This is a genomic window from Bradyrhizobium sp. LMG 9283 (assembly GCF_045571415.1).
In the GTDB taxonomy this organism is placed as follows: Bacteria; Pseudomonadota; Alphaproteobacteria; order Rhizobiales; family Xanthobacteraceae; genus Bradyrhizobium.
This window is the reverse complement of record NZ_CP120691.1, coordinates 5,092,630-5,148,529: the sequence shown is the minus strand read 5'-3', so window position 1 is coordinate 5,148,529 and position 55,900 is coordinate 5,092,630. Positions and strand designations below refer to the sequence as shown.

55 protein-coding genes and 2 pseudogenes (2 of these 57 running past the window's edge) are annotated in these 55,900 nt (G+C 64.2%); 29 read left to right on the top strand and 28 right to left on the bottom strand.

The window, feature by feature from the left end:
* The 3 genes from P6U29_RS24415 to P6U29_RS24405 form a co-directional block, all read right to left on the bottom strand.
* Nucleotides 1-1,066: the 5' portion of an HlyD family type I secretion periplasmic adaptor subunit gene (locus P6U29_RS24415; protein ID WP_407112659.1), read on the bottom strand. It extends 254 nt beyond the left edge of the window; the window shows 1,066 of its 1,320 coding nt (coding positions 1-1,066); its start codon is at nt 1,064-1,066; its stop codon lies off the left edge, out of view.
* On the bottom strand, nt 1,063-2,805 hold the full coding sequence (locus tag P6U29_RS24410) for a type I secretion system permease/ATPase (protein ID WP_407112658.1): 1,743 nt from the start codon (nt 2,803-2,805) through the stop codon (nt 1,063-1,065). The genes P6U29_RS24415 and P6U29_RS24410 overlap by 4 nt, the downstream gene beginning before the upstream one ends.
* A 116-nt stretch (nt 2,806-2,921) precedes the next feature.
* Entirely contained in the window at nt 2,922-3,224 is a 303-nt protein-coding gene (locus P6U29_RS24405) for a hypothetical protein (RefSeq protein ID WP_407112657.1), read from the bottom strand.
* A 477-nt stretch (nt 3,225-3,701) separates the two neighbouring features.
* Between P6U29_RS24405 and P6U29_RS24400 the strand changes: the two genes are divergently transcribed.
* The 6 genes from P6U29_RS24400 to P6U29_RS24375 all read left to right on the top strand — a co-directional run bounded on the left by P6U29_RS24400 (nt 3,702) and on the right by P6U29_RS24375 (nt 10,384).
* Entirely contained in the window at nt 3,702-4,868 is a 1,167-nt protein-coding gene (locus P6U29_RS24400) for an IS110 family transposase (protein ID WP_407112656.1), read from the top strand.
* A gap of 618 nt (nt 4,869-5,486) precedes the next feature.
* A complete protein-coding gene (locus tag P6U29_RS24395) occupies nt 5,487-7,151 on the top strand; it encodes an acetolactate synthase large subunit (protein WP_407112655.1) in 1,665 nt (554 codons plus the stop codon).
* Nucleotides 7,152-7,398: 247 nt separating this feature from the next.
* On the top strand, nt 7,399-7,746 hold the full coding sequence (locus tag P6U29_RS24390; RefSeq protein WP_018646107.1) for a Lin0512 family protein: 348 nt from the start codon (nt 7,399-7,401) through the stop codon (nt 7,744-7,746).
* A 4-nt stretch (nt 7,747-7,750) separates the two neighbouring features.
* Nucleotides 7,751-8,443: a GNAT family N-acetyltransferase gene (locus P6U29_RS24385; RefSeq protein ID WP_407112654.1), complete on the top strand. Its 693-nt coding sequence runs from the start codon at nt 7,751-7,753 to the stop codon at nt 8,441-8,443.
* Between the two features lie 68 nt (nt 8,444-8,511).
* Nucleotides 8,512-9,696 carry a serine hydrolase domain-containing protein gene (locus tag P6U29_RS24380; RefSeq protein ID WP_407112653.1) on the top strand — a complete coding sequence of 395 codons (1,185 nt, stop codon included), beginning with the start codon at nt 8,512-8,514 and terminating at the stop codon, nt 9,694-9,696.
* 22 nt (nt 9,697-9,718) lie between these two features.
* Nucleotides 9,719-10,384, top strand: a complete 666-nt coding sequence (locus P6U29_RS24375) for a DUF429 domain-containing protein (RefSeq protein WP_407112652.1) — start codon at nt 9,719-9,721, stop codon at nt 10,382-10,384.
* A 6-nt stretch (nt 10,385-10,390) separates the two neighbouring features.
* Here P6U29_RS24375 and P6U29_RS24370 read toward each other — a convergent pair whose 3' ends face one another.
* Complete coding sequence (locus tag P6U29_RS24370) at nt 10,391-10,603, bottom strand: hypothetical protein (protein WP_407112651.1); 213 nt, start codon at nt 10,601-10,603, stop codon at nt 10,391-10,393.
* A 397-nt stretch (nt 10,604-11,000) separates the two neighbouring features.
* On the opposite strand from P6U29_RS24370, the pseudogene P6U29_RS24365 reads away from it, so the two are divergent.
* Nucleotides 11,001-11,705, top strand: a pseudogene (locus tag P6U29_RS24365) (glutathione S-transferase family protein).
* A gap of 2 nt (nt 11,706-11,707) precedes the next feature.
* Here the strand turns inward: P6U29_RS24365 and P6U29_RS24360 are convergent.
* The 3 genes and pseudogenes from P6U29_RS24360 to P6U29_RS24350 all read right to left on the bottom strand — a co-directional run bounded on the left by P6U29_RS24360 (nt 11,708) and on the right by P6U29_RS24350 (nt 13,834).
* Nucleotides 11,708-12,492, bottom strand: a pseudogene (locus P6U29_RS24360) (sulfite exporter TauE/SafE family protein).
* Nucleotides 12,493-12,495: 3 nt separating this feature from the next.
* The gene (locus P6U29_RS24355; RefSeq protein WP_407112650.1) at nt 12,496-13,128 is read right to left on the bottom strand and encodes a TetR/AcrR family transcriptional regulator; all 633 of its coding nucleotides are present in this window, start codon (nt 13,126-13,128) and stop codon (nt 12,496-12,498) included.
* 334 nt (nt 13,129-13,462) lie between these two features.
* A complete protein-coding gene (locus tag P6U29_RS24350) occupies nt 13,463-13,834 on the bottom strand; it encodes a tRNA-binding protein (RefSeq protein WP_407112649.1) in 372 nt (123 codons plus the stop codon).
* A gap of 104 nt (nt 13,835-13,938) precedes the next feature.
* On the opposite strand from P6U29_RS24350, the gene P6U29_RS24345 reads away from it, so the two are divergent.
* Complete coding sequence (locus P6U29_RS24345) at nt 13,939-14,298, top strand: ArsC family reductase (protein WP_407112648.1); 360 nt, start codon at nt 13,939-13,941, stop codon at nt 14,296-14,298.
* 104 nt (nt 14,299-14,402) lie between these two features.
* On the opposite strand, the gene P6U29_RS24340 is transcribed toward P6U29_RS24345, so the two are convergent.
* The gene (locus tag P6U29_RS24340; protein WP_407112647.1) at nt 14,403-15,083 is read right to left on the bottom strand and encodes a hypothetical protein; all 681 of its coding nucleotides are present in this window, start codon (nt 15,081-15,083) and stop codon (nt 14,403-14,405) included.
* A gap of 310 nt (nt 15,084-15,393) precedes the next feature.
* Here P6U29_RS24340 and P6U29_RS24335 point away from each other — a divergent pair, with 310 nt between their 5' ends.
* The 7 genes from P6U29_RS24335 to P6U29_RS24305 all read left to right on the top strand — a co-directional run bounded on the left by P6U29_RS24335 (nt 15,394) and on the right by P6U29_RS24305 (nt 22,012).
* On the top strand, nt 15,394-16,149 hold the full coding sequence (locus tag P6U29_RS24335; protein WP_407112646.1) for an ABC transporter ATP-binding protein: 756 nt from the start codon (nt 15,394-15,396) through the stop codon (nt 16,147-16,149).
* On the top strand, nt 16,142-16,888 hold the full coding sequence (locus P6U29_RS24330; RefSeq protein ID WP_407112645.1) for an ABC transporter ATP-binding protein: 747 nt from the start codon (nt 16,142-16,144) through the stop codon (nt 16,886-16,888). Before P6U29_RS24335 ends, P6U29_RS24330 begins: the two co-directional genes overlap by 8 nt.
* A gap of 92 nt (nt 16,889-16,980) precedes the next feature.
* Nucleotides 16,981-18,204: an ABC transporter substrate-binding protein gene (locus tag P6U29_RS24325; protein ID WP_407112644.1), complete on the top strand. Its 1,224-nt coding sequence runs from the start codon at nt 16,981-16,983 to the stop codon at nt 18,202-18,204.
* Between the two features lie 73 nt (nt 18,205-18,277).
* Nucleotides 18,278-19,141: a branched-chain amino acid ABC transporter permease gene (locus P6U29_RS24320; protein WP_028178028.1), complete on the top strand. Its 864-nt coding sequence runs from the start codon at nt 18,278-18,280 to the stop codon at nt 19,139-19,141.
* 1 nt (nt 19,142) lies between these two features.
* Nucleotides 19,143-20,111 carry a branched-chain amino acid ABC transporter permease gene (locus P6U29_RS24315; RefSeq protein WP_407112643.1) on the top strand — a complete coding sequence of 323 codons (969 nt, stop codon included), beginning with the start codon at nt 19,143-19,145 and terminating at the stop codon, nt 20,109-20,111.
* 155 nt (nt 20,112-20,266) lie between these two features.
* A complete protein-coding gene (locus P6U29_RS24310; protein ID WP_407112642.1) occupies nt 20,267-20,911 on the top strand; it encodes a DUF47 domain-containing protein in 645 nt (214 codons plus the stop codon).
* 96 nt (nt 20,912-21,007) lie between these two features.
* Nucleotides 21,008-22,012, top strand: a complete 1,005-nt coding sequence (locus P6U29_RS24305; protein WP_407112641.1) for an inorganic phosphate transporter — start codon at nt 21,008-21,010, stop codon at nt 22,010-22,012.
* On the opposite strand, the gene sugE is transcribed toward P6U29_RS24305, so the two are convergent.
* Nucleotides 22,005-22,319, bottom strand: a complete 315-nt coding sequence (gene sugE, locus P6U29_RS24300; RefSeq protein ID WP_407112640.1) for a quaternary ammonium compound efflux SMR transporter SugE — start codon at nt 22,317-22,319, stop codon at nt 22,005-22,007. The genes P6U29_RS24305 and sugE overlap by 8 nt on opposite strands.
* Nucleotides 22,320-22,493: 174 nt before the next feature.
* Here sugE and P6U29_RS24295 point away from each other — a divergent pair, with 174 nt between their 5' ends.
* The 8 genes from P6U29_RS24295 (at nt 22,494) to P6U29_RS24260 (ending at nt 31,409) form a co-directional block, all read left to right on the top strand.
* Complete coding sequence (locus tag P6U29_RS24295) at nt 22,494-24,116, top strand: peptide chain release factor 3 (protein ID WP_407112639.1); 1,623 nt, start codon at nt 22,494-22,496, stop codon at nt 24,114-24,116.
* Between the two features lie 310 nt (nt 24,117-24,426).
* The gene (locus tag P6U29_RS24290; protein WP_407112638.1) at nt 24,427-25,005 is read left to right on the top strand and encodes a hypothetical protein; all 579 of its coding nucleotides are present in this window, start codon (nt 24,427-24,429) and stop codon (nt 25,003-25,005) included.
* Nucleotides 25,006-25,074: 69 nt separating this feature from the next.
* On the top strand, nt 25,075-25,659 hold the full coding sequence (locus tag P6U29_RS24285) for an NnrU family protein (RefSeq protein ID WP_407112637.1): 585 nt from the start codon (nt 25,075-25,077) through the stop codon (nt 25,657-25,659).
* A gap of 68 nt (nt 25,660-25,727) precedes the next feature.
* Nucleotides 25,728-27,320, top strand: a complete 1,593-nt coding sequence (locus P6U29_RS24280; RefSeq protein WP_407112636.1) for a class I adenylate-forming enzyme family protein — start codon at nt 25,728-25,730, stop codon at nt 27,318-27,320.
* 168 nt (nt 27,321-27,488) lie between these two features.
* The gene (locus P6U29_RS24275) at nt 27,489-28,142 is read left to right on the top strand and encodes a tetratricopeptide repeat protein (protein WP_407112635.1); all 654 of its coding nucleotides are present in this window, start codon (nt 27,489-27,491) and stop codon (nt 28,140-28,142) included.
* A gap of 32 nt (nt 28,143-28,174) precedes the next feature.
* Nucleotides 28,175-28,723 (top strand): hypothetical protein, encoded by a 549-nt coding sequence (locus P6U29_RS24270; protein ID WP_407112634.1) that lies wholly within the window; start codon nt 28,175-28,177, stop codon nt 28,721-28,723.
* Nucleotides 28,724-28,773: 50 nt separating this feature from the next.
* Nucleotides 28,774-30,156 (top strand): ribosome biogenesis GTPase Der, encoded by a 1,383-nt coding sequence (der, locus tag P6U29_RS24265; protein WP_407112633.1) that lies wholly within the window; start codon nt 28,774-28,776, stop codon nt 30,154-30,156.
* The gene (locus tag P6U29_RS24260; protein WP_407112632.1) at nt 30,153-31,409 is read left to right on the top strand and encodes a TCR/Tet family MFS transporter; all 1,257 of its coding nucleotides are present in this window, start codon (nt 30,153-30,155) and stop codon (nt 31,407-31,409) included. The genes der and P6U29_RS24260 overlap by 4 nt, the downstream gene beginning before the upstream one ends.
* Before the next feature lie 212 nt (nt 31,410-31,621).
* Here P6U29_RS24260 and P6U29_RS24255 read toward each other — a convergent pair whose 3' ends face one another.
* The 6 genes from P6U29_RS24255 to radA form a co-directional block, all read right to left on the bottom strand.
* Nucleotides 31,622-32,848 carry an ABC transporter substrate-binding protein gene (locus P6U29_RS24255; protein ID WP_407112631.1) on the bottom strand — a complete coding sequence of 409 codons (1,227 nt, stop codon included), beginning with the start codon at nt 32,846-32,848 and terminating at the stop codon, nt 31,622-31,624.
* 167 nt (nt 32,849-33,015) lie between these two features.
* The gene (locus P6U29_RS24250; protein ID WP_407112630.1) at nt 33,016-34,164 is read right to left on the bottom strand and encodes a hypothetical protein; all 1,149 of its coding nucleotides are present in this window, start codon (nt 34,162-34,164) and stop codon (nt 33,016-33,018) included.
* Between the two features lie 81 nt (nt 34,165-34,245).
* Nucleotides 34,246-34,986: an SDR family NAD(P)-dependent oxidoreductase gene (locus tag P6U29_RS24245; RefSeq protein WP_407112629.1), complete on the bottom strand. Its 741-nt coding sequence runs from the start codon at nt 34,984-34,986 to the stop codon at nt 34,246-34,248.
* 172 nt (nt 34,987-35,158) lie between these two features.
* Complete coding sequence (purF, locus tag P6U29_RS24240) at nt 35,159-36,682, bottom strand: amidophosphoribosyltransferase (RefSeq protein WP_407112628.1); 1,524 nt, start codon at nt 36,680-36,682, stop codon at nt 35,159-35,161.
* Between the two features lie 26 nt (nt 36,683-36,708).
* Nucleotides 36,709-37,338: a CvpA family protein gene (locus tag P6U29_RS24235; protein WP_407112627.1), complete on the bottom strand. Its 630-nt coding sequence runs from the start codon at nt 37,336-37,338 to the stop codon at nt 36,709-36,711.
* A gap of 169 nt (nt 37,339-37,507) precedes the next feature.
* Nucleotides 37,508-38,953: a DNA repair protein RadA gene (gene radA, locus P6U29_RS24230; protein ID WP_407112626.1), complete on the bottom strand. Its 1,446-nt coding sequence runs from the start codon at nt 38,951-38,953 to the stop codon at nt 37,508-37,510.
* Nucleotides 38,954-39,146: 193 nt separating this feature from the next.
* Here radA and P6U29_RS24225 point away from each other — a divergent pair, with 193 nt between their 5' ends.
* Both P6U29_RS24225 and P6U29_RS24220 read left to right on the top strand, forming a co-directional pair.
* Complete coding sequence (locus P6U29_RS24225) at nt 39,147-40,295, top strand: ABC transporter substrate-binding protein (protein ID WP_407112625.1); 1,149 nt, start codon at nt 39,147-39,149, stop codon at nt 40,293-40,295.
* Nucleotides 40,295-42,364 (top strand): putative bifunctional diguanylate cyclase/phosphodiesterase, encoded by a 2,070-nt coding sequence (locus P6U29_RS24220; RefSeq protein WP_407112624.1) that lies wholly within the window; start codon nt 40,295-40,297, stop codon nt 42,362-42,364. The genes P6U29_RS24225 and P6U29_RS24220 overlap by 1 nt, the downstream gene beginning before the upstream one ends.
* Before the next feature lie 12 nt (nt 42,365-42,376).
* On the opposite strand, the gene P6U29_RS24215 is transcribed toward P6U29_RS24220, so the two are convergent.
* From P6U29_RS24215 to P6U29_RS24170, 10 genes are all read right to left on the bottom strand, one after another.
* Nucleotides 42,377-43,102, bottom strand: coding sequence for a sulfite exporter TauE/SafE family protein (locus P6U29_RS24215; RefSeq protein WP_407112623.1), 726 nt, complete (start codon nt 43,100-43,102; stop codon nt 42,377-42,379).
* Nucleotides 43,103-43,451: 349 nt separating this feature from the next.
* Nucleotides 43,452-43,898, bottom strand: coding sequence for a ribose 5-phosphate isomerase B (gene rpiB / locus P6U29_RS24210; protein ID WP_407112622.1), 447 nt, complete (start codon nt 43,896-43,898; stop codon nt 43,452-43,454).
* A gap of 66 nt (nt 43,899-43,964) precedes the next feature.
* Nucleotides 43,965-44,759: a transporter substrate-binding domain-containing protein gene (locus P6U29_RS24205; RefSeq protein ID WP_407112621.1), complete on the bottom strand. Its 795-nt coding sequence runs from the start codon at nt 44,757-44,759 to the stop codon at nt 43,965-43,967.
* A gap of 20 nt (nt 44,760-44,779) precedes the next feature.
* Nucleotides 44,780-45,538, bottom strand: a complete 759-nt coding sequence (locus tag P6U29_RS24200) for an amino acid ABC transporter ATP-binding protein (protein ID WP_407112620.1) — start codon at nt 45,536-45,538, stop codon at nt 44,780-44,782.
* A gap of 1 nt (nt 45,539) precedes the next feature.
* Entirely contained in the window at nt 45,540-46,208 is a 669-nt protein-coding gene (locus P6U29_RS24195) for an amino acid ABC transporter permease (protein WP_407112619.1), read from the bottom strand.
* A 7-nt stretch (nt 46,209-46,215) separates the two neighbouring features.
* On the bottom strand, nt 46,216-46,899 hold the full coding sequence (locus P6U29_RS24190; protein ID WP_407112618.1) for an amino acid ABC transporter permease: 684 nt from the start codon (nt 46,897-46,899) through the stop codon (nt 46,216-46,218).
* Nucleotides 46,900-46,909: 10 nt separating this feature from the next.
* A complete protein-coding gene (locus P6U29_RS24185) occupies nt 46,910-47,809 on the bottom strand; it encodes an NAD(P)-dependent oxidoreductase (protein WP_407112617.1) in 900 nt (299 codons plus the stop codon).
* Between the two features lie 52 nt (nt 47,810-47,861).
* A complete protein-coding gene (locus tag P6U29_RS24180; protein WP_407112616.1) occupies nt 47,862-48,602 on the bottom strand; it encodes a FadR/GntR family transcriptional regulator in 741 nt (246 codons plus the stop codon).
* 384 nt (nt 48,603-48,986) lie between these two features.
* Nucleotides 48,987-49,259 carry a hypothetical protein gene (locus P6U29_RS24175; RefSeq protein WP_407112615.1) on the bottom strand — a complete coding sequence of 91 codons (273 nt, stop codon included), beginning with the start codon at nt 49,257-49,259 and terminating at the stop codon, nt 48,987-48,989.
* A gap of 92 nt (nt 49,260-49,351) precedes the next feature.
* Nucleotides 49,352-49,573: a hypothetical protein gene (locus P6U29_RS24170; protein WP_407112614.1), complete on the bottom strand. Its 222-nt coding sequence runs from the start codon at nt 49,571-49,573 to the stop codon at nt 49,352-49,354.
* Between the two features lie 175 nt (nt 49,574-49,748).
* On the opposite strand from P6U29_RS24170, the gene P6U29_RS24165 reads away from it, so the two are divergent.
* Nucleotides 49,749-50,525: a potassium channel family protein gene (locus P6U29_RS24165; RefSeq protein WP_407119414.1), complete on the top strand. Its 777-nt coding sequence runs from the start codon at nt 49,749-49,751 to the stop codon at nt 50,523-50,525.
* A 236-nt stretch (nt 50,526-50,761) separates the two neighbouring features.
* Entirely contained in the window at nt 50,762-51,130 is a 369-nt protein-coding gene (locus tag P6U29_RS24160) for a GFA family protein (RefSeq protein ID WP_407112613.1), read from the top strand.
* Between the two features lie 3 nt (nt 51,131-51,133).
* Here the strand turns inward: P6U29_RS24160 and P6U29_RS24155 are convergent, their stop codons facing one another.
* The gene (locus P6U29_RS24155; RefSeq protein WP_407112612.1) at nt 51,134-51,904 is read right to left on the bottom strand and encodes an exodeoxyribonuclease III; all 771 of its coding nucleotides are present in this window, start codon (nt 51,902-51,904) and stop codon (nt 51,134-51,136) included.
* Between the two features lie 40 nt (nt 51,905-51,944).
* On the opposite strand from P6U29_RS24155, the gene P6U29_RS24150 reads away from it, so the two are divergent.
* Nucleotides 51,945-52,166, top strand: coding sequence for a cysteine rich repeat-containing protein (locus P6U29_RS24150; protein WP_407112611.1), 222 nt, complete (start codon nt 51,945-51,947; stop codon nt 52,164-52,166).
* 157 nt (nt 52,167-52,323) lie between these two features.
* Here P6U29_RS24150 and alr read toward each other — a convergent pair whose 3' ends face one another.
* Together alr and P6U29_RS24140 are read right to left on the bottom strand one after the other, a co-directional pair.
* Nucleotides 52,324-53,601 (bottom strand): alanine racemase, encoded by a 1,278-nt coding sequence (gene alr / locus P6U29_RS24145; protein WP_407119413.1) that lies wholly within the window; start codon nt 53,599-53,601, stop codon nt 52,324-52,326.
* A gap of 54 nt (nt 53,602-53,655) precedes the next feature.
* A complete protein-coding gene (locus tag P6U29_RS24140; RefSeq protein WP_407112610.1) occupies nt 53,656-55,161 on the bottom strand; it encodes a replicative DNA helicase in 1,506 nt (501 codons plus the stop codon).
* 556 nt (nt 55,162-55,717) lie between these two features.
* On the opposite strand from P6U29_RS24140, the gene P6U29_RS24135 reads away from it, so the two are divergent.
* Nucleotides 55,718-55,900 carry the 5' portion of a transcriptional regulator gene (locus tag P6U29_RS24135; RefSeq protein ID WP_407112609.1) on the top strand. It continues 24 nt past the right edge of the window, so only the first 183 of its 207 coding nucleotides appear in the window; its start codon is at nt 55,718-55,720; its stop codon lies off the right edge, out of view.

Genomic DNA, 55,900 nt, shown 5'->3' with positions numbered 1-55,900 from the left:
AGCTGACGCCGGTCAGCCGGATTTCGGCACGGCGACCGACGGCGACGTCGTTGATGTCGGATAGTTTCAATTGCGCGTCCACGATCAGTGGATTGTCCGACGGCACGATATCCATGAGCTTGGCGCCGGGCTGGATTACGCCACCTTCGGTGAAGACGTCGAGCCCGACCACTGAGCCGGTTGCGGGGGCGCGGATTTGCGTACGGGTGACGACGTCGGTCGCGGCGTCGATCTTCGGAGTGAGTTCGGCAAGCTTGTTCTCCGTCGAGCGGAGCTGGTCGGTGATCTCGCTCATCCTCGCGCGCTCGGCCCTGGCGATCTCGGCCTCGTTCTGCGCGATCTGCTGCTGCATTCCGGCGATGTTGGCCCGCTGCGCGCCGATGTCAGCTTGCAGCTTGGCGTCTTCCCGCTGCAGCGCCAGGATGCGCGTCTTCGGCGTATAACCCTGTTCGTACAGGCGCTGGGCGCCGTTCATCTCGTCGGAGAGCAGTTCACGTTGCTTCTCGGTGCCGGTGAGCTGGGCCTGCGTGCCGCCGATCTGCGCGTTCAGCTCGGCGATCTTGCGCCGGAGCACGGCGGTCTCCGCATCGAACTGGTGCTTTCGCGCGGCCATCATCGCAGTCTCATTCGCCATCGCCTGGCGCAACGCGGGCCTTGCGTCCTTCGGATCGACGCCGAAGTCCGGGGTGGCGAGACCATCGCGCTCGGCCATCAGCCGGGCCTGCGCCGCGCGCGAGGCATCGCGGTCAGCGACCAGCACGTCCAGCTTGGCGCGGGGATCGCTGTCGTCGAGCACGAGGAGCAGCTGTCCCTTCTCGACACGAGCGCCGTTGCGAACCAGAAGCTGGCGGATGACGCCGCCATAGGGGTGCTGCACGCTCTGACGCCGCCCCTCGACCTGGAGATTGCCGCTGGCGATCGCGGCGCCCGAGATCGGGGCGAGTGTTCCCCACAGCGTCATGGCCGCAGCAAACGCGCCGACCACGATCGCGCCGACCAGCGCCGGCCGGCCGGGCCGCGCGTAATAGGCGCGCTCGCGATCGGCGATATAGGTCGCTGTGCTCATGATGCGGCCGCCCTGGCGGCAGCCTGCTGTTGCAAGGCCTGATAGACCTCGGCGGGCGGGCCGAGCATGTCGAGCATGCCGCTGCGCAGCACCATCATGATGTCGACGATGTCTAGGATCGTGGTGCGGTGAGTGATGACGATCACGGCTGCTCCGTCGGCCTTGGCGCTGAGTAGCGCAGCCTTCAGCGCCTCCTCGCCGGGTGCATCGAGATTGGCATTGGGCTCATCCAGCACGAGCAGCGGCGGCCGGCCGAGCAGGGCGCGCGCGAGACCGAGCCGCTGGCGCTGTCCGCCGGAGAGGCCGAAGCCGCCGACGCCGAGCCGGGTGTCGTACTGCCGCGGCAGATCGAGCACCATGTCGTGGATGCCGGCGCGGATGGCGGCGTCGATGATCTCCTCGGTCGAGGCGTCGCCGAAGCGCGCGATATTCTCGCGCACGGTGCCGGCGAACAGGCCGACGTCCTGCGGCAGATAGCCGACGTGGCGCCCGAATTCGACCGGATCCCAGTGATTGTAGTCGAGCCCGCCGAAGCGCAGCCGCCCGGCAGCGGGTGCCATCGCGCCGACGAGCAGCCGCGCCAGCGTGCTCTTGCCGGAGCCGCTCGGGCCGACGATGCCGAGCGCCTGGCCGCCGGCAAGCTCGAAGGACAGGCCCTTGAGCACCGGTTCGGGCCGCGCCGGAAGTTCGCAGACGAGCTCGCGTACTTCGACGGTGTTGCGCTGCTTCGGCACGATCGTCTGTGGGGTGGTCAGATCGACAGTGGCGAGCAGGTCGCGCACCTGCGCATAGGCGTCACGCGCACCGATGAACTGCTTCCAGGTGCCGACAGCCTGTTCGACCGGCACCAGCGCGCGGCCCATGACGATGCTGGCGGCGAAGATGGTCGCAGGCGTGATAGCATGGTCGATGGCGAGCCAGGCGCCGGTGCCGAGCATCAGCGATTGCAGCAAGAGACGGAAGAAGCGGATCGACGAGGTCATCACCGCATTCTTGTCGCTGGCGACGGCCTGCTGCACCAGCATCGCCGAGCGCTGGCTCTGCCAGTTGCGCTCGACCGCGGGCTGCATGCCCATGGCGCGGATCACATCGGCGTGGCGTAGCACATTCTCGGTGAAGACGTAGGACTGGTTGCCGGACGCCTCGGCCTGCTTCATCGGATTGCGAGTTAGGACTTCGTTCACGCCGGCGAGTCCCAACAGCAACAGCGCGCCGATGGTGGCGACGAGGCCGAGCAGGGGATGGATGAAGAACAGCAGCAGCAGATAGATCGGAATCCACGGCAGGTCGAACGCGAAGTAGATTCCGGAGCCCGTCACGAAGGTACGGAACTGGTCGAGATCGCGCAGTTGCTGTGCGCCGCGCGAGGCGCCGCGCTCGGCCGATCGTACCACCAGCGCCTCGAACACGCGCGTCGACAGCGCCATGTCGAGGCGGATGCCGCAGCGGATGAGGATCCAGGCGCGCACCGCGTCGAGCCCGGCCATGGTCAGAAGCGCGATGCCGAGGATAAGAGTGAGAAGGACGAGGGTGGAGATGTTCTCATTGAGCAGGACGCGGTTATAGACCTGCATGAGATACAGCGGCGACGAGAGATAGAGCAGGTTGATCGCACTCGAGAACAATCCGGCCCAGAGGAAATGCGGCCAGAGCTTCTTGAGCGCCTCGCGGACGTCGTCGCCGCGGCGATACGACGGCTCGATTGCCTCGTCCGCGGCCGTCAACAGCCCTGCCGTCATCTGGGATATCCTTGGGGTCGGAGAGTCTGCGCCGAGACGCCGGCGGGCTTACGCATGGCGTGACGTGGGGCGAGCGCCCCACGCCACTCATCGATCGTCAGGAAGAAATTGCGACTCTAGACCAGGCCGTGGAGGAGGCCACCAACGTCGAGATGGCCGACATCGGCACTGAGGCCGATTGCGGTCGGCGCCGAGACCGAAGCATCGATGCCGCCGGTTCCCGCAAGGCCCGACGCGGAGACGTCGATGCTGGGATTGGTCTCGATCAGCGCGCCCACATCGAGGGTGTGCGACAGATCAACCGAGCCGCTGGCGCCGGCCGTTGCACTTCCACCTGCATCCGCGACGCCTGACAGCGCACCCGTTGCTGTTCCAAGCAGGCCATCGACCGTGCCGAGCAGGTTTCCGAGAAGAGCCATGTGAACTCCTTTAGTTGGCAGTTGAGATCGCGACAGAAGAGTCGCTGCCCAAGAAGTCGCTCCGCCGCGAAAGGTTGCGGACTCATGTGGGGCCATTTGGTGCTGATTTGTTGGGCGGGGAACTTTGGCGTGGTGAGTCGTAGCTGAGCGCAATCCGAGGCCGCTGGGTCTGCCATTCAACCGTGATGACGCTTTTGCCTCATCCGACGGTCTCGTGCCCCGGACGTAGCGCAGCGCCTCGTCGGCGGTGCGCTGCAGAGCCGGGGCCCATGCATCAGCGCGTTGCCTGGCCTCCTGGGTCCCGGCTCAACGCAGCAACCCCCAAGGGCGTTGCTGCGCGTCCTGGGCATCAGAAGGACGGACGCCGTTGCTTTACATTCCGTCATTGCGAGCGCAGCGAAGATTCCATGGGGAGTGGATAGCGACCGGGTCTGAGGCCAGACTGAGGTTGCTGAAGCACTCAACCTGGAGACAACGATGTTGCTCGATCATCTTTCCGACGGACTGGCCGCTATCCGGACGCAGATTGGCGCAATTTTTGTGTCATTGGAACTGAGCCGTTCGACCTGGCTGGTTACATCGCTGTCGCCCGGCAAGGGCGAGAAGATGTCCAAACACAGCGTGAAGGCCGGCGCTATTGCGGAGCTTTTGAAGCTCTTTGCAGCGCTGAAGCGTAAGGCCCAGGCGCGAACGGGCGAGAGTTATCCGATCATCACCATCCAGGAGGCGGGGCTGGATGGGTTCTGGCTTCACCGCACTCTGCAGTCGGAGGGCGTCGAGAGCTACGTGGTCGATCCGGCCTCGATCGCGACGCCGCGCCGGCGCCGGCGGGCCAAGACGGACCGGTTGGACGGTGAGACGCTGTTGCGGTCGCTTCTGGCCTACAAGCGCGGCGAGCCACGGGTCTGCGCGATGGTCGTTGCCCCCTCTCCGGAAGAAGAGGACCGCCGCAGGCTTTGCCGGGAGCGGCGGACCTTGATCGCGGAGCGGATCGTGCATGTGAACCGGATCAAGGGTGTTCTGTTTGCGCAAGGGATATTCGACTACGTGCCGCTGCGGCGCGATCGACGGACGCGGCTCGAGGCCTTGCGCACGGGGGACGGGCGGCTGCTGCCGGCGCATTTGAAGGCGCAGATCAGCCGCGAGCTCGACCGGCTCGAACTTCTGCTCGACCAGATCGCGGCGGTAGAGCGCGAGCAGGATGCATTGCTGGCTGCAAGCCGACCAGCAGGCGAGAAGGCTGCATCGAACCCGGTCGCGATGCTGCTCGACTTGAAGGGCCTGGGCCCGAACTTTGCTGCCATTCTCTGGTCGGAGGCCTTCCACCGTCAGTTCACCAACCGCCGCCAGGTTGCGTCCTATGCCGGTCTTGCGGCCACGCCATGGCGCAGTGGCGGCATTGAGCGTGAGCAGGGCGTGTCGAAGGCCGGCAATCCGCGCCTGAGAACCACGATGATCCAGCTCGCCTGGCTGTGGATACGTCATCAGCCTCAATCGGCTCTGACCCAGTGGTTCAAGGCCAACAGCCAGCGCGGCCGCAAGCGCACAATCGTGGCGCTGGCGCGCAAGCTGCTCGTGGCCCTGTGGAAATACGTGACCGCCGGCGTCGTGATCGAGGGAGCCGTGGTGAAGCCCGGCGCCTGACACCACGCCTCTCAGCCTCAAAACCAATCCGCCGAGGTTGATCAGCCTCGGCCGATCCGGGTGGACGAACCGATGGATTGCATGGCTTCAAACGCCGTAACGAAGAAGGGTCTCGTCCTCTCGAGCCTGCCCGCCGCAAGCGGAATGTTGGTGCAGTTGCCACCGCGCAACGACCGAATGTGAGTTTGATCTGGCATGCAAACCAGATTGCCAAAACCGGCTCGACCCTTGGATCGCCAACCATAGGAGTAGTTCACGCCGCACTTCCCGACCTAACGAGCCTGAAGGCGTGCTCGCTCAGGTCAAGACCAAGCCGCTTCGCGGCGGCCCTCACGGGCCGGTCTTGACCTGATCTGCGCGCGCCATCCGAAAAGTTCCGCGGTCGGGACGAAGAGCTGGCCTGCAATCGAACAAAGAGCTGACCATAAATCTTGACACATCAAATCCCCATGTGAGCAATCCAGAATCCATCCGCGGGGACAGTCTGGATCATTTCGCTGCGCTCGCAATGCCGCCTGTTGATAAACTCACGCGCCTCTTTGTGAGTTGTGCCCGTGCTACGAGCCGTTACCATGCGCCCGCTCCCCAGCACGGGAGCCAGCGGCTAGCGGAGGCGACATGGGCGGGCAGGAGCGCAAAGTGAAGGGATCGGATCTGTTCGTCGCGGCACTGGAGAATGAAGGTGTCGATCGCATCTTCGGCATTCCCGGCGAAGAGAATCTCGATCTGGTCGAATCGCTGCGCGCCTCCAAGATCGAGCTGGTCCTGACCCGCCAGGAGCAGGCCGCTGCCTTCATGGCCGCAACCCATGGGCGGCTGACCGGCAAGCCCGGCGTTTGTCTGTCGACGCTCGGCCCCGGTGCCCTCAACCTGTCTACCGGCGCCGCCTATGCGCATCTCGGCGCGATGCCGATGATCCTGATCACCGGCCAGAAGCCGATCATGAGCAGCCGGCAGGCGCGCTTTCAGATCGTGGACGTGGTCGCAACCATGAAGCCGCTGACGAAGCTGTCGCGGCAGATCGTCAGCGCCTCCAGCATTCCGACCGTGGTGCGCGATGCGTTCCGCGCGGCGATGGAGGAGCGTCCTGGACCGGTGCATCTCGAACTGCCCGAGGACATCGCGGGTGACGAGGTGCCTGACGTCCCCGTGATCCCCGTCCATCCGATCGAAATCCCGGTCGCCCATCGCGCCGCGCTCGACCGGGCTGCCGAGATGATCGTGGCCGCACGGCGCCCGCTGGTGATGATGGGAGCCGCGACCAGCCGGCCGCGGTCGACACATGGCATCGCAAGCTTCGTGCGGCGGACCGGCATTCCGTTCTTCACCACGCAGATGGGCAAGGGGACCGTGCCCGGCGGCACCAATCTCTACATGGGCACTGCGGCGCTGTCGGAGCGCGATTACGTCCACGACGCCATCGATGCCGCCGACCTGATCGTCGCCATCGGCCACGATCCCGTCGAGAAGCCTCCCTTCATCATGGGCCCCTCGGGCCCGAAGGTCATTCACGTCAGCTATACCCCGGCGAGCGTCGAGCAGGTCTATTTCCCCGATGCCGAGGTTGTTGGCGATGTCGGCCCGAGCCTGGAGCTACTGGCGGATCGGCTCGAAGGCAAGCTGCCGCAGGCGGCGGCGCTGCTCCCGCTCCGCGAGGAGATTCTGAACCACATCGCCGATCGTGCCACCGAGGCGCGCTGGCCCCCGACGCCGCAGCGCATCGTGCACGATGTCCGCCAGGTGATCCCCGAGAACGGCATCGTCGCGCTCGACAACGGCATGTACAAGATCTGGTTCGCGCGCAACTACCGCACCCGCGTCGCCAATACACTGCTGCTCGACAATGCGCTGGCGACCATGGGCGCCGGCCTGCCGTCAGCGATGATGGCCGCGATGCTCTATCCCGATCGCCGCGTGCTCGCGGTCGCCGGCGACGGCGGCTTCATGATGAACAGCCAGGAGATGGAGACCGCCGTCCGCCTCAAGCTCAATCTGGTCGTGCTGGTGCTTGAGGACAACGCCTACGGCATGATCCGCTGGAAGCAGGCCGTCGATCAATTCGCCGATTACGGCATGACTTTTGGCAATCCCGACTTCGTCCTTTACGCAAAGGCTTACGGGGCGAAAGGGCATCGGATCGAGAGCATCGACCGCTTTGGCCCGACCCTGGAGGCTGCATTCAAGGAGGGCGGCGTGCACCTGGTCTCGATCCCGATCGACTATTCGGAGAACGTGCGGGTGCTGGTCGACGAGCTGCGCGCGCATGAGAAATCGAAGGCATGATATGCTAGCGATGAAGATCTCGAAACAGCAGTCTCGTGCCCCGGACGCAGCGCAGCGCCCCTTCGGCGATGCGCTGCAGAGCCGGGGCCCACGCAGCGGCGAGCCGTATCGCCTCCTGGGTCCCGGCTCTGCACAGCAACGCTAAAGCGTTGCAGCGCGTCCGGGACTCCAGAGGAGCGATCGCGCTTGTGTCGTGATTTCCGATCCCCGACACTCTCAATCACTCAACCAACCACAGGACTATGAAATGACTCGCGTTCGTTGTGTCACGGAAATGGGCATGGGCGTCGACGTTCACGGTAGGGACGCCACGAAGGCGGCGAAGCGGGCGGTGTCGGATGCCATCAGGCATTCGAGCCTCGGCTTCTTCCGGATGATCGGCAAGACTGCGAACGACATGTTCGTCGATGTCACGATCGGAGTGCCCAACCCTGAGGCGGTGGACAAGGAAGCCGTCGCAAAGGAGCTGCCTTACGGCACCGTGACCGTGACTGCGGTCAAGGGCGGGCTGGAGATCCCCTCGGCGACCGAAGTCGCCAACGACCCCATCCTGATCGCAAATGCCGCCGTCATCGTCAGCTTCGACAAGGACTAGGCCGGTGTCCGACAGCGATGAGGCGCTGCTCGATCGTCCGATCTGGAGCGCGCTGACGACAAGCCAGAAGCATCTGGCCGAGGGCGGCCCGCAAGCGCTGCGCTATCCCGTGGACATGACGCCCTTTGCTGACATGGCCGACATGTCCGCTGCAAGCTTTGCCGCGCTCGGCGATCTCATGTCACCCTCGCAGGTCGCGGCGCTGTTCACGCCGGAGCCGGTTGACGTTCCCACCGGGTTCAAGGTCGTTCTTGCCGAGACGGGCGAGCAGATGATCGGCTCGCCCGCCGACAGTCCGCTTCGCGATGCCGAGATCGTCACGCTGGGAGCGGCCGACGTGCCTGCCATGATGCAGCTGACGGAGCTGACCAAGCCCGGTCCCTTCGCGCTGCGTACCCATGAGCTCGGCACTTTCCTCGGGATCCGCGCAGGCGGCGAATTGGTCGCGATGACGGGAGAGCGGATGAAGCCGGGAAAGTTCGTCGAGATGACGGCCGTCTGCGTGCATCCGGACTATCGCGGGCGCGGCTATGCACAGGCGCTGCTCGCGGCGGTCGCGCGCCGGATAGAAGCGCGCGGCGAAATTCCGTTCCTGCACGTGTTCTCGAACAATATGTCTGCGATTGCGCTGTACCAGCGGCAGGGAATGAAAATCCGTCGTCGCCTCTACGTCACCGCGCTCATGAAGCAGGGATGAGCTGCGCGGTAGGCTTCATATCCTAGGAAATCGCGCTATATCCATCCCAACCAGAATTGGGGGAACACATGGACGCCAGAACGACAGATTTTTCCGCTGCGCGGACGGCAATGCAGCGCTACGTCGATCGGGAGATCATTCCCGGTGCGTCCTGGGCGGTGCTGCGGGGGCGTGAGGTGGTCGACCAGCAATGTGTCGGCTTTGCCGACCGCGAGGCGAACACGGCGCTTCGGCACGACCATATCTTCCGCGCGTTTTCCAACACCAAGATCTTCGTCACCTGCGCGATCATGCTGCTGGTCGAGGAAGGTCTCATCGGGCTCGATGATCCGATCGAAAAGTTCCTGCCGCAGCTCGGCAACCGCAAGGTCTTGAAGCAGGGTGCGACAAGCCTTACCGACGTCGAGCCGGCGAGGGGGCTGATCTCGATCCGCCAGCTTCTGACCCACACATCCGGCTTCAGCTACGGCTTCTTTGATCCCGGCACGGTGCTGTTCAAAGGCTACAACGAGGCGCGCGTGCTTAATCCGCTGACGCCGCTCTCCGACATGATCGACCGGCTTGCCGACCTGCCGCTGTCCTATCATCCGGGCGACGGCTGGGAATATTCGGTGGCGACCGACGTGCTGGGTCGCATCGTTGAGGTCGTCTCGGGCAAGGCGCTCGATGCCTTCCTCAAGGCGCGCATCTTCGATTCCCTCGGCATGACCGACACTGGCTTCCACGTCCCCGAGGCGCAGCAGGGCAGGCTTGTTGCGCTCTACAACGGCGCCGATGTGCTCGACCCGATGAAGCCCGGTCTCACACGCGCCGACGATCTTCCCTTTTCGCAGGCCTATCGGCGGCCGTTCCCGCGGCTCTCGGGCGGCGGCGGTCTGGTCTCGACCTTGCCGGACATGCTCGCGCTGGTGCGCGCGCTGCTGCCCGGGTCGGATGCGCTGCTGAAGCCGGAAACACTGCGGCAGATGATGACGAACCAGCTCCCCGCGGGCCAAACCATCCGCTTCGCCAATCTCGGCCCGATGCGCGGCAAGGGCTTTGGCCTCGGCGGCGCCGTCACCTTCGCGCCGACGCCGTTCGATCCGCCGAATTCCACCGGCGAATTCCAATGGGGCGGGCTTGCCGGCACCCATTGGTGGATTTGCCCTGAGGCCAATACCGCAGGCGTGTTGATGGCCCAGCGCTACATGGGCTTCTGGAATCCGTTCTTCTTCGAGTTCAAGCGCCTGGCTTACCAGGCGGTCGGAGGCTGAGCGCAAATCTGTTCGGCGTGACATGCGACCCTATCTCGGCCTCGATGGATTTCGCTTCGGCTGGGTCGCAGCCTGGATCGACGACCGCGGCGATCACGGCTTCGACTATTCGCCGGGCTTGATGCGCCTGCTCGCGATCCCGCACGTACGCGCGATGATCGACATGCCGATCGGATTGAACCCGAGCGGCTATCGCGCTTGCGATCTGCGGGGGCGCGAATTGGTCGGCCCTGCCGTGTTTCTCGGTGCGCGCCGAGACCTTTGGACGTTCCCGGATATGGCTGCGGCCAATCGCCATTACTGGGAGCACGAAGGCAAGGGCAGGGGCATATCTGCGCAGCTCTGGAACATCAGGGAGAAGATGAGAGAGGTCGACGAGGCCATGACGCCGGCGCGGCAGGCGACGATCGGCGAGGCCCATCCCGAATTGATCTTCTGGAATCTCGCAGGGCGTGGCCGTCTCGCAAGGAAGACGTCGGCGCACGGTCTCGAACAGCGCATCGCGCTCCTGGCGCAGCGCGGTTTCACGCACCTGCCGAAATGGCTGACGCAACGCCACGGCACCGGCATCGGCCGCGACGATCTCATCGACGCCTGTGCCTGCGCGATCGCGGCGCGTGACAGCACGCAGCGCGTCGGCGGCGAGGAGATCGATCCTCGCGGCTTGCGGATGGAGATCAACTACTGAAACCGATCAGCCATCCCGATCGCCTTTGCCTTCGAGATGGCAGCGACTATTGCGACCCGGAGTCGAGGAGCCGCCTTCGTCGTCCAGTCTTGTCGCTCTCGCTTCGTACTCGTCGGCCATCGCTCGCAACCGTTGCGCGGCTTCGCCATGATCGAGCTCGTTCGCGACACAGCGACATCGTTCAGCATGGTCGAGCAGGGCGCGCTTCTCGATGTTCATGCAGTGACAACGCTCAAAGGGATCATTCGTCCCTGCACGGGTCGTCGGAACAGCGCGATGGCTTCACACAGAATTCGGGAAAAGCGGCAATATTTCCATGCCGCCTCGGAACGTGACGCTTGAGCCGACGTTTACGCCAAAGTCTGATGAGGGACAAAATTTGATGTACGACGTGTGCCAATTGGTGACCGCGATGCTTGCGATTGCCTTCACGGGCCTCCTGTTGACCACGGGTCAACGGTTCATTGAGTATCGACTGCAGCATGAGGCAATGATCCCGATCGTGGCGATGGCGACGCTGCCGCGATGAGTGCGGGTTCGCAGGGATAAATCGTGACTTGCGCCGGACGGCGTCCTGCCTAGATTGTGCACGCTCAGTCATGCACCAAAGGTCCCGATGCCCGATCTGTCCGCCTTTCCCATCACCAAGCGTTGGCCGGCGAAACATCCCGAACTGCTTCAGCTCTATTCTTTGCCGACGCCGAACGGCGTCAAGGTCTCGATCATGCTGGAGGAGATCGGGCTTCCTTACGAAGTTCACCTCGTCGATTTCGGCAAGGACCATCAGAAGACGGCCGAATTCCTCTCGCTCAATCCGAACGGCAAGATCCCGGCGATCCTCGATCCCAACGGCCCTGGCGGCAGGCCTCTGCCGCTGTTCGAGTCCGGGGCGATCCTGCAATATCTCGCGGAGAAAACCGGCAAGCTGCTGCCGCAGGATGCCGCGCGCCGCTACCAGGCCATCCAGTGGCTGCACTTCCAGATGGGCGGCATCGGGCCGATGTTCGGCCAGGTCGGCTTCTTCCACAAATTTGCCGGCAAGGATTTTGAGGACAAGCGGCCCCGCGACCGCTACGTGGACGAGTCCAAGCGCCTGCTCGGGGTCATGGAGGCGCATCTGTCCGGCCGGCAATGATTCGTGGATGACGACTACACCATCGCCGACATCTCCATGCTCGGCTGGGTGCGCAATCTCATCGGCTTCTATGGCGCGGGCGATCTCGTGGAGTTCAGTCAGTTCAAGGCGGTCGGCAGCTGGCTTGAACGCGGGCTGGCGCGTCCGGCGGTGCAACGCGGGCTGAACATTCCGAAGCGGCCGTAAGTTCAGCTCAGCGCCTTGTGGGTCATATAGAGCGCCATCAGCAAGACGAAGGCGATCATGGCCCGGCGCAGCGCTGATTTGCTGACGCCATTTGCCATGCGTGCGCCGAGATCGGTCCCGATCCAGAGCCCGGCAAGTATGCCGATGATGGCGGGGCCAGCCGACCATGAGCCCCTTGCTCCAGTAGATCCAGGCCGCTGGAATGTTGGTCGGGATGACCGAGAAGACGAGGCTGACGAGCTGCGCCTGATGCTGCGGGACGCGAAGACCCGCAGCAAGGCCGACAGTGATCGCGAGGCCGCCGCCGATGCCCATGAAGCCCGAGGAAAATCCGGCAAGCAGACCGATGAGGAGCAAGGGCAGCCAGGGCAATTCGGCTGAAGTGCTTGCCTCGCTGCCGCCATCCTTGCGGTCACGGCGCAGAGCCAGCATTGCGATCAGCGCGGCGAGATAGACCACGTAGGTCCATTGCAAGACCGAATCGGAGGCAGCCGCCGCGGCATAGGCACCGCCCGCGCCACCGATGAGAAATCCGATGCCGATCCAGACGATCCATTGCAGCGGGCTGCGGTTGCCGCTCTGCCAATAGCGCCGCGCGCCGGCGAGACCGGTCGGAGGAATCTGCGTGATCAGCGACGTGCCCTGGGCGACGTGCTGCTCGGCACCGAGCAACAGCACGGAGAAGATCACGAGGCCGCCGCCCGGGGCTCGTACCCGTAAAGCCTGACGCCAATCCTGCGACAAGACCGACGCCGGCACCGGCGAGGAGTTCATGAAGCCAGGACATCGTTCATGTCCTGGCCCGTCGCTTGACGTCCGGCTTCGGCATGCGCAGTCCGTCGATCACGCTGTCAACGGCCGCCATGCAGGCGTCGACGTCGAAGTCCTCGCCCCAGCATTGTTGCAGCACAAAGCCTTGAAAAATCGCGATCAGCACGCGTGCGATCGCCTCGGCGCCGAGGTCGCGCTTGATGAGCCCGTCATGTTGGCCGCGCTCGACCAGCGCCACAATCAGCGCGCGCGGCATGTCGATGCCTTCGACGACGCTGCTGCGGACGCGGCGGTTGCGCAGCGCTTCGGCCCAACCATGTATGCCGACACGGCGGCGGGCTTCACCGGCGGGATCGGTGAGCCATTGCGCGTAGACGCGGACCAGCGCGTGCAGCCCTTCGATCGGATCGCCCGATCCTTGCGCGACCGAGTTGAGCACGGCCTCACGGCGATGGCGGTCGTCCGCGAGCGCTTCGATCAGATCGTCCTTGCTCTGGAAGTAGAGATAGACCGCGCCGTGGCTCAAGCCCGACCGCTTGACGATATCGGCCATGCCGGTCTGGTGAAAACCGTTCTCGGCAAAGCAGGCGAGGGCCGCTTCGAGGATCTGCTGCCGCCGGCCTTCGCGCTTCTTGTCGCTGATCTTGGGCATCGGCTCGGTCCATAAATAACTGACAGGTCGGTCGTTTTGAGAGCTCGCCAAAAACGGGGCAGGGTAAGATAAAATAAAAAAACGATCAATCAGTCAGTTTTAGAATCTAACGGCAGCCAGGTCAAGACCTGCCGACGCCGGTCCGGGAGACAAGCCGGTGAAGCGGCTGACGCGCCCCTGCCGGAGACGGGCGGGGCGGCTCTTGGTGGGTGTGCCGCCAAAGTGTGATTGGATCAGGTTGGAGTGCAACAACGGAGGTGGCACTCCCGCCCCTGCAAGCGGGAGAGGTGAACGAGCCGCCGCCATGATCGATTCAACTTGAAGTCCTTCCGCTTTAGAACAGCCGTCCGCCGTTCGGCACGGGCTTGCTCGGCTGCACCAGCACGACCTTGCCGCTCGCATCGGGGAAGCCGAGCGTCAGCACCTCGGAGACCACAGGGCCGATCTGGCGCGGCGGGAAATTGACGACGGCCGCGACCTGTTGCCCCACGAGGGTATCGAGTGGGTGGTTTTCAGTGATCTGCGCCGAACTCTTGCGCACGCCGATGGCAGGACCGAAATCGATCCACAGCCGCCAGGCCGGCTTGCGCGCCTCCGGAAACGGCTTGGCGTCGATGATGGTGCCGACACGGACATCGACCGCGAGGAAGCTGTTGAAGTCGATGGTCGGTGAGGCGGCAGCTGCGGGATCGTGGGTGACGTGCATGGGATGTCCGTTCGGAGAGTTGGCGTCATCTGCAATATTGTCGCGCGAACCGGAGTTTCGTACAACGCCCCGAACGTCACGATACGCCATGCGCGAGGAACGTCTTGTCCAACATCATCTACGGCATCAAAAACTGCGACACCATGAAGAAGGCCCGCGCCTGGCTCGATGCCCATGGCGTGGCTTACGACTTTCACGACTACAAGGCCGCAGGTGTCGAGAAGGACAAGCTCAAGCAGTGGAGCGACAAGGTCGGCTGGGAGGCGCTGCTCAATCGCGCCGGGACGACCTTCAAGAAGCTCCCCGATTCCGACAAGGAAGGCCTCACCGAGAAGAAGGCGTTGGCATTGATGCTAGCGCAACCATCGATGATCAAGCGGCCCGTGCTGGAAATCGGCAGCAAGCTGCTGGTCGGCTTCAAGCCGGATATCTATGCCAAGGAGGTCGGTGGCAAAGCGCGCTGACTGCTAAAGCATGATCCGGAAAAGTGCGAAGCGGGTTTTCGGAAAGATCATGCGTAAGCAACAATCTGAAGCGCGACGATGATTCCTCCGAATCTTATCGCGCTTTAGTTCAGCTCGATGATCTCGGTGGCGATGCCGGGACCCGGCCGGTCGGCGAACTCGACCGCCTCGGCGGGCGCAATGCGGCCGGGGGCGCGGTGAAACAGCTCTCGATCGATTACCGCGCGCATCTTTGGACGCGGCAGCGCGTCATTTCCGCGCATCAGATTCTTGATCTCGAAGCCGCCGTCCTCGCAGAACGTCTTGACCGAGGCGATGACGTGACAGACCTTGCCGTCAGTCTGGAAGGGCAGCAGCAGCCGTTCATAGGCGACAATGCGTCCGTAGATGTCGTCGACGTCGGCCACGCTGTAGACGGGCAGCCCGCGCGCCACGCATTCATGATAGATCGGCATCACGAATGGAGCGAGCCGCGGTCCGACATAGGCATCGAGGCGAACGCCCTTGCCGGTATGTCCATAGGCACGTGAGATGCGCGTGCCTTCGCTCTGGATGATGAGGCGCGGCGTCGGCGTCGAAAATTCCACTGTATTGTAGATGAGATCCGACAGCTCCTCCTCAAGTCGCGCAGGCTGATACTCCCAGATCGCCGGTGCGATCTGCTGGCGCGCATAAAGTCGCAGCCACGTGTTCAGGAGATCGCGTTGCCTTATCGACTTGACGACGGAGGGAGCGGCGCTTGCAAAATCCAAAGCAATAGTCTCCGCACGTGAAGACCCGCGCATGATCCCGCTTGCGGGAAAATTTTCTATGAAGGCTGGCGCGGGAGGCGAAAGACCGTTAACGACGGCTTGACGGCCGGTGGCTTGCGAACCGGGGCGCCGGGCAGGCACGACATCGAAACGTCTCCGACTAAGGGAGCATTTGTATCCCAGCCGGAGGCTTTGATCTGCTCAGCTTTCCGCCTTGCCTAACCCCCGTCACCTCCGGCATATTCCGCGCCCGGAGGCGGCGCCTCGGGTGGGCTGCAAGGCCTCCGGACAGCCGAAGCAACAAGGAAAGCCACGCGCCTCGCGCGGGCAGGGGGAAATCTGTTTGGCCGATGAGTTCATTCTCGAAACGGAAGGCTTGACCAAGGAGTTCGCGGGCTTCTTCGCCGTCCGCGACGTTGCGCTCAAGGTTCGCCGTGGGAGCATTCACGCGTTGATCGGCCCGAACGGGGCCGGCAAGACGACCTGCTTCAATCTTTTGACCAAGTTCCTCAAACCGTCTGCCGGAAAGATCCTGTACAAGGGGCAGGACATCACGGCAATGGCGCCGGCCGATGTGGCCCGCATGGGTCTCGTGCGTTCGTTCCAGATTTCGGCGGTGTTTCCGCATCTCACCGCGCTGGAGAACGTCCGTGTCGCGCTTCAGCGCGAGCACGGCTCTTCGTTCGACTTCTGGCGCTCCAAATCCGTGCTCAACCGCTTCAACGATCGTGCGCGAGAGCTGTTGAACGATGTCGGCCTCAGTGAGTTTGCCAATACGCCTGCGGTCGAGATGCCCTACGGGCGCAAGCGTGCACTCGAGATCGCAACCACGCTTGCGCTCGACCCTGAGATGATGCTGCTGGACGAGCCGATGGCCGGCATGGGCCATGAGGACATCGATAAGATCGCGGCGCTGATCAAGCGCATCTCCGCGAAATATACCATCCTGATGGTCGAGCATAATTTGAGCGTCGTGGCCAACCTCTCCGACATCATCACCGTGCTGACGCGCGGGCAGGTGCTCGCGCAGGGCCATTACTCCGAGCTCACCAAGGACGAGCGCGTCAAGGAAGCCTATCTGGGAGCCGGTCATGCCTGACACTGCGATCGCCGAGGCTTCGGCCAGCGCTGCGACCAGCGGCAACATCCTTCAAGTCCGCAATCTCGAAGCCTGGTACGGCGAGTCCCACATCCTGCACGGGATCAATTTCGACGTGAACGCGGGCGAGGTCGTCACCCTGCTCGGGCGCAACGGCGCTGGCAAGACGACCACGCTGAAGTCGATCATGGGCATCATCGGCAAGCGCTCCGGCTCGGTGAACTTCAACGACCAGGAGATCATCCGCGCGACCTCCGACAAGATCGCGCGCATGGGCATCGCGTTCTGCCCGGAAGAGCGGGGTATATTCTCCAGCCTCGACGTGCGGGAGAATCTGCTGCTGCCGCCGGTCGTCCGCGCAGGCGGACTGCCGCTCGACCAGATCTTCGACCTGTTTCCGAACCTCAAGGAGCGGCTGGCCAGCCAGGGCACCAAACTGTCGGGCGGAGAGCAGCAGATGCTCGCGATCGCGCGCATCCTGCGCACCGGCGCGAGCTTCCTGATGCTGGACGAGCCGACCGAGGGCCTTGCGCCCGTCATCATTCAGCAGATCGGTCATACCATTGCGCGGCTCAAGAAGGAGGGGTTTACGATTCTCCTGGTCGAGCAGAACTTCCGCTTCGCATCCACCGTCGCCGATCGTTATTATGTGGTCGAGCACGGCAAAATCATTGATGGATTTTCCAATTCGGAGCTCGCCGCCAACATGGACAAGCTCCACACCTATCTCGGTGTCTAGGGCATGATCAGGAAGATTGTTTAGCGGTTTTCCAAAGAGATCGTGCTCAAGCCGAAGAACTGCCAACGAGAAAATTCAAAAAGGAAAGTTGCATGAATACCAGGTCGATTGCGTCATTGCTGCTGACCACCACGCTCACCTTCGCCGCTGCAGGCGTCGCGTCCGCGCAGGACAAAACCGTCAAGATCGGCGCGTTGTCCGATCAGTCCGGCCTCTATGCCGATCTCGGCGGGCCCGGTTCGACGCTCGCCGCGCAGATGGCCGTTGAGGATTCCGGCTTGGCTGCGAAGGGCTGGAAGATCGACATCATCTCGGGCGATCACCAGAACAAGCCCGATATCGGCACCGCGATCGCGCGGCAGTGGTTCGACGTCGACAAGGTCGACATCATCGTCGACGTGCCGAACTCGGGCGTCGCGCTCGCCGTCAACAACGTCATCAAGGAAAAGAACGGCGTCTACATCAACTCCGGCGCGGCGACCTCGGACCTCACCAACGCGCAGTGCTCGCCCAACACCGTGCACTGGACCTACGACACCTACATGCTGGCCCACACCACCGGCCAGGCTCTGGTCAAGGCCGGCGGCGACACCTGGTTCTTCCTGACAGCGGACTACGCCTTCGGCGCGGCGCTCGAACGCGACACCAGCGCGGTCGTTACCGCCAACGGCGGCAAGGTGGTGGGCGGCGTCAAGCATCCGCTGAACACGCCGGATTTCTCCTCCTTCCTGCTCCAGGCGCAGGCCTCCAAGGCCAAGATCATCGGTCTCGCCAATGCCGGGGGCGACACCACCAACACCATCAAGCAGGCGGCCGAGTTCGGCATCGGCAAAGGCGGCCAGAAGCTCGCGGCGCTGCTGCTCTTCCTCACCGACGTCAAGGCGATTGGGCTGGAGACGGCGCAGGGCCTCAACTTCACCGAGACCTTCTACTGGGACATGAACGACCAGACCCGCGCGTTCTCGAAGCGCTTCGCCGAGAAGATGAAGAACAATGCTCCGCCGACCATGGTGCAGGCGGGCGTCTATGCCGGCGTGCGTCACTACCTCAAGGCCCTCGAAGCGCTCGGCGGCAATCCGCATGACGGCGTCAAGATCGTCGAGAAGATGAAGTCGATGCCGACCGAGGACGATCTGTTCGGCAAGGGCGAGATCCAGCCCAACGGGCGCACCATCCACAACGCCTATCTGTTCGAGGTGAAGAAGCCCTCCGAGTCCAAGGGACCGTGGGACTTCTACAAGCTGGTCGGCACGGTGCCGGGCGACCAGGCTTTCACACCGCTGTCCGAGAGCAAGTGCGCGCTGTTGAAGAAGTAAGATAACGGCCCGCAGGCAATCGAGCCTGCGGGCGACTTTCACGGGAACGCCGAAGGGACCGGGTGCGGGATCGATGCAGGCTCTTTACGCTCAGCTACTGGTGGGACTGATCAACGGCTCGTTCTACGCGCTGCTCAGTCTCGGGCTTGCCGTGATCTTCGGCATGCTCAACATCATCAATTTCGCCCATGGCGCGCTCTACATGATGGGCGCCTTCGTCGCCTATTTCCTGCTGAACCTCGGTGGCATCAACTACTGGTGGGCGCTGCTGCTGGCCCCCATCATCGTCGGCATCTTCGGCATGATCCTGGAACGGACCATGCTGCAATGGCTGACCGGGCTCGACCATCTCTACGGCCTGCTGCTGACCTTCGGCATCGCGCTGATCGTGCAGGGCGTGTTCCAGAACTACTTTGGCTCCTCGGGCCTGCCTTACGCCATTCCGGACCAGCTCAAGGGCGGCATGAATCTCGGCTTCATGTTCCTGCCCGTCTACCGCGGCTGGGTCGTCGTGTTCTCGCTGGTCGTGTGTCTTGCCACCTGGTTTCTGATCGAGAAGACGCAGCTCGGCGCTTACTTGCGCGCCGCCACCGAAAACCCCACTCTGGTCCGTGCCTTCGGCATCAACGTGCCGCGCATGATCACGCTGACCTATGGTCTCGGCGTCGGCCTCGCCGCGCTCGCAGGCGTGCTGTCAGCGCCGATCAACCAGGTGCGGCCGCTGATGGGCGCCGACCTCATTATCGTCGTGTTCGCCGTGGTGGTGATCGGCGGCATGGGTTCGATCATGGGCTCCATCATCACCGGCTTCGCGCTCGGCGTGATCGAGGGTCTGACCAAATATTTCTACCCTGAGGCCTCCAACACCGTCGTGTTCGTACTGATGGTGCTGGTGCTCCTGGTGAAGCCAACGGGATTGACGGGAAGGGCGGCCTGATATGACAACCCTGACGGACGATACGCTCCCTGCAGGCCCGCGTGCGATGCGCGACGAGATGATTGTGTTCGTGGTGATGGCGCTGCTCTTGGCGTCGGTCCCGTTCACGGGAGTCTATCCGTTCTTCGTGATGCAGGCGCTGTGCTTTGCGCTGCTCGCCTGCGCCTTCAACCTCTTGGTCGGCTATGGCGGCCTGCTGTCGTTCGGCCACGCGATGTTCTTGGGGACGGCTGGCTATTGCAGCGCGCACGCGCTCAAAGTGTGGGGACTGCCGCCGGAGCTCGGCATTCTCGTCGGCGTCGCTGCGGCGTTCGGCCTGTCGATCATCACCGGTTACATCTCGATCCGCCGCCAGGGCATTTATTTCTCGATGATCACGCTGGCGCTGTCGCAGCTGCTGTACTTCATCTACCTTCAGGCACCGTTCACCCATGGCGAGGATGGCATCCAGGGCATTCCGCAGGGACACATGTTCGGTGTCCTCGACCTCTCCAAGCCGACAGTTTTGTATTACGTCGTGCTGGTCGGCTTTCTCGCCGGTTTCCTTTTGATCTTCCGCATCATCAACTCGCCCTTCGGCGAAGTCCTGAAGTCGATCCGCGAGAACGAGCAGCGGGCGATTTCGCTCGGATATCGCACCGACCAGTACAAGTTCCTGGCCTTCATCCTCTCAGGGACTCTGGCCGGCTTTGCCGGATCGCTGAAGGTGTTCGTGGCGCAAAATGCCTCGCTCACCGACGTGCACTGGACGATGTCGGGCGAGGTCGTGCTGATGACGCTGGTCGGGGGTCTCGGCACCATCTTCGGTCCGGTGGTCGGCGCCTTCGTGATCATCGCCATGCAGCAGTATCTGGCGGGCTTCGGCCAGTGGGTCACGGTGATCCAGGGCGCGATCTTCGTGATCTGCGTGCTCACCTTCCGCCGCGGCGTCATCGGCGAAATCGCGCATTACTTCCGAAGATCGCTCTAAGTAGCTGATTTAAAATCGATTTACCGGCCGTTTGAAAGCGGTGGATGATCCGGCTCCGCGGGCGTGAGATGACACGCGCGCGGATCGAAAATGGTCTATGACAGTTTCATGACGGCCTTTCGGGCCTGGCCATTTCCAACCGGTAGCCTATCCCCATGATGCGATGGTTTCGTGCGTTCCTGCCCAGGGAAGAACGGTTCTTCGACCTGTTCGACCGGCATGCCCAGACCGTGATCCAAGGGGCGATCGCGCTCCAGGGCATGCTCAATGGGGGCGAGGAGACGCCGGTCTATTGCCAACGCGTCAACCAGTTCGAGAACGATGCCGACAACATCACCCGTGAAGTGCTGACGGCGGTGCGCCGCACCTTCATCACCCCGTTCGATCGCGGCGACATCAAGAACCTGATTACGTCGATGGACGATGCCATCGATCAGATGCAGCAGACGGCCAAGGCGGTCATGCTGTTCGAGGTTCGCGCGTTCGAGCCTCCCATGCGCGAGATCGGCGGGCTCCTGATCGAATGCGCCAATCTGGTCGGGCGTGCGCTGCCGCTGATGCAATCGATCGGCCCGAATGTTGCCATGCTGACCGCCATCACCGAAGAGCTCGGCAAGCTGGAGGGCCGGGTCGACGATCTCCACGACATCGGCCTGAAGGAGCTTTTCCTCAAGCATCGCGAGGGCAATGCGATGGACTTCATCGTCGGCGTCGAAATCTACGACCACCTGGAAAAGGTGGCCGATCGCTTCGACGACGTCGCGAACGAGATCAACAGCATCGTCATCGAGCAGGTTTAGCGCATGATCCGGAAAAGTGTGCAGCGGTTTTCCGCCGCGACAAACGCGAAACGCGTTTGCGCTGAGATCATGCGCAAACGTTAGGGCAGGGCTGCCGTGGATGCTGCGTTGGGTGTTCCCGTCCTGGTCGGACTGATCGCCGTCGCGCTGCTGTTCGACTTCCTGAACGGCCTGCACGACGCCGCCAATTCGATCGCGACCATCGTTTCGACCCGCGTGCTGCGGCCGCAATTCGCGGTGTTCTGGGCCGCGTTCTTCAATTTCATCGCCTTCATGGTGTTCGGGCTGCATGTCGCCCAGACCATCGGCACGGGCATCATCGATCCCGCGGTCGTCGATGCCCAGGTGATTTTCGCCGCGCTCGTCGGTGCCATCGTCTGGAACCTCGTGACCTGGGCGCTCGGCATCCCATCCTCGTCCTCGCACGCGCTGATCGGCGGGCTCGTCGGCGGCGGCATGGCCAAGGCGGGGATCTCGGCCGCGGTGTGGAGCGGGCTGTCCAAGACGGTGCTGGCGATCGTGCTGTCGCCGCTGGTCGGCTTTCTGATCGCGATGATGCTGGTCGCGATCGTGTCCTGGCTGTCGGTGCGCTCGACGCCGTTTGCCGTGGATCGTGCCTTCCGCATCCTGCAATTCGCCTCCGCCTCGCTCTATTCGCTCGGCCATGGCGGCAATGACGCGCAGAAGACCATGGGCATCATCGCGGTGCTGCTCTATTCGCAAGGCCATCTCGGCAGCGACTTCTCGGTGCCGTTCTGGGTCGTGCTGTCCTGCCAGGCGGCGATGGCGCTGGGCACGCTGATGGGTGGCTGGCGCATCGTCCGCACCATGGGCCTGCGCATCACGAAGCTGACGCCGATGCAGGGCTTTTGCGCCGAGACGGGGGGCGCCGCGACCCTGTTCATGGCGACCTATCTCGGGGTTCCCGTTTCGACCACTCACACGATCACCGGCGCCATTGTCGGCGTCGGCGCCGCCCGCCGCGTCTCGGCGGTGCGCTGGAACGTCGCCAGCTCGATCGCTTATGCCTGGGTAATCACGATCCCGGCCTCGGCCATCGTCGCGGCCCTGACCTGGTGGGTTGTGCAGATCTTCAGGTAACAAGCTTCAGCCCGGCAATCCCGGCGACGATCAGGGCGATGCTGGCGAGACGGAAGGCCGTCGCCGGCTCGCCGAACAGGAAGATGCCGAGCGTCGCGGTGCCGACCGCGCCGATGCCGGTCCAGACCGCATAGGCGGTTCCGACAGGAAGTGATTTGAGCGCAAATCCGAGCAGGATGACGCTGCCGGCCATGGCCGCCAGCGTGACCACTGACGGAACAAGCCTGGTAAAGCCCTCGGTGTATTTCAAGCCGATCGCCCAAGTGATCTCGAGAAGACCTGCGACAAACAGTATGCTCCAGGCCACGAACGACCCTCCATTCCAGGCAGGGTCGTCCCCGCGGCGGATGTGGTGATGGATGGGGAGGCCGTCCTCCCCAAGACTGATATAACCAAGCGCCGATATGGGGCTGGCCGAACGGCTGCGCAATCACCAAATGAGGCTTGATCAGGCCCGTTTTCCCTGCCACACGCTCCCGCCATGTCCGACATCGCCACCATCACGGCCGAATCGCCGGCCCGTTCCCCGCTTGCCGCCGAAGTGGCGCGGCGGCGGACCTTTGCGATCATCTCCCATCCAGACGCCGGCAAGACCACGCTGACCGAAAAGCTGCTGCTGTTCGGCGGCGCCATCAATCTCGCCGGCCAGGTCAAGGCCAAGGGCGAGCGGCGCAATACGCGCTCGGACTGGATGAAGATCGAGCGTGAGCGCGGCATCTCGGTCGTGACCTCGGTGATGACCTTCGAGTTCGAAGGCCTCGTGTTCAACCTCCTGGACACGCCGGGCCACGAGGACTTCTCGGAAGACACCTATCGCACGCTGACGGCGGTCGACTCCGCCGTGATGGTGATCGATGCGGCCAAGGGCATCGAGGCGCGCACCCGAAAGCTGTTCGAGGTGTGCCGTCTTCGGGATATCCCGATCATCACCTTCATCAACAAGATGGACCGCGAGAGCCGCGACGTGTTCGAGCTGCTCGACGAGATCGAGAAGACGCTGGCGCTCGACACCACGCCGATGACCTGGCCGGTCGGCCGCGGCCGCGACTTCCTCGGTACCTACGACGTCGTCAATGGCGGCGTGCGCCTGCTCGAAGGCGGTGGCGCCAAGACCGGCGCGGCGCTTGAGATCGAGATCGAAGAGCTCGCCAAGCTCAACGCCAATCTGGACGTCACTGCTGTGAAGGACGAGCTCGAGCTCGTCACCGAAGCGTCAAAGCCGTTCGCGCTCGACGCGTTCCGCGAAGGCCATCTGACACCGGTCTATTTCGGCAGCGCGCTGCGCAATTTCGGCGTCGGCGACCTCCTGGAAGGCCTCGGCAAGTTCGCGCCCGAGCCGCGCGCGCAGGACAGCGACCAGCGCAAGGTCGAGGCCACCGATCCCCGCATGAGCGCCTTCGTGTTCAAGATCCAGGCCAACATGGATCCGAACCACCGCGACCGCATCGCGTTTGCGCGCCTCTGCTCCGGCAAACTCAGCCGCGGCATGAAGGCCAAGCTGGTGCGCACCGGCAAGAGCATGCCGCTGTCGAGCCCGCAGTTCTTCTTCGCGCAGGATCGCTCGGTGGCGGACGAAGCCTTCGCCGGCGACGTCGTCGGCATTCCCAACCACGGCACCCTGCGCATCGGCGATACGCTGACCGAGGGCGAGGATTTCAACTTCGTGGGCGTGCCGAGCTTCGCGCCCGAAATCGTCCGCCGCGTCCGTCTGACCGACGCGATGAAGGCGAAGAAGCTGAAGGAAGCGCTGCAGCAGATGTCGGAAGAGGGCGTGGTGCAGGTGTTCCGTCCGCGCGACGGTGCGCCGGCGCTGGTCGGCGTGGTCGGCGCGCTCCAGCTCGATGTGCTCAAGGCGCGGCTCGAGGCGGAATATTCGCTCCCGGTCGAATTCGAGGTCAGCGAATTCCAGCTGGCGCGCTGGGTCTCCTCCGAGGACCGCAAGAAGCTCGACAGCTTCATCGCCGCCAACACCTCCAGCATCGCGGACGATGTGGATGGAGATCCCGTGTATCTCGCCAGGAACGAGTTCTATCTCGGTTACACCAGGGAGCGCGCCGAGGGCATCGAGTTCACCAACGTCAAGGACGTCAAGAAGAAGGGGTAGGGGCGCTCGCTGTTAGCCATGCTGTCGGCTCGCCACCACACCCACCGCCGTCATGCCCCGGCTTGCCGCCTTCGCTAAAACTTCGGCGGCCGAGCACCCTAGTGGCCCGGCGTAGCCTTGGCGGGGCCGGGACCGGGGCATCCGGTACGCCGCAGCTCCTCGATGCAATCACTTCCGTCTCTGGAATACTGGGTCGCCCGGTCAAGGCCGGGCGACGACACCGGAGTTGAACGCGGGCATGTGAACGACCAGGGACTTGACGCGTTCATCGACCACGCCATGTCTTCCCGTGACCTTGCGAGTTCACTCCATGTGGCGCGGCATCCTCATCTTTCTCCTGCTGGCGATATCGACGATCACCGCCGACGCGCGGCCCCGGCAGATCAATCCGATCCCGTTCTCGCACGAGCCGTGCAGCGTGCTCGACGGCCGGCCCTGCATGCCGTCTTATTGCAGCCCGCTCGAGCCCGGCCCCTGTATTCCCGAGATCGACTACCCTTACGGCCAGAACCTCCAGCTCACGATCGAAAGCGTGCCGTCCGACGCCGACCGCGCCAAATACCGCAAGCCCGATCACGATCTCGACACGATCGGCGATCTCTTTGCCGAGCTGCGCAGCTGCTGGTCGCCGCCGTCGAACAATGCGCGTGAGGGCATGCAGATGTCGGTGCGGTTCAGCCTCAACAAGGCCGGTGGCCTGATCGGCCCGCCGCGCCTCACATATGCGACCGCGGGCGTGCCGGCCGGCACCCGCACGACCTATCTGAACGCCATCAACGCGTCACTGCAGGAATGTCTGCCGCTGAAATTCACCAGCGGCCTTGGCGGCGCGTTGGCCGGACGGCCAATCGCGATCCGGTACGTCGACAATCGGCAGATCGGTAAGTAGCGCATCAGTTGCGAGCGGCGGCCAATCGATGCTACCTCAGAGGCGGGGGTTGCTTGAGGGGAGGATGTCGTGGGTCTGCTGGTCATGATCCTGGGGCTGGCGCTGTTTTTCGCGGCCCATATTTTCACGACAAAACGAAAAGCGCGCGCGCAGGCGATCGCGAAGCTGGGCGAGGGGACTTACAAGATCCTCTATTCGCTGGTCTCGCTGGCGGGGCTGGCGCTGATCATCTGGGGCTTTGCCCATTACCGCAGCTCCGGCTGGATCGACGTCTGGTATCCGCCGAAGGCGATGAAGCACATCACGCTCGCGCTGATGCTGCCCGCCGTCATCCTGGTGGTGGCGTCATATTTGCGCGGCCGCATCTATGCGACGCTGAAGCATCCGATGCTGGCCGGCATCAAGCTGTGGGCGGCGGCGCATCTGCTCGCCAACGGTGATCTCGGCTCCATCATCCTGTTCGGCTCGTTCCTCGCCTGGGCGGTGTATGACCGCATTACGCTCAAGCATCGCACCGACGCCGGCGGCCCGCCCATCCCGGTCGGCGGCGTCACCAACGATCTGATCGCGGTCGCGGTCGGGGTCGTTGCTTATCTGGCGCTGGCCTTTGCGTTCCATCCCGTCGTGATCGGTGTTCCCGTGATCGGGGTCTAGCCGGTCAGCACAAGACCCGGATGTCCATGCGCGGAAGCTGATAAGAGCAACAAGCCGAGGGCCCTTCGATGGATTGGTCGCAATCTCAGATTCCGCCGCTGCGGCTCGAGGCACGCTTTGGCGATCGGGTGGTGCCGGCGTTCTGCGACCGGCCGGCGAGTCTCTGGGCGATGATCGCCAATGCCCGCGCCCGCAATCCCGATGGTGAAGCGCTGATCGCAGGCAATATCCGCCTGAGCTGGCAGCAAGCCGTGGAGCAGGCCGCACGGATCGCAGCGGGATTTCGCAAGCTCGGATTGCAGCGCGGCGATCGCGTCGCCATCCTGCTCGGCAACCGCATTGAATTTCCGCTGCTGCTGTTTGCCGCCGCGCATGAAGGGCTGGTCACGGTGCTGCTCAGCACGCGCCAGCAGAAGCCGGAAATCGCCTATGTGCTGACCGATTGCGGCGCAAAGATCCTGATCCACGAAGCCGCGCTCGCCGAGCGGCTGCCCGACGCGCCGGATGTACCTGATCTGATTCATCGCATTGCCATCGACGATGATCCGGCTCTGTCGCGTTTCGCGGTGCTTGCCGACAACCCGCCGGCTCCGGCGCCGGTCGAGACCAGCGAGGAGGACACCGCGATGATCCTCTACACCTCGGGGACGACAGGCAAGCCGAAGGGCGCGATGCTGGCCCATTGCAACATCGTGCATTCCTCGATGGTCTTCGTGTCCTGCCTGCAATTGACGGAAGCCGATCGCTCGATCGCGGCGGTGCCGCTCGGCCATGTCACCGGCGTCGTCGCCAACATCACGACGATGATCCGCTGCGGCGGCGCGCTGATCATCATGCCGGAGTTCAAGGCGGCCGATTATCTCAAGCTCGCCGCGCACGAGCGCGTCACCTACACCGTGATGGTGCCGGCGATGTACAATCTCTGTCTGCTCCAGCCGGATTTCGACAGCTACGATCTGTCGAGTTGGCGCATCGGCGGCTTTGGCGGCGCGCCGATGCCGATCGCGACCATCGAGAAGCTCAAGGCGAAGATCCCCGGCCTGAAGCTGATGAACTGCTACGGCGCGACCGAGACGACGTCGCCCTCGACCATCATGCCGGGCGAGCTGACGGCGAGCCACATCGACAGTGTCGGCCTGCCGTGTCCCGGCGTGCGCATCATTGCGATGGGGACGGACGGGCGCGAGCTGCCTCCTGGCGAGATCGGCGAGCTCTGGATCCAGAGCGCCTCGGTCATCAAGGGCTATTGGAATAACCCCCAAGCTACGGCCGAAAGCTTCACCGGTGGGTTCTGGCAGTCCGGCGACCTCGGCTCGGTCGACGCGGAGGGGTTTGTCCGCGTGTTCGACCGGCAGAAGGACATGATCAATCGCGGCGGCCTGAAGATCTATTCGGCCGAGGTCGAATCCGTGCTGGCCGGCCATCCTGCCGTGGTCGAGAGCGCGATCATCGCCAAGGCCTGCCCGGTGCTGGGTGAGCGCGTCCACGCCGTGGTAGTGACGCGCGCACCCGTTGCCGAGGCCGATTTGCGCGCCTGGTGCACCGAGCGGCTGTCCGACTACAAGGTGCCCGAAACCATGGCGATCACATCAGAGCCGCTGCCACGCAACGCCAATGGCAAGGTGCTGAAGCGCCAGCTGCGGGAACTGCTCGGCAGCTGAGCCGGGCCGGCGGCTCACCTGGGCCTTCCCGGGTGGTTAACGCCTTGATCGGGCTCGCTTTGCCTTGCCACCGCCATATCGTTAGGGTACCTCGCCGCCACGTGGAGACGGGATTCCTGACGCGAACGCTTCCGCGCGCGTACCCGGACGGGCATGGGATTAGCATAAGTGTCTGAATTATTTGACGAAGTCGACGAGGAAGTACGTCGCGAACAGCTCAAGAAGCTGTGGGACAAGTATTCGATCTACTTCATCGCCCTCATGGTGCTGGTGGTGGCCGCCGTCGGCGGCTGGCGCGCCTATCAATATTTCGAGGCCAAGAAGGCCGCCGAGGCCGGTGCCGCTTTCGAGAAGGCGGTCGAGCTGTCCGAGCAGGCCAAGCACGAGGACGCCGAGAAGGCCTTCACCGAGCTCGCCGCCAAGGCTCCGTCCGGCTATCGCACCCTGGCGCGGCTGCGTGCTGCGGCCGAGGCCGCGAGCCGCGATCCCAAGGCTGCAGCGAAGATGTATGACGACATTGCTGCCGATCGCAGCGTTGGTGGCGAGTGGCAGGATCTGGCGAAGATCCGGGCCGCCGGCCTGCTGCTCGACAGCGCCAGCTATGCCGACATGCAGCAGCGGTTGGAAGCCTCCGCGGCACCCAAATCGACCTTCCGCCACAGCGCGCGCGAGATGCTGGCGCTGTCGGCCTGGCGTAACAACGACATGACCGCAGCCCGCAAATGGCTCGACGCGATTGACGGCGACGGCGAAACGCCGCCCGGCCTGCGCTCGCGCGCCGAGGCGCTCCAGGCCCTGCTGCCGCCCGTTGCCAAGAGCTGACGACGGCCCTCTGACTTGAGACGAGACACAAGATGCGCAGCACGCCACGCTTGATCGCAGCCGCCGTCCTGATCGCCTTCACGGGCGTCCTGGGCGGCTGCTCGAGCTTCGATCCAAGCGACATGCTCGACTTCCTCGACACCAAGAAGAAGCTGCCGGGCGAGCGCAAGCCGGTCTTTCCGGAGGGCGTGCCGGGCCTCGAGCAGGGTGTCCCGAAGGAGATGTACAAGGGCGCGCAGCAGCAGGACGCGAATGGGCCGGCCGTCGCGGCTTTGCCTGCGGAGCCGCCGCCCGAGCCGGCCAAGCCGGCGAAGGGGAGCAAGGCGAAGCACACCAGGCAGCCCGCCGCCGCTGCAGCAGCACCGGCTGAAGCGCCTGCCGGCGAGATCGACGGCGAGGCCCAGCCGGAGGCCGCACCAGCTACGGCCGCTCCGCCGCCCAAGCACAAGATCGTCCGCAAGCGCACCACCGCGCCGCCGCCGGATCAGCCCGCCCAGCAGGCGCAACCGGCCCAGACCACCCAGCAGCAATCGCAGAGCGCTTTCCCGGCGCCGCTGCCGAGCGGCAGCTTCTCGCGCTGATATTCCTCATTGCATTGACAGGCGCAGCCCCGGCAGCGCACGAATGACCGATGTCCTTCACGATCGCCATCATCGGCCGGCCCAATGTCGGCAAGTCGACGCTGTTCAACCGCCTGGTTGGGCAGAAGCTCGCGCTCGTCGATGACCTGCCGGGCGTCACCCGCGACCGCCGCGAGGGCGAGGCCAGGCTCGCCGATCTCCGCTTCACCATCATCGACACCGCCGGCCTCGACGAGGGCGCCAAGGGCTCGCTGACTGCGCGCATGCAGGAGCAGACCGAGACCGCGATCGCGCAAGCCGACGCGCTGTTCTTCGTGATCGACGCCCGCATCGGTCTCACGCCCACCGATCGCGCCTTCGCCGATTTCGCCCGCAAGGCCAACAAGCCGGTGCTGCTCATCGCCAACAAGAGCGAGGGCAAGCATGGCGATGCCGGTGCGATGGAAGCGTTCGCGCTCGGCCTCGGCGATCCCATCCAGATCTCGGCCGAGCATGGCGAGGGCATGGGCGAGCTCTATGACGCGCTCAGCAAGCTGATGCCGGAGCCCGTCGAGGACGATGAGGTCGAGGACGATGAACCGCTCTCCGAGGAAGAGGCCGCGACCCGCCCGATCCGCGTCGCCATCGTCGGCCGGCCCAACGCCGGCAAGTCGACGCTGATCAATCACCTGCTCGGCGAGGAGCGCCTGCTGACCAGCCCGGAGGCCGGCACCACGCGCGATTCCATCGCGGTCGAGATCAACTGGAAGGGGCGCGATTTCCGCGTGTTCGATACCGCCGGCCTGCGCCGGCGCTCGCGGATCGAGGAGAAGCTGGAGAAACTCTCGGTTGCCGATGCGCTGCGCGCGGTGCGCTTTGCCGAAGTCGTCGTGCTGATGATGGATTCGCAGAACCGCTTCGAGGAGCAAGATCTGCGCATCGCCGATCTGATCGAGCGCGAGGGAAGGGCGGTCGTGCTCGCTGTCAACAAATGGGATCTGATGGAGACCAAGGGCGGCGGCGCCATCTCGGGTCTGCGCCGCGACGTCGATCATTGGCTGCCGCAGCTCAAGGGCGTGCCGATCGTCGCGGTCTCAGGCCTGATGGGTGAGGGTATCGACCGCCTGATGCAGGCGATCCAGGACGCCTACGCTATCTGGAACAGACGCGTGCCGACCTCGGCACTCAATCGCTGGTTCGAGCAGGCAATCCAGGCCAATCCGCCGCCGGCGGTGTCCGGCCGTCGGCTGAAGCTGAACTACATCACGCAGAACAAGGCGCGCCCGCCGAGCTTCGTGCTGTTCTGCTCGCGCGCGGACGCGGTGCCACAATCCTACTTGCGCTACCTCACCAATTCCATGCGCGAGACCTTCGATCTGCCGGGCACGCCGGTGCGCATCACCTTGCGCGAGAAGGCCAATCCCTTCGCGCACAAGCGCAAGCGGCCGTCGTGAGTGACGGTGGCGGCGAGACGGTAACGGCGAGTGCTGCGCCGGTCCGGCGCGGCGCGGTCGCCTTCATCTTCGTCACCATCCTGCTCGACATGCTCGCGCTCGGCGTGATCATGCCGATCCTGCCGAAGCTGATCGAGAGCTTCGTCGACAACGACACCGCGCATGCGGCGCGCATCTTCGGCCTGTTCGGCACCGCCTGGGCGCTGATGCAGTTCGTGTTCTCGCCGCTGCTCGGCGCGCTGTCGGACCGCTTCGGGCGCCGGCCCGTGGTGCTGCTGTCGAATTTCGGGCTCGCGGCTGATTACGTGCTGATGGCGCTGGCGCCATCGCTGGTCTGGCTGTTCATCGGCCGCGTGATCTCCGGCATCACCTCGGCGAGCATCTCGACTGCGTTCGCCTACATTTCGGATATCACGCCGCCGGAACGGCGCGCGGCGATTTTCGGCAGGATTGGCGCGGCCTTCGGCGCCGGCTTCATCTTAGGGCCGGCGCTCGGCGGCTTGCTCGGCGATATCGATCCCCGCCTGCCGTTCTGGGCCTCGGCAGCCTTGAGCTTCGCCAATGCACTCTACGGGCTCTTCGTCCTGCCGGAATCGCTTGCGCCCGACAAGCGCGCACCGTTCCGCTGGCGAAGTGCCAATCCGGTCGGGGCTCTGCATCTGTTGCGATCCAATGCGGTGCTGGCTGCGCTGTCGGTCGTCAACTTCATCGCGCAGGTCGCGCATGTCGTGCTGCCATCGACATTCGTGCTCTATGCGACCTATCGCTACGGCTGGGATTCCAAGACCGTGGGATTGACGCTGGCGATGGTCGGTATCTGCGCCATGGTGGTGCAGGGGCTCGCCATCGGCCCGATCGTGCGTGCACTCGGCGAGCGAAATGCACTGTTGCTCGGCCTGTGCTGTGGTGCGATCGGCTTCGTGGTCCTGGGCGCTGCGCCGACCGGACCGCTATCCTGGCTCGGCATTCCCATTTTGGCGCTGTGGGGCATTTCGGGGGCCGCCTCGCAATCGTTGATGACGCGGCTGGTTGCGCCCGATCAGCAGGGCCAGTTGCAGGGCGCGACCGCAAGCGTGCAGAGCGTCTCGCAGCTCGTCGGCCCGTTCCTGTTCACGCTGACGTTTTCATATTTCATTGGCGCCAGCGCGCCGCTGCATCTGCCCGGTGCGCCGTTCCTGCTCGCGGCGATGTTGATGGTGGTCTGCGTGGCGATCGCGGTGCGGACGCTGGGTGGGACGAAGACGGTCTCATAGAGTGGGCAAAGGCGCTTGAGCGCCGTGCCCACCATCTCGCCGCAAAATCGAACAGTGGTGGGCACGCTTCGCTTTGCCCACCCCCGACGGCTGCGTTTTCCATGGCCCCAAAGGTGGATGCCCGGGCCTTCGCCTCGCCGAAGCGGCTTCGGCCGCGCAGGCGGGACAAGCCCGGGCATGACGTCGTCGAGCTATGCGCGACCGCTAGGCGGTCACTTCTTCACAAGCGGACAGTCGCTGTCCTTGAGCGGCTTGGCCGCGTCTTCCGGTGCGATCGTGGCGATCTGCTTGTAATAGTCCCACGGACCCTTCGACTCCTCGGGCTTCTTCACCTCGAACAGGTAAGCGGGGATGAGGCGGCGGCCGTCCTCGCGCAGCGGGCCCTTGCCAAACAGCGGGTCGTCGGTCGGCAGCTCCTTCATCTTGGCAACGACCTTGGCGCCGTCATGCGGATTGCCGCCGAGCGCTTCCATCGCCTTCAGATAATGCAGCACCATGGCGTAATTGCCGGCCTGGGTCATCGAGGGCATCGCGTTCTTGCTAGCCAGCGCCGAGAAGCGCTTGGACCATTCGCGGGTCTTGTCGTTCAGGTCCCAGTAGAACGACTCGGTGAAGGTCAGGCCCTGGGCGGTCTTCAAGCCCAACGAATGCACGTCGTTGATGAACAGCAGCAGCGCCGCGAGCTTCTGGCCGGCGGAGACGATGCCGAATTCGGCCGCCTGTTTGATCGAGTTCGTGGTGTCGCCGCCGGCATTGGCGAGGCCAACCACCTTGGCCTTGGAGGATTGCGCCTGCAGCAGGAAGGACGAAAAGTCCGCCGTGTTGAGCGGATGCTTGACTCCACCGAGCACCTTACCGCCGTTGGCAGTGACCACGGCGCTGGTGTCACGCTCGAGGGCGTGACCGAACGCATAATCGGCAGTCAGGAAGAACCAGGTGTCGCCGCCCGCCTTCGTGAGCGCCTTGCCGGTGCCGTTAGCGAGCATGTAGGTGTCGTAAGTGAACGAGATCGTGTTCGGCGAGCAAGCCTTGCCCGTCAGGTCGGCCGTGGCCGCCCCTGAATTGAGCAGCACCGCATTCTTCTCCTTGACGACATTGCTGACCGCGAGCGCCACACCGGAGTTCGGCGTGTCCGCGATGGCGTCGACCTTCTCGGTGTCGATCCATTGCCGGGCGATGTTGACCCCGACGTCAGGCTTGTTCTGATGGTCGCCGCTGATGATGTCGATCTTCCAACCCTTCTTGAGCAGGCCGGAGTCTTCGACTGCCATCTTGATCGCGACCACGGAGTTCGGGCCACCGATGTCGGCATAGAGGCTCGACATGTCGTTGAGCACGCCGATCTTGACGGTCTTGTCCTGGGCATGGGCGGATGTGGCAAAACCGAAAGCGGCGCAAGCCAGAAAGGCGGCGGTGCGGCGTGCGAACGTCGTCATCATGAAAGGTCTCCTCCATTGTAAATATGCGGACGGCTCTCTTGCGGAGCCTTGGTTCCGACTGATGGCTGTAGCCTGTCCCACGGACGGCGGCAATGCGCCTAAAGCCGGATGACGGTGCGTCGTAGCGTCATCGGCCGGTTAATTTTTGGCAAAGATGCGTCAAGACGCTATCTGAGCGCGTCCGAGGTCAGCGTGAATTTTTGGATGCGCTTTCCGGTATCGACCTCGGCGGTATAGACGTTCCCCCTAGCGTCGATCGCCATGGCGTGCACCCAGTGGAATTGTCCGGCATTGCGGCCGCTATGCCCGAAGCTGCCGACCACGCTGCCGTCGTCGCGCTTGATCACCCGGATCTCGTTGTTCTCGCCGTCGGCGCTGAGCAGATAGGTCTGCTTCGGATCGGGCCAGAGCGCGATGTCCCACACTGCGCCGTTGCCGAGCGTGTTCTTCTCGAAAAAGAACTCCTTCACGAAGGTGCCGTCCTTCCTGAACACCTGGATGCGGTTGTTGATGCGGTCGCAGACATAGACGAGGCCGTCATTGGCGAGCTTCACGCAGTGGACCGGGTTGCCGAACTGCTGGGCAACCGGGGCCTTGGGATCGTAGGGCGCCTGCTTGCCGTCATCAGGCTTGTTGCCGTAGGCGCCCCAGTGCCGCTTGTAGACCAGCGTCGTCGCGTCGAACACGATGACGCGGCGGTTGCCATAGCCGTCGGCGACGTAGATCTCGTTCGCCTCCTTGTCGATCGCGGTCTCCGCTGGCTTACCGAGCTGCGTCGTGTCGTTGCTGCCGAGGCTCGGTGCGATCTTGCCGATCTGAGCCACGAATTTGCCGTCGAGCGTGAACTTCAGGATCGCGTTGTCATTGTCGGCATTGCCGCCGATCCAGACGAAGCCGCGCTCGTCGACTTCGATGCCGTGCTCGCGGCCGACCCATTCGTAGCCTGGGCCCGGACCGCCCCAGGAGCGCAGCAGGTTGCCGTCGCTGTCGAATTCGAGCACCGGCGGCGCCGACACGCAGCATTTCGAGCGCGGCGGATTGAGGCTCGCGCCCTTCTCGTCGTCGGTGAGCGAGCGCGGGCGATGGATCACCCAGATGTGGCCCTGCCAGTCGACTGTGATGCCGCCGACCTGGCCCAGGATCCAGTTGTTCGGCAGCTGCTTTGGCCAGGAGGGATCGACGGCGAAGGTCGGAACATCTCCGGCGCTCGCGGCGCGCGGAAGCGCGAATGCGATGACTGCGATCAGGATGAAGATGGCTTGAGAGACACTTGCGAGCACACGCGCAGAGCGCGCGCCATCATGCCATGGCGACATGGCAACCTCCCTTGTTGTTGGCTTCGCGGCTTGCTGCCGCTTGAGCGGCGGCAGTCAATCGCGGGGAGGCAATCGAGTCAATCAGGCCGGCGCGCGGAAGCTCATCAAGGTGCGGGTCTTGTAGTCGTAGAACTTGCCGGTCTCGCTCCAGGCGGGCGCGCACATCGGCACGATGAATTCGGCGACCTGCTCGGGCGTGTCGAGCGTCGCCGGATCTTCGCCCGGCATCAGGGTCGCGCGCATGCGGGTGCGGACCGGGCCGGGGTTGAACAGATTGACGCGCAGGTTCGTGTTCGCGGTCTCCTGCGCCCAGGCGCGCGCCAGCGTCTCCAGCGCGGCCTTCGACGTCGCATAGGGGCTGATATAGGCGGTGGCCTTGTTGGCGGCGCCCGAGGTGATGAACACCGCGCGGCCGGCATCGGACTGCTTCAGCAGCGGCTCCATGCAGCGGATCAGCTGGAAGTTCGCGGAGACGTTCACTGCCATCACGTCGTTGAAGGTCTTTAGCTCGATATGGCCGATCGGCGAGGACGGGCCGAGCACGCCCGCATTGCCCACGAGGATATCGAGCTTGCCGTAGCGCTCATGCAGTCCGGCGCCGAGACGCGCGATGCCGTCGGAATCGGTGAGGTTGAGCGGCACCAAGGTTGCGCTGCCGCCGTCTTTCCGGATCTCGTCGTCGAGCTCTTCCAGCCCTCCTTGCGTGCGCGCGGCGGCAACGATATGCGCGCCGGCCTTCGCCAGCGCGAGGGCCGTGGCGAAGCCGATGCCGCGCGAGGCGCCGGTGACGAGAGCGATGCGGTTGGCGAGGGGCTTTGTCATGCGGCCGGTATTGCAGAGGCGGGCGGCCCGCACAAGCCCGTGCCACCGTCATTCCGGGGCGATGCGAAGCATCGAACCCGGAACCCAGAGCTTACACGACGACTTCGAGATTCTCAGGTGCGCAATTGCGCACCATAGTTCGCGCTGCGCGCCCCGGAATGACAGCAGAAGGTCAGCTCGCCTCCGCCAGCAGCGACAGCTGCCGCGGCTGCGGCTCGGTCTGGGTCTGGTCGGTGAGGTGGGTCGGATAGGCCCCGGTGAAGCAGTGATCCGAGAATTTCGGATTGGCGGGGTCGCGGCCGGGCTCGCCCATCGCGCGGTACATGCCGTCGATCGACAAGAAGGCGAGCGAGTCGGCGCCGATGATCTCGCGCATCTCCTCCAGCGAATGCGTCGCCGCGAGCAGGCCGCCGCGGTCGGGCAGGTCGATGCCGTAATAATCGGGATAGAGGATCGGCGGCGAGGCGAGGCGGAAGTGCACTTCCTTGGCGCCGGCATCGCGCATCATGCGCACGATCTTCTTCGAGGTGGTGCCGCGCACCAGCGAGTCGTCGATCAGGATGATGCGCTTGCCCTCGATCGCCGCGCGGTTGGCCGAGTGCTTCATGCGCACGCCGGATTCGCGGATTGCCTGCGTCGGCTGGATGAAGGTGCGGCCGACATAATGGTTGCGGATGATGCCGAGCTCGAACGGCACGCCGGAATACTGGCTGTAGCCGACCGCGGCCGGCACGCCGGAATCCGGCACCGGCACGACGACGTCGATCGGCACGTGGCTCTCGCGCGCGAGCTGCGCACCGAAATTCTTGCGCACCTCGTAGACCGAGCGGCCGTGGACGATGGAATCCGGACGGGCGAAATAGATGTATTCGAAGATGCAGGGGCGCGGCGCCATCGGCGGGAACGGCTTGTGGATGTCCTGGCCGTTCTCGTCGAACACGATGACTTCGCCTGGCTCGATGTCGCGCACGAAGCGCGCGCCGATGATGTCGAGGGCGCAGGTCTCCGAGGTCAGGATCGGGCAGCCGTCGAGTTCGCCGAGCACGAGCGGGCGGATGCCGCGCGGATCGCGCGCGCCGACCAGCTTCTTGTTGGTCAGCGAGACCAGCGCATAGGCGCCCTCGATCTCGCGCAGCGCGTCGATATAGCGCTCGATGAAACGGGTGCGCTTGGAGCGCGCGACCAGGTGCAGGATCACTTCGGTGTCGGTGGTCGACTGCATCATCGCGCCGTGCTTCACGAGCTCGCGGCGCAGCGTCAGGCCGTTGGTGAGATTGCCGTTGTGGGCTACGGCAAGGCCGCCGGCATTGAGCTCGGCGAACAGCGGCTGCACGTTGCGCAGGATGGTGGCGCCGGTGGTGGAATAGCGGACATGGCCCACCGCCACACTGCCGGGCAGGCGGTCGATCACCTCGCGGCGGGAGAAGGTGTCGCCGACGAGGCCGAGGCGGCGTTCCGAGTGAAAGCGGCTGCCGTCGTAGGAGACGATACCAGCCGCCTCTTGGCCGCGGTGCTGGAGGGCGTGAAGGCCGAGCGCTGTGATGGCGGCCGCATCAGGGTGACCGTAGATGCCGAATACGCCGCATTCCTCGCGCAGCGTATCCCCTTCCAGGTCGTCCTGAAGCTCCAGCGCGGCCGGACCCGGACCGGCGTTTGGATCGAGATCAAGTTGGGCGTCCTGGTCAGGGTGTCGCATCTCGTCCGCGCCTCTCTTTAGGGCTATCAACGCGCCGTAGGTTTCTCGATCAGCTTTTTCATGCCGTCACGAGCAGACTTACTGTATCCGTCGCCACTGCCCGAAGGCTGCTGCTCGGATTCAGCTTGATCATCATCTGGTTTGTTTTTCTTGAATCTCTTCAAGATGGTGTTCTCGGGGTCGTCGGGCAAGAGGGCCATGAGCCAATCCCCGGTTCCCTGGAGCACCACGCGGGACTTGGCCCCCGTGACCCAGTCCGGACGCTGCTTGTCCGGCACCAACCAGGTGAAGAACAGGAAGGCGACCACGACGATCAAAAGGCCGCGAGCCAGGCCAAACAGGAAACCCAAGGTGCGGTCCAGCGCGCCGATGCGCGAATCCAGGATCATGTCGGAGATCCGGACCGTGATCACGGAGACCACGATCAGGGTGCCGACGAATACGCCCGCAACGACGACCACACTCGCGACGGTGTCGTTGTTGAAATAGCTCTTGGCGGTCGGCAGCAGCTTCGAGAAGGAATAGAGCGTCACGATCGCCGCCGCGCCCCAGGCCGCGATCGACAGGATTTCGCGCATGAAGCCGCGGACCATGGCGAGCAGGCCCGAGATCAGCATCACACCGAGCAGGATCAGGTCGAGGAGTGTTACTGGCATCGGCTGGTCTGGTCCGCTCGTACTCTCAAAGGTGCTCAGCCGAATCGGTGCTTGGCCGTTGCCCTAAAAGAAGGGCAGACGGCGTTCCCGGCAAGGCCGCAACCACCGCAATCCCATGCTGCTTTTGTGACGGCTGTATAGCGGCGAGGGCCTCCGGCGTCACCTCCACCTAACCCTCTCCACGGCGGAATCTTGCCGGTGTGGCATTTTTCTCTACCGGCGGGTTCGATTCGCCCCGGCGGGAGCCGCGGGCGGCGATCTCGGCCACCAAGGTCGTCAGGCTGTTCACCGCGTTGAGCGACAATCCGGCATCGCCGCCGGCCTCGCCCCGTGCCGATTCGGGCAGCACGGCGCGCTGAAAGCCCAGTTTTGCCGCTTCCTTCAGCCGGGCCGGGGTCTGCGCCACCGGGCGCACCACGCCGGAGAGCGAGATCTCGCCGAAATAGACCGCATCGGTCGGTAACTGCGCATTAACCAGGGACGACACCAGCGCCGCGGCAGCGGCGAGGTCAGCCGCCGGCTCCTGGATGCGCAGGCCGCCCGCGACGTTGAGGTAGACGTCGTGGCCGGACAGCTTGACCCCGCAATGGGCCTCCAGCACCGCCAGCACCATCGAGAGCCGGCTTGGATCCCAGCCGACCACGGCCCGGCGCGGGGTGCCGAGCGAGGTCGGGGCCACCAGCGCCTGCAATTCGACCAGAACGGGCCTTGTGCCCTCGATGCCCGCAAAGACTGCGGTACCGGGCGTGCCGAGATCGCGCTCGGACAGGAACAATTCGGAGGGGTTGGTGACCTCGCGCAGGCCGAGGCCCGTCATCTCGAAAACGCCGATCTCGTCGGTCGGCCCGAAGCGGTTCTTCACGGCGCGCAGGATGCGGAATTGCTGCGAGCCTTCGCCTTCGAACGACATCACCGCGTCGACCATGTGCTCGACCACGCGGGGGCCTGCGATCTGGCCATCCTTGGTGACGTGGCCGACCAGGATGATCGCCGCCCCCGTCTTCTTGGCAAAGCGGATCAGCGCCTGGGCCGAGGCGCGCACCTGCGTCACGGTGCCGGGCGCGGACTCCACCGTGTCGGTCCACATGGTCTGGATCGAGTCGATCACGATCAGCCGGGGCACCGGGCCCTCCGACAGCGTCGAGACGATGTCCTCGACCGAGGTCTCGGCGGCGAGCTGCACCGGCGCGTCCGACAGGCCGAGCCGCTCGGCGCGCAACCGCACCTGTGCGACCGCCTCTTCCCCGGAGATGTAGACGACGCGGTGGCCGGCGCGCGCCAGCAGGCTGGTCGCCTGCGTCAGCAGCGTCGACTTGCCGATCCCGGGATCGCCGCCGACCAGCAGCACCGAGCCGCGCACGAAGCCCCCACCGGTGACGCGGTCGAGCTCGGTCATCCCTGAGGACAGGCGCGGCGCATCTGGGCTTTTTCCGGCGAGGCTCTCCAGCGCGAAGGTCCGGCCCTTGCGCTTGGAGCGGATCGACACCGGCACGCTGCCGCTGGTGTCTTCTTCGGCGAGCGTATTCCACTCGCCGCAGGACTCGCACTTGCCCTGCCAGCGGTTATAGGCCGCGCCGCAGTTCTGGCAGATGAAGGAAATGGTGGATTTGGCCATGAGGACAGCGAGTCGGGTTTCAGATTGCTGATAGCACGGAAATGGCGCCGCTGATCGCCGGCGCCTCGATGAGCTCAATTCGGCACGGTAGATATACCTTTCGTTAGCTCTGCGCTGCGGTGCCCGCTTGGATTTTGCCAAATGTTAGCGGACGCGGGTCCAATCTCGGAACCAATGGGGGCGGCGACGAGAAATGACGAGATTCCTGCGAATATTGCTCGCTGCGGGCATGGCCTGCGGCGTTTTCGCGTCCGCCGCCCGTAGCCTTGCCAAGCCGCTCGACATCGTTTTCGTCAGTCCCGGCAGGACCGGCGAGGTCTACTGGGACATGGTCGCGCAGACCATGCAGGCCGCCGGCCGCAAGCTCGACGCGCGTGTCGAGGTGCTGACCAGCGAGCGGAATTACCGCACCATGCAGGAGCTCGGCTTTAGCGTGGTGGCACGTCCCGACAAGCCCGATTTCCTCATCCTGTCGAACGAGGAGTCCGCCGCCGTCCCGATCCTGGAGGCGGCCGAGGCTGCGGGCGTCAAGACGCTGCTGCTCTCGAACACGCTGATCGGCCAGGATGCGGCGCGTCTTGGACCGCCGCGTCAGAAGCTCAAGACCTGGCTCGGCGACATCACGACCGATCTTCAGACCGCGGGCGCGCGGATGGCCAATGCGCTGATCAAGTCCGCGCGTGCCGAGAAATGGCAGAGCCCCGACGGCAAGATCCACATTCTCGGCATCGGCGGCGACGAGATCACGCCCGCCTCGATCGCCCGCAACGCCGGTCTCAAGCTTGCCGTCGATGCCGCGCCAGACGTCGTGGTGGACCGGCTGCTGTTCGCCAACTGGACGCAGTCGGAGGCCGAGCGGGTCACGGCGAACTACCTGGGCTGGGCTTCTCGCAAGGAGATCCGGCCTGCCGGCATCTGGGCCGGAAACGATCCGATGGCGCTGGGCGCGCTGCGTGCGGTGATCGCTGCCGGCCTCGTGCCCGGTCGGAACATCCAGGTGGTGGGTCTCAACTGGTCCGAGGACGCGCTGCGCGAGATCAAGGAGGGTCGTCTGCTCCTGACCGACGGCGGGCATTTCCTGCTCGGCGGCTGGTCGATTGTTCTCCTGCGCGACTATGCCGATGGCTGCGATTTCGCAGCCGTTTCCCCCCGCGTCGAGGTCAAGACGTTGGCGATCACGCGCGACAATCTCGGTTCGATCGGCGACCTCATCAGGACGCGGGCGTTCGACCGGATCGACTTTACGCGGTTCCGGGCGAAGGCCGGCCGCTGCGGCCGATATGACTTCTCCCTCGATGCGCTCATCTCGTCGCTGCCGCTTCCCGAAGGCGTCGCGGACTGATGCGCAAGGATGAGGCGATGATCGATCCGGATTGCAGCCAGCAGTCAGAGCCACCGCGCTTACGCTCGGTCGTCCACGCGATGATCTGGGCCACCGTACCCGTTCTGCTGCTGGTGCAACTGCTCGCCTCCGCCGGTGTCGAGGCATCGAGCTTCTGGTCGCAGGTCAGGCAGCTCGACGCCCGCATGGCCCGCGTCGCCGAGAGCCGGGCCGAGCTGATCGCCGAGCCGCTCTGGAAGATGCGCTACGACCAGGTCACGGGCGTGCTCAACGAGATCATGCACGACGAGACCATCGCGGCGGCGGCCGTCTATGACGATACCGGCGCTGCGATTGCCCGCGTGGCGGCGCGCTCCGAAGGCCAGTCGGTCGCGCAGGTCTCGCGCCCGATCCACTACAGCAACGGCAACATGGCCGTTCAGGCCGGCCGCATCGCTATCGCCTATTCCCGTACGACGTTGTATGCGGATGCGGGCAGCCGCCTGGTGCTGCTGCTGGTCGTCGGCCTGCTCGCAACGTTTGCGACGCTGATCGCCATGCGGATCTCCGCCAACATCTTCATCGGCAGGCCGCTCGCGGCCATGATGTCGGCGATCCAGCGCAGCAAGCAGGACGGCCGCGCCTATCCGGCGGACGTCACATCCTCGAACGAATTCGGTCAGCTCGCGCGCGCCTTCAATGCCATGCAGCACACGACGTCAGGCGCGCTGGACCGGCTCGGGCACATGGCCACGCACGATCCGCTTACCGGGCTGCCGAACCGGCGCTCCCTGACCGAGCGCCTGGCCGTGGCAAGCCGGGACGGGGGCTCGCCGGAGACGCTGGTCGCGTTCTGCTTCATCGATCTCGACGACTTCAAGGGCATCAACGACACCTTCGGTCACGAGGCCGGCGACGCGTTCCTGGTTCAGATTTCGCAGCGTCTTCGTCACGCGGTCGAAGCGGAGGACTGGGTTGCCCGGCTCGGCGGCGACGAGTTCGTCGTCATTCGTCCCGAGGTGAGCCACGAACAGGCCGCGCACGCATTCGCACAGCAGGTGCTCGAGGCCATTTCCGAACCGATCCGGCTTCACGACAAGCAGGTGGTGCCGCGCGCCAGCATCGGTCTTGCCGTGCGCCACGCCGACGATCCGGAGCTGTCGCATCTGCCGACGCTCGCCGACATCGCGCTCTATCATGCCAAGAGCAAGGCGCCCGGCACCGTCGCCGTGCTGGACGAAGCGCTCCAGCACGACTATCGCCGCCGCAGGGATATCGAGCTCGCCATTCCCACCGGCTTCGCCGAGAGGCAGTTCGAGGTGTGGTACCAGAGCCAGGTCGACCTCGAAAGCCACGAAGTCGTCGGCCTGGAAGCGTTGATCCGCTGGCGCCATCCTGAACATGGCTTGATCGGTCCCGGCGAATTCTTGCCGCTGATCGAGCGCAGCGGCAACAATGCGCGGCTGACCCGCTACGTGCTGACCGATGCCTGCCAGGCCTTGCAACGGTTGGCCGCCGCTGGCAGGCCGCAGATCCGGATCGCGATCAATTTGCCGCCGTCCGAACTTGCCGACCATTCGCTCGCCGCCGAGCTGCGCGCGACCTGCGCGGGCTTCGGTGTCGCGGCATCGATGCTCGAGCTCGAGATCACCGAGGGATCGCTGATCAACAACATCGCCAGTGCCTCCGAGACGCTGCATCGCCTGCGGCGCTTAGGCGCTACGATCGCGCTCGACGATTTCGGCACCGGCTACTCTTCGCTCGCTCATCTCAGGCGCTTCCCGCTCGACAAGGTCAAGATTGACAAGGCGTTCATCCGGGAGATTCCCGACAGCGCGGAAGACAAGGCCATCGTCGGCGTCATCGCATCGCTCGCCGGCACGCTGGGGCTGACCCTGGTCGCGGAAGGCATCGAGTGCGCCGATCAGGCCGAGGCCATGCGTGAGATGGGCGTGAGGCTCGGGCAGGGATTCCTCTATCAGCGGCCGCAGCCACTCGAGGCCGTGCTGCAATGGCTCGACGGGCAGCCGGCGGTGGCGAGCTGCGTCATCACCGACAGCCCATCGATCACCCCGCAATTCGCTGCCTGAGCCGCGGCCGTCTCACGGCTGAGCTGCGTTCCAAAGCATCGAGAGCCCGGCCGCGATCATGATCGCGTCCATCACCAGGCGGAACACGTCCGGCTTCAGATGCAGCACGAAGCGTTTGGCGATGAAGGCGCCTAACATCAGCGAGGAGCCCGCGATCAGGCCCTTGATGAAGATGTCGCCCGTCAGCGCGCCGAAACGCTCGAAGGTCACTGATTTCGCGAAATAGAGGCCGAGCGAGGAGGCCGCCTCGGTGGCAAGGAAAGCGCCCTTGGACAGGCCATAGAACAGGAACAGCGGCACGCTGAGCGGGCCGGTCGAGACCACGATGCCGGTGAGATAGCCGATCACTGCGCCGCCGATCGCGAGATGCCAGAGATTGGCCTTGAGATCGTGCCGTGCAAGCCAGTGCCGCACCGGCACCATCGCGATCAGGAAGCTGCCGATGGCGAGATCGACGGCATGCGAGGGCAGCGCCAGCAACGTCCGCGCACCGAGCGCAGCCGCCGGAATGCCCGTCACCGAATAGGCCGCGCAGGCCCGCCAATCGACCTCGCGCCACCACGCCAAAATCCGGGAAAAATTCGCCATCACCGAGGCCACCGCCATGATCGGCACGGCCTCCTTCGGCCCATAGGCATAGACCAGCACCGGCATCAGCATGATCGACGAGCCCGTGCCGACGATGCCTGAGATGGTGCCGGCGATGAGCCCGACGCTGAGGACGAAGAGGAAGGCCAATGGGATGGCTCCGGGAATCGGAGCAGTCTAGCCGGAGGAAGGCCATGAGTGAATGGCGGCGCCCTGTTCCGCCAGGTCTCTCTCGTGTCCCGGACGCGCTGCAGCGTGTAACGCTGCTGCGCAGAGCCGGGACCCAGGAAGCCACTCATCAAGTGCCGCATGGGCCCCGGCTCAGCAGCGCCTCACTGCGTGCTGCGCTGCGTCCGGGGCACAGAGCGGAGTAACGGCGCACGTCCGTTTCGACGTCGTCATTGCGAGCACAGCGAAGCAATCCAGAAATGCATCCGCGGAAAGACTCTGGATTGCTTCGCTGCGCTCGCAATGACGGAAGATGAGCAGCAGCGCGTTGTCAGCCTTGCTCGTCCATGACGCGCAGCTTCTCGACGCGGCGGCGGAAATCCACATCGGTGGAGAATTCGGCGGAGAGGTAGGAGGAGACGAGATCGACCGCGAGCCAGGCGCCGACGATCTGGGCGCCGATGCACATGACGTTGACGTCGTCATGCTCGACGCTCTGATGGGCGGAGTGGACGTCGTGGCAGACCGCGGCGCGAATGCCCTTCATCTTGTTGGCGGCGATCGAAGCGCCGACGCCGGTGCCGCACACCATGATGCCGCGCGTGGCTTCGCCCGACGTCACCTTCTGCGCGACAGCCCGCGCGATATCCGGAAAATCCACCGGCTTGTCGTCATAGGAGCCGACGTCGATGATGTCGTGGCCGAGCTTGCGGATGTGATCGATGACGGTCTGCTTGAGTGGCCAGCCGGCGTGGTCGGATCCGATGACGAGACGCATGTAGTGTCCTTCTTGATTTGGCATTGACCGTGACAGCCGCACGCGGCTGTCACGGTTCTCGTGGTTTCAGCTGCGCATGTCGGGCGGCAGCTCGACACCGTGGAATTTCTTGTAGATCGCGTTGAGCTTGCCGTTCTTGACGTTCTCGGTGATCCAGGCGTTGAGCTTGTCCATCAAGGGCTGCTCGCCCTTCTTCAGGCCGACAGCAAGGTCGAAACTCGCCAGCGGAATTCGGGACTCGAACACGCGGGAGGGATTCTTCACCCCGATCTGGTTGATGATGGTCGCGGACGAGGCGACACAGTCGACCTGGCCCGAGACGGCCGCCGTCACCATGGTGGCATCGTCGTCATATCGCGCGATCTTGAGTTCCTTGTCCTTCATGTTGGACAGGGTGGTGTCCTGGGTGGTGCCGCGCGAGACGCCGATCGGTTTGTCCTTGAGATCCGGCCAGTCCTTGACGGTCGACGATTTCAGGCAGCCGATATCGGATTGCAGCGTCGCATAGCGCTTGGTGAAGTCGATCACCTTGGCGCGGTCCGGCGTCACCGACAGGGTCGAGATGATGATGTCTGCCTTGCCGGTCAGGACGTTCGGGATGCGGGTCGCGCCGGTGGTCTGGATGAACTCGAGCTCGAGCCCCCAGTCCTTGGCGAGCAGCTGCGCCACTTCGACGTCGGAGCCGGTCGGCTTCATGCTGGAATCCATCATGCCCGAGGGCGGGATGGCAAGATCCGTCGAGATGCGGATCTTCTTCGCCTTCATGATGTCGTCGAGCAGATCGGCCGAGGCCGGCGTGGCCGCCAGCATGATGAGGCCGCACAGCGCGGCGGCGCTCCTCAGAAGTCTCTTGTTGGTCATCCCTGGTTCTCCTCTCCCTGTTATGATTTTAGGTTTCCCGTCCCCACGAATTGCGTGAGTTCGGGCGTGGTCGGCGACGTCAGGATCGAGGCGGGTCCTGTCTCGTGGACCTTGCCGCGATGCATGAACACGATCCGGTCGGCGATGCCTTTGGCGAAGCCCATCTCGTGGGTGACCATCACCATGGTCATGCCGTCAGCCGCCAGTTGCTCGATCACCTTCAGCACTTCGCCGGTGAGCTCTGGATCGAGTGCGGAGGTGACCTCGTCGAACAGCATGACCTTGGGCTGCATCGCGAGCGAGCGGGCGATCGCGGCGCGCTGCTGCTGTCCGCCCGAGAGCTGCTCGGGATAGGCGTGCAGCTTCTCCTCGAGCCCGACCTGTGCGAGCACTTTTCGCGCGAGGTCTTTGGCGTGCGAGCTTGCCATGCCCTTCACCGCGCAGGGTGCGAGCGTGATGTTCTGTTCGATCGTGAGGTGCGGAAACAGGTTGTAGCTTTGGAACACGATGCCGACATCCTGGCGCAGCGCGCGCAAGTTCACATCCGGCCGGTCGACGCGATGTCCGCAGACGATGATCTCGCCGCCGTCGACCTTCTCGAAGCGATCGATGCAGCGCAGCGCCGTGCTCTTGCCGGAGCCGGAGCGGCCGATCAGCGCCAGCACCTCGCCGCGCGCGACGGCAAAGGAGACGCCATCGAGCACCCTGAGCGAGCCGAAGCTTTTCTGCACGTCGCGGAGCGACACGATTGGTTCGGAGGAGGGAGCGTTTTGCTGCATGTCAGGCTGGCGCGAGGTTGGACCTGCCACTCCCCATCCGCCGTTCCAGCCTCTGGCTGAACAGCGACAGGGGATAGCACATGGCGAAATAGACGACGGCGATGATGGCGTAGATGGCGAACGGCTCGAACAGCGAGTTGTTGACGATCTGCCCCGAGCGCATAAGCTCGACGAACCCGACGACGGAGGCGAGTGAGGTGTTCTTGATGATCTGCACCATGAATCCGACGGTCGGCGGCGTCGCGATGCGGATCGCCTGCGGCAGGATCACCTTCATCATGCGCTGTGTCCGGCTCAGCGCCAGGCCCTCGGCGGCTTCCCATTGCGGTTTCGGCACGGACTGGATGCAGCCGCGCCAGATCTCGCCGAGATAGGCGGCGACGTAGAGCGTCAGCGAGGCGCCGGCAGCGACGAGCGGCGAGACCTTGAGGCCGATGGCGGCGAGGCCAAAATAGCCGAGGAAGAGGATGACGAGCAGCGGCGTGCCCTGGATGAGCTGGACATAAACGGCGCTGGCGATCCGCACGGTCTTGAGCGGCGAGATCCGCGCCAGCGCGATCACGAAGCCGACGATGCCGCCGCCGATCAGCGCGATCAGCGATAGACCAATGGTCCACAACGCGCCCTGGCCGAGGAACATCAGGTGATTGATGTTGAGATGTCCGCCCATGGTCATCTCACAACGGCGTGCCGAGCCGGCGCCGGCGCGGAAACAGCACGAGGCCGAGGCCCCAGAAACCGGCACGCATCACCAGCGACAGGATGACGTAGAGGACTGCGACGATGATGTACGTCTCGAACGCCCGGTAGGTGTCCGACTGGATGTAGTTGGCGACCGCGGTGAGCTCCTCGGCCGAGATCTGCGAGCAGACCGAGGAGGCCAGCATCAAGAGCACGAACTGGCTTGTGAGTGCGGGATAGACCTTCTCGATCGCCGGCAGCAGGATGATGTGCCAGTAGATCTGCAGGCGCGACAATGCGAGCCCTTCGGCCGCCTCGATCTGCCCGCGCGGGATGGCCTCGAAGCCGGCGCGCATGATCTCCGCGGTGTAGGCTCCGACATTGATCGTCAGCGCAGCCACGGCCACGGTGAAGGCGGAGAATTTCAGCCCGAGGCTGGCGAGGCCGAAATAGACCAGGAATATCTGCACCAGGAGCGGCGTGTTGCGGATCGTCTCGACATAGGCCTTGCAGGCGCCCGCGATCAGGGCGTTGTGCGTGCCGCGCCCAACCGCGGCGAGCGTGCCGAGCAGGGCACCCAGCACCGTCGCGAAGGCGGCAAGTTCCAGCGTGAGGACGGCGCCAGCCAGAAAACTCGGCCAGCGCTCCAGCACTGCGGGAAAGTCGAGTTGAAGGCCCATCGCCGTCGCGTCAGCCGGTGATCTGGTTGGTCATGCGGTCGTAGACGCGGAACAGCGCCTGGTTGCCGTTGCTGCCTTCACCGTGAGCGCGCGCGTCGACATATTGGCTGGTGACCAGCGCCGTGCCGGGCAGGGGCACGTTCAGTGCCTGCGCATGCTCCTGCACGAGGCGAAGGTCCTTGAGCTGGAGATCGATCCGAAAGCCGGCGGAGACATCGCCCGCGATCATCGCCGGGCCGAGCTTGTCGAGCATCCAGGAGGCGGCGGAGCCACCGAGCAGAACTCGACGCAGCAGATTGAGATCGATGCCCGAGGCGCGCCCCAGGGCGAGAGCTTCGCAGATCGCCTGGATGTTGATGCCGCAGATCAGTTGATTGCAGAGCTTGACGGTTTGCCCGGCGCCGGAGGCGCCGACATGGGTGATGGTGGTGCCCATCGCGCGGAAGAACGGCTCGGCCCGGCTGAAGGCGTCGGCATCGCCGCCGGCCATGATCGAGAGCGCGGCGTTCTTGGCGCCGACCGGGCCGCCCGAGACCGGCGCGTCGATGAAGCTGACGCCGGCCTTTTGCAGCTCGGCATGGATACGGCGAACGGCAACCGGCGAGATCGTGCTCATGTCGACGATCAGCTTGCCGGGCGGAGGGGATTTCAGCAGGCCTTGCTCGCCGTAAATGGTCGCCTCGACATGAGGCGTGTCGGGCAGCATGGTGATGACGATGTCGGCACCTTGCGCTGCATCGGCAGGGCTGTTGGCGCGGATCGCGCCTTCCTTGATACTGTCGGCCAGTGCGGCCTCGTTCAGATCGAAGACGCGAACGGCATGGCCGGCCACCAGGAGGTTGCGCACCATCTCCCGTCCCATCGTGCCGATGCCGATGAAGCCGACATTGCCTGTGTCGTTCCGTCCCATGTTGTCAGTCCACTTCTTGATGATGGTTTCTTGTTTGATTGGCCTGTCGCGATCAGCGTAAGGCGCTGGTCTTGTCAACGTCGCCGACGACGGCACGTCTGCGGTATTCGTCGCCGATGGCAAAATGCTTGCGCAGCGTCGCATCCGCGCGCTCCGGATCGCGCGCGATGATGGCTTCAAAGATGCGGCGGTGATCGTCGATCAGATAGGTCTTCATCGACGGGAAGGCCTGCACCAGCTCGCGGCGGCTGCGATGCGAATGCGTCAGCAGGCCCGCCATCGAACCGTGCAGCACCGTCAGCGTCTCGGAATGGGAGGCGACGACGATGGCGCGATGGAAGTCGAAGTCGGCCATGCCGCCGGCGTCGGCTTCGTCGATTGTCTCGCCGATCTTCGCCAGCGCGCGCTGCAGCCGCTCGAAATCGGCAATGTTGGCACGCTCGCAGGCGAGTCGGATGGCCTGGCATTCGATCGCGACGCGCGCCTGCATGACGTCGTCGAGCATGTCCGCCTGCTGGGCCAGCGCGAAGGTAAAGAAGTCGTTCAGCACCGAGACGTCCGGCCGGGTCACCACGGTGCCGATGCGGTCGCGGATCTCGACGATGCCGAGCACGGTGAGGGCACGCAGCGCCTCGCGCACGATCGGCCGGCTGACGCCGAGCTGGGTGGCGAGCTCGCGCTCGGAGATTAGGCGGTCGCCGGGCTTCAGCGAGCCCGCAAGCAGGCGTTCGCGCAAGAAGGCGAACACCTTCTCGAACCCCTTCTCGCCATCGGTAGCCCGCTTAAGCTCCATCCCGTCCTGCTTGGTCTGATCTTGGTCAGACCAGTATGCTGACCAAAATGCAGAGGTCAAGAGGCCCGGCTCTCAACCCGGGCCGACAATCGCGGTTGCTCTGGTTTGCCTAGGCGCGCGCGTGGGCTACGCGGCAGGTCCGGCCTGGGACCACCGGTCGCCGCCTATCGCCAAGTCGACTCCGCGTCTCCGCTTAGCTCCGCGAGCGGCTATCGCGCTGACTGGGGCGGTTGGTATCGAGGCGCCGCTCGCGGCAAACTGGACGGCAAAGGTCGAATAGCTCCACATCGATCTTGGCAGCACGTATTCGCCGAAGACGTTCATTCTCGACACGACGACTTACCGCTCTCGCGGTTTGCGAGAGCGGTCCAGATTGCGAAAGCCTCAGGCCGCTTTCTCTTTGAGTTCGAATTCCATCTTCCAGGTCGATTGTCCAGGCTGTTTTCGGAATATCCAGACGGTGAGGGTTGAGCCGGGCGGGATTACGATGCTGTCGCCTTCATGCATCGTGAACTGCCGAATATTGCTCTCTGTTGTCCATATCGAATGAGAGTAAACGTCTTTGTCGCTGGCTTTGGTGCAGCTCAGAACTCCTCCGTTCATAACTGCGCGGGTGATAGTCTGGCTAACGGAGGAGTCCATGTGGATAGTAGTCATATGGCATTCTCCAAAAACTTGAATGAACGCCTGATGCTTCCTCAAGTTGTATCAATGTGTCAATGAGCGAGAGCCAAGATTTTAGGGCTGTTTTATTCCCTGGGGTGCTGGTTCGCTGCCTTCAGGCATATCCGGCCTGTCCTCGCGTTCTCCTGGCTTTCAACGGACGCGAGGAGATCAAGCTGGCTTGCCAGCGCGAGATAGGCATTGGCAACGCTGAGAAGGACATTGGCAAGGCGGGGCGCCGGTCTTCCATCGTTGGCGCGTGCTCGATACTGCTCGGCGAGCTTCCGACATTCCTCGGCTTTGAGCATTCAGCCCGCAAAAGGGAGTTGAACGCGACGTCGTTCTCCTCGTTACTAAATCACCTGGCCTCCCTCAGATTCGCAAACGTTCTCCTGCTCCAGCCAGAGACAGCAGCGATTGGGTCAGATCTTGCGGTACGCGTTCCGAGTTGCCATCATCCGTGCAAATCGCGATCATGATGCCGTGACCCTCACGTCTCTCAGAAGCAACGTCCGCGGCCTTTACGAGGGCGCAACGCCGAGCGGCGTGCGCTTCCGCTATGCGCTGCTCGCCTTCGATATCGTGACGGTGCTGTTCATCATCGCGACCTCGTTCCTGCCTCCCAGTGAGATCCTTGAAACGCTCGATGTCCTCTTCGGCCTCATGCTGCTTGCCGACTTCTCGGCACGGCTCATCGTCGATCGGCATCCGTTTCGGAAGTTCAGTCAGCTGGCGACGTGGGCTGACATGGTTGCGATCGTGTCCTTCCTGGCACCGCTTGCCGGAGAGGCGGGCGGCTTTCTCCGGATCCTGCGAACGTTGGGGCTGCTTCGCGACTATCAGATGCTGGTGAGGTTGCGCATCGATTCTCCGTTCTTCCGTCGCAACGAAGAGGTCATCTTCGCCGTCACGAACCTGGCCGTTTTCATCTTCGTCATGACCGGGATCGTTTACGAAACTCAGAAGTTCCGCAACGATGAGATCCGAAACTATGCCGATGCCCTTTATTTCACCGTCACGGCGCTGACGACGACCGGCTTTGGCGACATTACCCTGCCGGGTACGTTCGGTCGTCTGATCACGGTCGTGATCATGATTTTCGGCGTCACGCTGTTCTTCAATCTTGCCCGCGCGCTCCTCAGTCCGCAAAAGGTGCGATTTCCATGCCCGGCCTGCGGACTCCAGAGGCACGATGCCGACGCCGTGCATTGCAAGGCCTGCGGCACCGTTCTCAATATTCCAGATGAGGGGGCAGTTTGAAGAGGTCTCACGGTCGGCGAGGCAGGTGGGACGTCTTCGATGGTGACATCATGCCAGTGTTTTGTCCGACGGATCAACTCCAATTCGGGGTATCTATAAACCATTGACCGGACAGGGGTCTCCTACTGTGCATGGGGTTGTTTTTCATATTTTTGGTTTGGACGCCTCCGCTGCTGACAACATGTTGGCAGCAGGGGCCGGCTACGTCCATCTCCTGACAAGACGGGGAGCGGATCATGCCGATCGAGGCAAGCTGTCATTGCGGTGAGACGGTGTTCGAGGTGACGGAGGCGCCTTCGAGCGTGACACGCTGCACCTGCACGCTCTGCACCAAGCGCGGCGCGTTATGGGCCTATTACACGCCGGCGCAGTTTCGATTGCTGTCACCGGCGGAGAACGTCGCGACCTATCTCTGGGGCAGCCGCACGGTCAAACATCATTTCTGCGCGAATTGCGGCTGCGGCACCTATTCGGAGTCGCCGGACTGGTCGAGCGGCAAGCCCGACTTCGACAATCCCAAGGTCGCCGTCAATGCACGCCTGTTCGACGATTTCGATCTCGACGCCGTGCCGGTGAACGTGATCGACGGCAGGAATTTGTGGTGAGGGTCACCGCAACACCACCCACGCCGGCGCATGATCGCTCGCGCCGTCCTCGCCGCGGATGCTCTTGTCGACGCCGGCTTTTGCCAGACGCGAGGCGAGGGCGGGGCTGAGCAGGAGATGATCGAGCCGCAGGCCCGCATCGCGCAGCCAGCGGTTTCGCTTGTAGTCCCAGAAGGTGTAGATGCGCTGGCCCGGATACAGCTCGCGGATCGCATCGCACCAGCCTTGTTCGACCAGCGAGGCGAAGGCTGCGCGGCTCTTCGGCTGGATCAGCGCATCCTTGTCCCACGAGCGCGTCGGGTAGATGTCGATTTCCGTCGGCGCGACGTTGTAGTCGCCGGCGAGCACCACCGGCAGGTCTTGCTTGATGAAGGTCTTCGCGTGGCGCCTCAGCCGCGCGAACCAGTCGAGCTTGTAGTCGAATTTCGGTCCCGGCTGCGGATTGCCGTTCGGCAGATAGATGCTGGTGACGATGATGCCACGCACGGCGGCTTCGATGTAGCGGGCTTCGAGATCGCCAGGCTTTCCCGGCAAGCGATCGCGGGTCAGCACGGGCGCGGCGTTGCGGGCGAGAATGGCGACGCCGTTCCAAGTCTTTTGTCCACACCACACCGCGCCGTAGCCGGCCTTTTCGATGGCGGCCGCCGGAAATTCGCCATCACTTGCCTTCAACTCTTGAAGTGCGACGATATCGGGCTTCGCGACGCGCATCCATGCCAACAGATTGGGCAGGCGGCGGTTGATGTTGTTGATGTTGAATGTCGCGATCTTCATGTAGAGCTAGCGGCTCCTGCCTTCCGTCACCGGAGATACAATGTCCAAGTTGAGCTTTGTTGCCATCGCACTCGTCGTCGCGTTCTCCGGAGGCGTATCGGCACAAACGTCCGATCCGCGCGGCGCGTGCAAGGCGGACTATGACAAATTCTGCGCCGGCATCGCGCCGGGCGGCGGCCGCGTCGTTGCCTGCCTCAACGGCAAGCGCGACCAGCTCAGCGCTGCCTGCAAGACGGCGATCGACAGCCGGAAGAAGCAGTAGATCTCGTGTCCCGGACCAGCCGCAGCGCGAAAGCGATGCGGCGCAGAGCCGGGACCCAGAAGGCGACACGGTACGCTGTTGAGAGATAGGCCCCGGCTCTGCGGCGCATTACGCCGCGAAGCGCGGCGCACTGCGCTGCGTCCGGGGCACGAGTCGCTTAGCTCGGCAATCGCGGTGGGTTTGCGGGCTGCTCGACCGAGGGCAGCGATGGCGGCGGCTCGGCCGCTTGCACGGATTCAGGCTTGACCAGGGGCTCGACAACATTGCCGCCCTTGTACACGCGGGCATAGCGGTGGCCGAGGCTGGTCAGCACCTCATAGCCGATGGTGCCGAAATGGTGTGCGAGCTCGTCGACGGTGATGCCGTCGCCGAGCAGCGTCGCCATGTGGCCGCGCCGCGCCGCGTTCGGCGGCAGATCGGTGATGTCGATGGCGATCAGGTCCATCGAGATGCGGCCCGCGACCGGGCAGCGCTTGCCGGCCACGATGACCTCGGCGCCGCGGGTGCCGTCATTGGAGCTGGCGGCGCGGAAATAGCCGTCGGCATAGCCGACCGCGATGACCGCCAATTTCGTCGGCCGCCGCGCGGTCCAGGTGCCGCCATAGCCGACGGTCTCGCCGCGCTCGACGTTGCGGATCTGCACGATGCGTGCCTTGAGGTCGACCACCTGCTGCATGGGATTGTCGGCCTCCGGCGTCGGATTGACGCCGTAGAGCGCAGCCCCCGGTCGCACCAGGTCGAACTGGAAGGGCGCGCCGAGAAAGATGCCGGAGGAATTGGCGAGCGCTGCCGGCACGCCTGTGAACTCACTGGCAATGCTGCGGAAGGCCGCGAGCTGTCTTGCATTGACCGGGCTGTTGAGCTGCTCGGCCGAGACCAGATGGCTCATCACCAGTGTGATGCCGTGATCGCCGGCGTTGATGCGGGGGATGATGGCCTGCGCATCCGATAAGGTTAGGCCGAGCCGGTTCATGCCGGTGTCGATGTGAACGGCAGCGCCTCCGTTCCAGCCGGTGCGGCGGCAGAACACGTCCCATTCGGCGAGCTCGTTGAGATCGCCGATCACGGGCCGGCAATTGATCTTGGCGTAGTGCTCGCCGGTGTTCTGGAAATAGCCGCCGAGCACGTAGATCGTGGGCTCCGGAACGGCTGCGCGCACCTTGCGCGCTTCCTCGATGGTGGCGACGAAGAAGGTCTTGCAGCCCGCTTTGCTCAGCGCTCGTGACACCTGCTCGGCGCCGCAGCCATAGGCGTCGGCCTTGATCACCGCCGCGCATTCAGCCGGCACCGCCGTCTTCTCGAGCTTGCGCCAATTGGCGATGATCGCGTCGAGATCGACGGTCAGCACGCCGCCATAGGCGGCGAGCGCGGCAGCCTGATTGGCCTCAGCGGAGAGCGGGCCGGATTGCGGGATCGTTTTCGGGTCGGACGCCATTGTCATGGCGCCGTTTTACGCAAGAGGCCCGCGCCGTTCAACCCAGGGAACAGTCTAGTAGTCGCTGCGATCCGGCAGCTGGCCGTCATGCGCGAGGTCGCCGAAGCGCGTGACCGAGGAATCGAAATGCAGCTCGACCGTGCCGGTCGGGCCGTGGCGCTGCTTGCCGATGATGACTTCGGCGCGGCCGACCGTGCGCTCCATGTCGGCCTGCCATTTGGCGTGCTCCTCGGTGCCGGGACGCGGCTCCTTCATGGCGAGGTAATATTCCTCGCGGAACACGAACAGCACGACGTCGGCGTCCTGCTCGATCGAGCCGGATTCGCGCAGGTCCGAGAGCTGCGGCCGCTTGTCGTCGCGCGATTCCACCTGACGCGAGAGCTGCGACAGCGCGATCACGGGAACGTTGAGCTCCTTGGCCAGCGCCTTCAGGCTGGTGGTGATCTCCGTGATTTCTTGCACGCGGCTGTCGCTGGCGCGCTTGCCCGAGCCTGAGAGCAGCTGGATATAATCGATCACCAGCAGATCGAGGCCCTTCTGGCGCTTGAGGCGGCGCGCGCGCGCCATCAGCTGCGCGATCGACAGGCCGCCGGTCGCGTCGACATAGAACGGCAGCGACTGCAGCTCGATCGAGACCTGCCGGATCTTCTCGAAATCGGCTTCCGAGATGCCGCCGCGCCGGATGTGGGAGGAGGGAATGCCGGTGCGCTCGGCCACGATACGCGTGGCGAGCTGGTCGGCCGACATTTCGCAGGAGAAGAAGCCGATCACGCCGCCATTGGCGGCTTTCATGGTGCCGTCGGCCTGCAGTTCGGGCACGTAGGCCTGGGCGACGTTGTAGGCGATGTTGGTCGCCAGCGAGGTCTTGCCCATGCCGGGACGCCCCGCGACGATGATGAGGTCGGAGTGCTGCAGGCCGCCCATCTTGGTGTCGAGGTCGCGCAGGCCCGTCGAGATGCCCGACAGCTTGCCGTCGCGCTGGAACGCTTTTGCGGCGAGATCGACCGCAACCGTCAGCGCCTGCGAGAATTTTTGGAAGCCGCCGTCATAGCGGCCGGATTCGGCGAGCTCGTAGAGGCGGCGCTCGGCGTCCTCGATCTGCGCCCGCGGAGCGAAGTCGACCGGCGCGTCATAGGCGACATTGACCATGTCCTCGCCGATGCCGATCAGGTCGCGCCGCAGCGACAGGTCGTAGATGGTGCGGCCGTAGTCTTGGGCGTTGATGATGGTGGTGGCTTCGGCCGCAAGCCGCGCCAGATATTGCCCGATGGTCATGCCGCCGACATCGGTATCGGCCGGCAGGAAGGTCTTTAGCGTGACGGGCGTCGCGATCTTGCCCATCCGGATCAGGCTGCCGGCGGTCTCGAAGATGGTCTGGTGCAGCGGCTCGAAGAAATGCTTCGCCTCCAGGAAGTCGGAGACGCGGTAGAAGGCGTCGTTGTTGACCAGGATTGCGCCCAGGAGGCTCTGTTCCGCCTCGATATTGTGCGGCGCGCTCCGATAAGCGGGAGTCCCAGCATCGGGCGCGAGTTTGAGAACGTTCGAATCAGTCAGGGCCATGGTCGGACGTGTTTAGCAATTTTCTTGGGCGGATGCGGGGCCGGGATAAAGCGCCGCCTCAAGCCAAAGCGGAAGCGAAAGCTGGCCGCTATCAACCGCTCAGTTAAAATGGTGGATGATTGGCAGCTGCGGCACGCGCCGCGCTTGACGGGATTTTCGCGGAACCGGTGCGCGCTGGAAGCGGCCGCACGGTCACGCCATGGAAAAATCCTGAAATCCATGAACCCTGTCGACTAGCGCGCAGACCTATCGAGGAGCGCGCGAAATTGACGCACGCTGGCCGGCTTCGGCTCGGGTTCAGACCAGCAGGAGGTAGACCAGCGCAACCAGCGCCGCCCCAACGCCGGTGACGATCAGGGCATAATCGGTGCGGAGGTCGTCCTGCACGTCGAATGAGGTTCGGGTCTTTTTGCTCATGGCAGCCATCTAAGCCAGCCCCGACCAGACTTATGTGAAGCAGATCACATCTCCCCGGATTCTTTCGGGGCTAATGCCGGAACAGACAGGCGGGCCGGAGATTGTCCCTTTCCCCGCCAACAGGAACACGAGGCGAGCGATGCGGCCAGAACGGCAGCACCAGAACTGGCGAAGCGAGGCAGGCAGCCGGCTTTGGCTGGCCGGATTGATCGCGGCCATGAAGCACGCTGAACGCCCTGACGTGCGTCGCCAGCCGGTCGCACCCGAGATCCTGCTGGAATTGCGGGCGCAACTGGCGTTAACGGCCTCCCTCCGGACCCTT

What these genes read in the sequence shown, in the direction of transcription:
- P6U29_RS24410 (WP_407112658.1), bottom strand. Translation starts at nt 2,805, where the DNA reads ATGACGGCAGGGCTGTTGACGGCCGCGGACGAGGCAATCGAGCCGTCG.
- P6U29_RS24405 (WP_407112657.1), bottom strand. Translation starts at nt 3,224, where the DNA reads ATGGCTCTTCTCGGAAACCTGCTCGGCACGGTCGATGGCCTGCTTGGA.
- P6U29_RS24400 (WP_407112656.1), top strand. Translation starts at nt 3,702, where the DNA reads ATGTTGCTCGATCATCTTTCCGACGGACTGGCCGCTATCCGGACGCAG.
- P6U29_RS24395 (WP_407112655.1), top strand. Translation starts at nt 5,487, where the DNA reads ATGGGCGGGCAGGAGCGCAAAGTGAAGGGATCGGATCTGTTCGTCGCG.
- P6U29_RS24390 (WP_018646107.1), top strand. Translation starts at nt 7,399, where the DNA reads ATGACTCGCGTTCGTTGTGTCACGGAAATGGGCATGGGCGTCGACGTT.
- P6U29_RS24380 (WP_407112653.1), top strand. Translation starts at nt 8,512, where the DNA reads ATGGACGCCAGAACGACAGATTTTTCCGCTGCGCGGACGGCAATGCAG.
- P6U29_RS24375 (WP_407112652.1), top strand. Translation starts at nt 9,719, where the DNA reads ATGCGACCCTATCTCGGCCTCGATGGATTTCGCTTCGGCTGGGTCGCA.
- P6U29_RS24370 (WP_407112651.1), bottom strand. Translation starts at nt 10,603, where the DNA reads ATGAACATCGAGAAGCGCGCCCTGCTCGACCATGCTGAACGATGTCGC.
- P6U29_RS24355 (WP_407112650.1), bottom strand. Translation starts at nt 13,128, where the DNA reads ATGCCCAAGATCAGCGACAAGAAGCGCGAAGGCCGGCGGCAGCAGATC.
- P6U29_RS24350 (WP_407112649.1), bottom strand. Translation starts at nt 13,834, where the DNA reads ATGCACGTCACCCACGATCCCGCAGCTGCCGCCTCACCGACCATCGAC.
- P6U29_RS24340 (WP_407112647.1), bottom strand. Translation starts at nt 15,083, where the DNA reads ATGCGCGGGTCTTCACGTGCGGAGACTATTGCTTTGGATTTTGCAAGC.
- P6U29_RS24330 (WP_407112645.1), top strand. Translation starts at nt 16,142, where the DNA reads ATGCCTGACACTGCGATCGCCGAGGCTTCGGCCAGCGCTGCGACCAGC.
- P6U29_RS24325 (WP_407112644.1), top strand. Translation starts at nt 16,981, where the DNA reads ATGAATACCAGGTCGATTGCGTCATTGCTGCTGACCACCACGCTCACC.
- P6U29_RS24320 (WP_028178028.1), top strand. Translation starts at nt 18,278, where the DNA reads ATGCAGGCTCTTTACGCTCAGCTACTGGTGGGACTGATCAACGGCTCG.
- P6U29_RS24315 (WP_407112643.1), top strand. Translation starts at nt 19,143, where the DNA reads ATGACAACCCTGACGGACGATACGCTCCCTGCAGGCCCGCGTGCGATG.
- P6U29_RS24310 (WP_407112642.1), top strand. Translation starts at nt 20,267, where the DNA reads ATGATGCGATGGTTTCGTGCGTTCCTGCCCAGGGAAGAACGGTTCTTC.
- P6U29_RS24295 (WP_407112639.1), top strand. Translation starts at nt 22,494, where the DNA reads ATGTCCGACATCGCCACCATCACGGCCGAATCGCCGGCCCGTTCCCCG.
- P6U29_RS24290 (WP_407112638.1), top strand. Translation starts at nt 24,427, where the DNA reads ATGTGGCGCGGCATCCTCATCTTTCTCCTGCTGGCGATATCGACGATC.
- P6U29_RS24280 (WP_407112636.1), top strand. Translation starts at nt 25,728, where the DNA reads ATGGATTGGTCGCAATCTCAGATTCCGCCGCTGCGGCTCGAGGCACGC.
- P6U29_RS24270 (WP_407112634.1), top strand. Translation starts at nt 28,175, where the DNA reads ATGCGCAGCACGCCACGCTTGATCGCAGCCGCCGTCCTGATCGCCTTC.
- der (WP_407112633.1), top strand. Translation starts at nt 28,774, where the DNA reads ATGTCCTTCACGATCGCCATCATCGGCCGGCCCAATGTCGGCAAGTCG.
- P6U29_RS24255 (WP_407112631.1), bottom strand. Translation starts at nt 32,848, where the DNA reads ATGATGACGACGTTCGCACGCCGCACCGCCGCCTTTCTGGCTTGCGCC.
- P6U29_RS24250 (WP_407112630.1), bottom strand. Translation starts at nt 34,164, where the DNA reads ATGTCGCCATGGCATGATGGCGCGCGCTCTGCGCGTGTGCTCGCAAGT.
- P6U29_RS24245 (WP_407112629.1), bottom strand. Translation starts at nt 34,986, where the DNA reads ATGACAAAGCCCCTCGCCAACCGCATCGCTCTCGTCACCGGCGCCTCG.
- purF (WP_407112628.1), bottom strand. Translation starts at nt 36,682, where the DNA reads ATGCGACACCCTGACCAGGACGCCCAACTTGATCTCGATCCAAACGCC.
- P6U29_RS24235 (WP_407112627.1), bottom strand. Translation starts at nt 37,338, where the DNA reads ATGCCAGTAACACTCCTCGACCTGATCCTGCTCGGTGTGATGCTGATC.
- radA (WP_407112626.1), bottom strand. Translation starts at nt 38,953, where the DNA reads ATGGCCAAATCCACCATTTCCTTCATCTGCCAGAACTGCGGCGCGGCC.
- P6U29_RS24225 (WP_407112625.1), top strand. Translation starts at nt 39,147, where the DNA reads ATGACGAGATTCCTGCGAATATTGCTCGCTGCGGGCATGGCCTGCGGC.
- P6U29_RS24220 (WP_407112624.1), top strand. Translation starts at nt 40,295, where the DNA reads ATGCGCAAGGATGAGGCGATGATCGATCCGGATTGCAGCCAGCAGTCA.
- rpiB (WP_407112622.1), bottom strand. Translation starts at nt 43,898, where the DNA reads ATGCGTCTCGTCATCGGATCCGACCACGCCGGCTGGCCACTCAAGCAG.
- P6U29_RS24205 (WP_407112621.1), bottom strand. Translation starts at nt 44,759, where the DNA reads ATGACCAACAAGAGACTTCTGAGGAGCGCCGCCGCGCTGTGCGGCCTC.
- P6U29_RS24200 (WP_407112620.1), bottom strand. Translation starts at nt 45,538, where the DNA reads ATGCAGCAAAACGCTCCCTCCTCCGAACCAATCGTGTCGCTCCGCGAC.
- P6U29_RS24195 (WP_407112619.1), bottom strand. Translation starts at nt 46,208, where the DNA reads ATGGGCGGACATCTCAACATCAATCACCTGATGTTCCTCGGCCAGGGC.
- P6U29_RS24190 (WP_407112618.1), bottom strand. Translation starts at nt 46,899, where the DNA reads ATGGGCCTTCAACTCGACTTTCCCGCAGTGCTGGAGCGCTGGCCGAGT.
- P6U29_RS24185 (WP_407112617.1), bottom strand. Translation starts at nt 47,809, where the DNA reads ATGGGACGGAACGACACAGGCAATGTCGGCTTCATCGGCATCGGCACG.
- P6U29_RS24180 (WP_407112616.1), bottom strand. Translation starts at nt 48,602, where the DNA reads ATGGAGCTTAAGCGGGCTACCGATGGCGAGAAGGGGTTCGAGAAGGTG.
- P6U29_RS24175 (WP_407112615.1), bottom strand. Translation starts at nt 49,259, where the DNA reads ATGACTACTATCCACATGGACTCCTCCGTTAGCCAGACTATCACCCGC.
- P6U29_RS24170 (WP_407112614.1), bottom strand. Translation starts at nt 49,573, where the DNA reads ATGCTCAAAGCCGAGGAATGTCGGAAGCTCGCCGAGCAGTATCGAGCA.
- P6U29_RS24160 (WP_407112613.1), top strand. Translation starts at nt 50,762, where the DNA reads ATGCCGATCGAGGCAAGCTGTCATTGCGGTGAGACGGTGTTCGAGGTG.
- P6U29_RS24155 (WP_407112612.1), bottom strand. Translation starts at nt 51,904, where the DNA reads ATGAAGATCGCGACATTCAACATCAACAACATCAACCGCCGCCTGCCC.
- P6U29_RS24150 (WP_407112611.1), top strand. Translation starts at nt 51,945, where the DNA reads ATGTCCAAGTTGAGCTTTGTTGCCATCGCACTCGTCGTCGCGTTCTCC.
- alr (WP_407119413.1), bottom strand. Translation starts at nt 53,601, where the DNA reads ATGGCGTCCGACCCGAAAACGATCCCGCAATCCGGCCCGCTCTCCGCT.
- P6U29_RS24140 (WP_407112610.1), bottom strand. Translation starts at nt 55,161, where the DNA reads ATGGCCCTGACTGATTCGAACGTTCTCAAACTCGCGCCCGATGCTGGG.